The following is a 57,671-nucleotide window of genomic DNA, read 5'->3' on the forward strand; positions in this document are numbered from 1 at the left end:
GCAGCCCGCACTCGCCCCGGCAGTGGACCGGCGACCGCTCGCCGTGGTGGGGGGAGCGCAGTGCGGGGAGCTTGGTGGCGGAGAGGGGGAAGACGGGTAGCCCGCGCTCGGCGGCGGAGAGGGCGTGGGCGAGGGCCAGGGTGGTGGTCTGCCGGTCGATGGTGGCCATGGTTCTAGTTTCGTACAGGAGTTCGAATAAGGGAAGTGGGGGTGGGCGAGGAGGGGGCCGGGTGGGGTGGAAGCGGCCGGTGACGGAACGCTTCTTCCCCTGCGGGCCATGGGGTGGCGCGCGTGCATCGTCCGGCCGGGCGTTCTCTGCCGCGCATGAGGTTTATCCCCACTTCCTCATACGTGCGAGGGAATGCGGCGGCACAGCATGGTTCGCCGGGGATGCGCTGGGCAACTCTGGTCTCGCGACGTCGTGACCAGCACCGGGGCGGTCGGCCGACTCCCCCGGAACCAGCCGCATATGAAGCCGTACTTCCGGTTCCTGGAGGAATTGACATGGCAAGCATCCGTACCGCTCGTGTTCTCGCCGCAGTCGCCGCGCTGCCCCTGACCGTCGCGCTCTGCGGCGGTGTGGCCCTGGCGGACAACGGCTCCTTCGCGAACGACGGATCGAACGCGGCCGTGGCGACGATCGGCGGCAGTGGCGTCGGAGGCGACAACTCCGGCAACTCGTCCACGACGCAGCAGCAGGCCGTCGGCCCCGGTGCGTCGAACCAGAACACGTCGGCCCAGGTGAGCGACTCCGCCTTCACCGCCATCGACCAGTCGGACCGCAGCGTCGCCGTGAACTTCACCCCCTTCTTCTGGTGACCCCTCTCCGGCGGTGAGACTCCCGGGACCTTCCGGGGGGTGGGTTCCGGTCGTCTGAACAGCAGCCCGTGCGGCGGCACTTCGGTGCCCCGTGCGGGCTGCCGCCGTTGCTCGCGACCCTTGACAGGGATGCTGGATTTGACGGACAGTCAGAAACTGTCCGGTCGCCGTGATCCCTTCCCCCGGAGGTCCGCCGTGCACCTCGCCCAGACGGAGCGCCAGCGGAAGCTGCGTACCGAACTGCGCGCGTACTTCGCGGCCGTACTGCCCGAAGGAGGCGGCGGGGGATGGCGCGAGGACCCGGTGGAACAGCGGCGGTTGCTCCGGCGGATCGGCGCGGACGGCATGCTCGGACTCGGCTGGCCCGTCGCCTACGGCGGACAGGGCCGGGGCCCCGACGAGCAGTTCGTCTTCTTCGACGAGGCGTACCGGGCCGGCGCCCCCGTCTCCATGGTCACCCTCAACACCGTCGGCCCGACCCTGATGAAGTACGGCACCGAGGAGCAGAAGGCGTACTTCCTGCCGCGCGTCCTCAGCGGCGAGCTCGTCTTCGCGATCGGTTACAGCGAGCCCGAAGCCGGTACGGACCTGGCGGCGCTGCGCACCCGCGCCGTGCGCGACGGCGACGACTGGGTGATCGACGGGCAGAAGATCTTCACCAGCAACGCCCAGCAGGCGGACTGGATCTGGCTCGCCTGCCGTACGGACCCCGACGCCCCCAAGCACCGCGGCATCTCGATCATCCTGGTGCCGACCGCCGATCCCGGCTTCTCCTGGACGCCCATCGAGACGGTGGGCGGGCTGACGACGACCGCCACGTACTACGACGGCGTACGCGTCCCCGCCTCGAACCTCGTCGGTGCGGAGAACGAGGGGTGGGGGCTCATCACCAACCAGCTCAACCACGAACGCGTCGCCCTCGCCGCCATCGGCATGCAGGCGGAGGACTTCTACGAGGAGGCACTCGCCCACGCCCGTACCCCCGATCCCGCCACGGGGCGCCGCCGGATCGACGAGCCGTGGGTACGCGCCCGGCTCGCGGAGGCGTACGCCCGGCTCGCGGCGACCCGGCTGCTGAACTGGCGGCTGGTCGGCGCGGTGGGAGCGGGCGCGCTGGCGCCGGGGGAGGCGAGCGGCGTGAAGTTCGCGGGGACCGAGAGCGCCGTCGAGGTCTACCGGATGTGCCAGGAGGTGGTGGGGGACGCCGGGCTTCTCCGGGGCGGATCGCCCGGCTGCTTCGGGGCGGGGGGCGGCGGTGGTGGTGAGCTGGAGCGGATGAACCGGGCCGCGCAGATCAACACCTTCGGCGGCGGCGTCAGCGAAGTGCAGCGCGAGATCGTCGCGACCATGCGGCTCGGGATGACGCGGGGCAGGCGGTGAAGCCGGGCGGCCAGGACGGCCAGGGCGGCCAGGACGGCCAGGGCAGCCAGGGCGGCCAGGACGTGCGGGCCGATGCCCCGGATCCCCTGTACGAACGGCTCGCCTCCTACGCCGGCCGTCCCGCCGCCATCGCCGGCACCGGCAAGGACCCCGTCAACGCGCCCATGATCCGCCACTGGTGCGAGGCCATGGGCGACACCTCGCCCGCCTACCGGGGCCCCGACGCCGTCGCCCCGCCGGCCATGCTCCAGGCATGGACGATGCGCGGGCTCTCCGAGGACCCGGAGCCCGGCAGCGGTTCGGGCCGCTCGACGGCGTACGACGAACTCCTCGGGCTGCTCGACGGCGCCGGGTACACCTCCGTCGTCGCCACCGACTGCGAGCAGGAGTACCTGCGGCCGCTCCGCCCCGGCGACCTGATCACCTTCGACGCGGTCATCGAGGCCGTCTCCCCGCGCAAGACGACCAAGCTCGGCGCCGGGTACTTCGTCACGACCCGCATGAACGTCCGCGCCAACGGCGAACCCGCCGGGACGCACCGCTTCCGCATCCTCAAGTACCACCCCGCGCGCCGCGGGAAGGAGACCCCCCTGCGCCCCCGGCCCGTCGTCAACCGCGACAACGCCGGATTCTGGGCCGGGGTCGCCGAGCACCGCCTCCTCATCCAGCGCTGCACGAGCTGCGCCACCCTCCGCTTCCCCTGGCTCCCCGGCTGCAACGCCTGCGCCGGCCAGGAGTGGGACACGGTCGGGGCGAGCGGCGAGGGCACGGTGTTCAGCCATGTCGTGATGCACCACCCGCCCTTCCCCGCCTTCGACCCGTCCGGCGAGGGCGGCCCGTACGCCGTCGCGCTGATCGAACTCGCCGAGGGCGTCCGGATCGTCGGAAACGTGATCGGCGTCCCGTACGACAAGGTCCGCGTCGGCCTGCCCGTACGCCTGGAGTTCCTCCGTACGGACCCCGATCTGGAACTGCCCGTCTTCCGGGCGAGCGAGGGCGGTTGAGATGGACTTCACCCCGAGCGAGGAGCAGGCGGCGGCGCAGGGTCTGGCGGCGCGGATCTTCGGTGACCTGTCGACGCACGAGCGGCTGGCGGCAGCGGGGACGGGCACGGACGCCGGGCTGTGGAAGGAGCTGTGCGCGGCCGGGCTGCCCGGCGCGGTGGAGGACGTCGGGCTCCTCGGCCTGGTCCTGCTCCTGGAGGAACAGGGCCGCACCACCGCCCAGGTCCCGCTGGCGGCGACCTGTGTGTACGGGCTCCTCGCGGTCGCCGCGCACGGTACGGCGGAGCAGCGGGAGCGCCTGCTGCCCGGCCTGCGCGACGGTACGGCGGTGGCGACGGGCGCGTTTCCGGCGCGGGGCGGGGTGGGGGCGGTGGACGGTGCGCTGTACGGGGCCGTGCCCTGGGTTCCGTGGCTGCGGGACGCCACCCAGGTGCTGGTCGCGGACGCGGAGCGGGAGCTGTGGATCGTCGGGACCCGGGGGCCGGGGGTGACCGTGACGCCCGTGGAGACGACCGCCCCCTGGTCGGCGGGGCGGCTCGTGCTCGACGGCGTACGGGGAGAATCCCTCGGTACGGGCCCGGGGCCGCAGCCAGGGGCGGGGTCGGGGCCAGAGCTGAGACCGGGACCGGGGCTGAGACCGGGACCGGAGCCGAGTTCGGGACCGGAGCCGAGTTCGGGATCGAGGCCGGGGGCCTGCTCCTCGGTGCTCGCCGCGAGCCGCATCGCCTTCGCCGGGCTCCAGGCCGGGGTCTGCGCGGGCTCCCTCGCCCGGGCCGTCCAACACACCACCACCCGGCAGCAGTTCGGGCGTCCGCTCTCCACCAACCAGGGCGTCCTGCTCCGTGCCGCCGACGCCCACATGGACACCGAGGCCATCCGTGTGACGGCATACGAGGCCGCCTGGCGGCACGACCGGCAACTGGACTGCGAGGCACAGGCGTTGACGGCCGCCTGGTGGGCGTCGGAGGCGGGCCGGCGGGTCGTGCACGCGGGGCAGCATCTGCACGGCGGCACCGGGGCCGACCTCGACCACCCCGTCCACCGGCACTTCCTCTGGGGCCGCCAGCTCGCCGCGTACCTCGGCTGCGGCGGCGAAGTCCTGGAGGAACTGGGCCTGTTGCTCGCGGAGGGCCGTGTGGAGAGCCGTGCGGAGGGCCGTGCGGAGAGCCGTGTGGTGAACCGTAAGGAGGGCACGCCGTGACGGAGGACGTCGGCACGACCCCGTACCGCGTCGGCGACGAGCTGTCGCCCCTGGAGATCCCCGTCACCCGCACCCTGATCGTCGCGGGCGCCATCGCCTCCCGGGACTACCAGGACGTGCACCACGACGCCGAGTCGGCCCGGGAGAAGGGGTCGCCGGACATCTTCATGAACATCCTCACCACCAACGGGCTCGTCGGCCGCTACATCACCGACCACTTCGGGCCTGCGGCCGTCCTCCGTAAAGTCGCGATCCGTCTCGGCGTCCCCAACTACCCGGGGGGCGTACTGCGGTTGACCGGCCGCATCATCGCCGTGAGCGAAGACGAGCCCACCCTCGCGGAGGTCGCGGTCAGCGGCGACAACGGCATGGGGCGTCACGTCACCGGACGGGTCACCGTCGCCCTGCCGCAGGAACCCAGTGAAGCGAGGCCCGCATGAGCATCCGCAGGCCCGACTCCCTCGGCGGAAAGGCGGCCATCGTCGGCATCGGGGCCACCGAGTTCTCCAAGAACTCCGGCCGCAGCGAACTGAAGCTCGCCGTCGAAGCCGTGGCCGCCGCCCTCGACGACGCGGGTCTCACCCCCGCCGACGTGGATGGCCTCGTCACCTTCACCATGGACACCAGCCCCGAGATCACCGTCGCCCAGGCCGCCGGGATCGGGGAGCTGTCGTTCTTCTCGCGCATCCATTACGGGGGCGGCGCGGCCTGCGCCACCGTGCAGCAGGCCGCCCTCGCGGTGGCGAGCGGGGTGGCCGAAGTCGTCCTCTGCTACCGGGCGTTCAACGAGCGCTCCGGCCGCCGCTTCGGCTCCGGCGTCCAGCGGCGCGAACCCACCGCCGAGGGCGCGGCCCTCGGCTGGAACCTGCCGTCCGGGCTCCTCACCCCCGCCTCGTGGGTGGCGATGGCGGCCCAACGCTACCTGTACGCGTACGGGCTCGACCCCGAGGTCTTCGGGCACGTGGCCGTGGTCGACCGGCGGCACGCGGCGCGGAACCCGGCGGCGTACTTCCACGGGAAGCCGATCACGCTCGCCGACCACGCGGCCTCCCGCTGGATCGTCGAACCGCTGCGGCTGCTCGACTGCTGCCAGGAGACGGACGGCGGCCAGGCCCTCGTCGTCACCAGTGTGGAGCGCGCCCGCGACCTGCCCCGGCCGCCCGCCGTCGTCGTCGCGGCGGCACAGGGCGCGGGCCGGTCCCAGGAGCAGATGACGAGCTTCTACCGGGACGGGCTGACCGGGCTGCCGGAGACGGGCGTGGTGGCGCGGCAGCTCTGGCGGAGCTCGGGGCTGTCCCCGGCCGACATCGACGTGGGCATCCTCTACGACCACTTCACGCCGTTCGTCCTGATGCAGCTGGAGGAGTTCGGTTTCTGCGGGCCGGGGGAGGGCGGGGCGTTCGTCGCGGCGGACGCGCTGCCCCTGAACACCCACGGGGGCCAGCTGGGGGAGGCGTACCTCCACGGGATGAACGGCATCGCGGAGGCCGTCCGGCAGATCCGGGGCACCTCGGTCAACCAGGTGCCGGGCGCGGGGACGACCCTGGTGACGGCGGGCACGGGGGTCCCGACGTCCGGGTTGATCCTCGGCGCGGACGGCTGAACCCCCATCCCCCGGACCCCTGGCGCGGGACGCGCGGACCCTGATGAGGGACGGGCGGACCCTTACGGCCCGGGGGCGGCCCGTCCACCTTCAGGAGGTGGCGGCCGCCCCACGCCTACAACCTGAGGCGGACGGCGCTTCGGGACCTGTGGGCGATCCCCGGGGCGGGCCCCGCTCCTAGCGTGGAGGGCATGACCACGCCAGTCTGCACAGGCGCCTCCACGGCGGCCTCTGCCACCGCCGCCGGACAGCACCACCACGCGCCCTACGCGTCGTTCTCCTCGTACGTACGGGCCCGGGGACCGGTCCTGCTGCGCACCGCGCGCTCGCTCACCGCGAACCCGTGCGACGCGGAGGACCTGTTGCAGACCGCGCTCGCCAAGACGTACGTCGCGTGGGAGCGGATCGAGGACCACCGGGCGCTGGACGGATACGTCCGCCGGGCGCTGCTGAACACCCGGACCTCGCAGTGGCGCAAGCGCAAGGTCGACGAGTTCGCCTGCGAGGAGCTGCCCGAGCAGGGAGGCGTCCCGGCGCCCGACCCGGCGGAGCAGCAGTCGCTGCACGACGCGATGTGGCGGGCGGTGCTGAAGCTCCCGGACCGCCAGCGGGCGATGGTCGTCCTGCGGTATTACGAAGACCTCAGCGAGGCCCAGACGGCCGAGGTGCTCGGGGTGTCGATCGGTACGGTCAAGAGCGCCGTCTCCCGCGCCCTCGGCAAGCTCCGCGAGGACCCGGAGCTGACGCCGGTGCGCTGAGTCCGGCACATCCGCCGATCGTGCCGCGAACAGGCCACCGTACGCTCCCGGGGAGACCCTCGGACAGACCCTCGGAGAGCCCACCGCGCGGACCGCGAAGAGGCTCCCGAACAGTCCGCCGCACGGACCCCGGAGAGGCCCGCGAACAGGTCCGCCCACGCCCTCCGAACAGTCCCGCCCACATCCCCCGGCCAGGAATTTTTTCCCGCGAGTAGTGACATACCGCTTGGTATGTGCGCAGAATCAGCGCAACCTTACTGCCGCGTAGCGCCCACCGGGAGGACGCCGTGCTGAGCACCATGCAGGACGTACCGCTGACTGTCACCCGCATCCTGCACCACGGGATGACGATCCATGGGAAGTCGCAGGTCACGACCTGGACCGGCGAACCCGAGCCGCACCGACGCACCTTCGCCGAGATCGGCGCCCGCGCGACCCAGCTGGCCAACGCGCTCCGCGACGAGCTGGGCGTCGACGGGGACCAGAGGGTCGCCACCCTCATGTGGAACAACGCGGTCCATGTGGAGGCATACCTCGCGATTCCCTCCATGGGGGCCGTGCTCCACACCCTCAACCTCCGGCTGCCGCCGGAACAGCTCGCCTGGATCGTCAACCACGCGGACGACAAGGTGGTGATCGCGGACGGCACGCTGCTGCCGCTCCTCGTGCCGCTCCTGCCCCATCTGCCGAGCATCGAGCACGTGGTCGTGTCCGGGCCCGGCGACCGCTCGGCGCTCGCCGGACTCGCGCCGCGCGTGCACGAGTACGAGGAGCTGATCGCGGGCCGCCCGACCACGTACGACTGGCCGGAGCTGGACGAACGCCAGGCCGCCGCCATGTGTTACACCTCCGGCACCACCGGGGACCCCAAGGGCGTCGTCTACTCCCACCGCTCCATCTACCTGCACTCCATGCAGGTCAACATGTCGGAGTCGATGGGGCTGACCGACAAGGACACCACGCTGGTCGTGGTCCCGCAGTTCCACGTGAACGCCTGGGGGCTGCCGCACGCCACGTTCATGAGCGGCGTCAACATGCTCATGCCGGACCGCTTCCTCCAGCCCGCCCCGCTCGCCGACATGATCGAGCGCGAGCGCCCCACGCACGCCGCCGCGGTGCCCACCATCTGGCAGGGCCTCCTCGCCGAGGTCACCGCCAACCCGCGCGACCTCACCTCGATGGCCAATGTGACCATCGGCGGCGCGGCCTGCCCGCCCTCGCTGATGGAGGCGTACGACAAGCTCGGCGTCCGGCTCTGCCACGCCTGGGGCATGACGGAGACCTCGCCGCTGGGCACGATGGCCCACCCGCCCGCCGGACTGAGCGCCGAGGAGGAGTGGCCGTACCGCGTCACCCAGGGCCGCTTCCCGGCCGGAGTGGAGGCCCGGCTGGTCGGCCCGGCGGGCGAGCACCTGCCGTGGGACGGCGAGTCGGCCGGTGAGCTGGAGGTGCGCGGCCCCTGGATCGCCGCCGCCTACTACGGCGGGGCGGACGGCGAGCACCTGCGGCCCGAGGACAAGTTCAGCGAGGACGGCTGGCTGAAGACCGGCGACGTCGGCGTGATCAGCACCGATGGCTACCTCACCCTCACCGACCGGGCCAAGGACGTCATCAAGTCCGGCGGCGAGTGGATCTCCAGCGTCGAGCTGGAGAACGCGCTGATGGCCCACCCGGAGGTGGCGGAGGCGGCTGTCGTCGCCGTACCCGACGAGAAGTGGGGCGAGCGGCCGCTCGCGACGGTGGTCCTCAAGGAGGGCGCCACCGGCACCGACTACGAGGCGCTGAAGGCGTTCCTGGCCGAGTCGGGCATCGCCAAGTGGCAACTGCCGGAGCGGTGGTCGGTGATCGCGGCCGTGCCGAAGACGAGCGTCGGCAAGTTCGACAAGAAGGTGATCCGGAAGCAGTACGCGGACGGGGAGCTGGACGTCACCCAGCTCTGAGCGTCTGTCGCCCTGGTTTCACGTGAAACACGGCGGGGGCGGCCATGCGACAGGGCGGGGGCGGTACGGGGAAATCCGTACCGCCCCCGCCCTGTTCTGCGCCGGTGAGCGCCGTCAGTTCGTGCCTATCTTCGCCAGCAGGTCGACGATCCGGGACTGCACCTCGTCGCTGGTGGACCGCTCCGCCAGGAAGAGTACGGTCTCCCCGGAAGCGAGCCGGGGCAGCTCCGATGGGTCCATCCCGGCCGAGGTGTAGACGACCAGCGGTGTGCGGTTGAGCCGGCCGTTCGCCCGCAGCCAGTCGATGATCCCGGCGCGTCGGCGGCGTACCTGCATCAGGTCCATCACCACCAGGTTCGGCCGCATCCGGCCCGCCAGGTCGACGGCCTCGCTGTCGGTCGCGGCCCGGGCGACCTGCATCCCGCGCCGCTCCAGGGTCTGCGCCAGCGCCGCCGCGATCTCCTCGTGCTCCTCGATCAGGAGGACGCGGGGCGGGTGCTGCTCGCTGTCGCGGGGGGCCAGCGCCTTGAGGAGGACGGCCGGGTCGGCCCCGTACGCGGCCTCCCGGGTCGCCTGCCCCAGACCGGCCGTGACCAGCACGGGGACCTCGGCGGCGACGGCGGCCTGGCGCAGCGACTGCAACGCCGTACGCGTGATGGGCCCGGTCAGCGGGTCGACGAAGAGCGCGGCGGGGAACGCGGCGATCTGGGCGTCGACCTCCTCACGGGAGTTGACGATCACCGGACGGTATCCCCGGTCGCTGAGCGCCTGCTGCGTCGGTACGTCGGGGGCGGGCCAGACGAGCAGCCGGCGCGGGTTGTCCAGCGGCTCCGGCGGCAGCTCGTCGTCGAGGGGCCGGGGCTGCGGACGGTTGGCGACCTCGACCGCGCCGCCGGGCCCGTCCAACGGCTCCGGACCTTCGGCGGCGCCCTTGTCGGGAGCTCCTATGGCGTAGGCGCGCCCCTCGGCGATCGAGGGCGTCATCAGCTGGCTGGAGCTGGAGACGGAACCCGAGCCGGGGTTGGTGGCGGGAGGGCCTTGAGCGTCGTGGGGCTGGGGTGCTGGGGGCTGGAGCGCCGGTGACTGCGGGCCGTGCTGACCCTGCTGCTCCTGCCGGCCCTGTGCGCCGGGGGTGCCCGGGGCGGGGGTGTCCGTGGTCGTGGCGGGCGGCTGGGCGGTGGGGCGCTCGCCCTCCGGCGGTGCGGCGAGCTTGCGACGCCGGCCGGCACCGCCGAGGCTTTGGTGCTGCGGCTGCTGGGCGGGCCGGCCGGGCTGGTTCGCCGGGTTGGGACGGCTGGGCTGGTTCGGTTGGTTCTGCTGGTGCACGAGGTGCTGCGCGAAGGGCACGCCCTGGCCCAGCGTCCGCACGCTGAACGCCCGTCCCTGGGTCGAGTCCGGGTTGCCGCCGCCCGGCATCGGCTCCTCGGCGGGCAGCGGCTGCCGCCGCGCGCCCGGGGTCGGGACGCCCGTGCCGTCGTCGGCCGGGTGCGCCGCCGCGCCGGGAACGGTCGAGGTTCCGGTGGTGTGAGCGGTCTGCCCGTTGCCGCCCCAGGAATGGTCGTCCGTCGCGGGGTGCGGGCCGTGCGGGGGCTCCGGGTCCGGGGCGGGGCTCTGAGGCGCGGGGCTCCAGGGCTGTTCGTCGGGCGTGGCGTCGGGGCCGTACGCGGGACGGCTGTCCGATGCCGCGTCGGGGCCGGCCTGCGGTACGCCGGGGCCTTGGCCCGGGGCGGCTGACCAGTCGGTGTGCGAGGCGGGCGGGGCCAAGGGGTGGGCCGGCGGGGGCGTGTGACCGGCATCGGGGGCGGTGCGCTCGTGGTGAGCGAGGCCCTCGTCGCCGGGCGGGGCGATGGGTACGGGGGCGGTGCCCGGCGCCTCCGGTGTCCGGTCCGCGTCGGCGGGCGGCAGGGCGAACGCGGTACGCGGACCGGCGTCGGCCGCGCTGCGCTCCTGGGCGGCGGCGAGCGCCCGGCGGGCCCGACGCCCACCCGGCTGCTGGGCCTGGCCGAGGGCGGGGACCTGCTCCTGTACGTGTTCCGGGCCCGTGCTCCCGTTGCCGGCCGCGAGGGCGGGGAGCGCCGGACGGCCCTCCCCCTCGCGCCGCGCCCGTCGCCCGGCGGGCGGTACGGGCTGCTGCGGGTCGACCGGCACGCCCTGCGGCGGCACGGTCTGCCCGCGCTGGGGACGCCCACCGGCGCCCTGAGCGCCCTCGGCCGCGGTGACGACGGACCCCTCGGAGGGAGCTGAGGGGCCGGTGGGGGCCGCGGGGGAGAGCGCCGAGGAGGCGGCGGAGGTCAGCGCGAGGGCCTGCCGCTGCGGTTGCGGCTGCTCCTGAGCGGACGTCTGCCGGTCACCTGACATTCCCGGCCCGGTCGGACCCATCTGGGACGGACCGGCCTGAGGCGTACCGGCCTGCGGCGTACCGACCTGTGGCGGGCCGGCCTGCGACGCACCGGCCTGCGACGCACCGGCCTGCGGCGGGCCGCCGATCTCAACCGGCCCGCTCCCGTTCGTACCGCCTTCCGTCCCGCCCCCCGTACTGGTCTCCGTCCCGCCCCCCGCGCCGGTCTCCGCCGGGCTGGGCCGTCCGCGCCTGCGTCCGGAGCCCTCGCCCTGCTGGGCCGGAATCAGCTCGGGCGAGGTCTGCTCCTCGACCGCCGCCGGCCCACGGCGGGCTCGGCGACGCCCGGTCGGCTCGGCGACGGGCCCGTCCTCCCGGCCTCCGCCTCCGGCATCGGCCGCCGCTTCGGGCGCACCGCCGGGACTGCCCAGGAACGCATCGGTCGACGCCCGGCGTGCCCGTCGCCGCCCGCCGCTGGTGACACCCGGAGCCCCGACGCCTTCGGGGGAGGGCGGCGGAGCCGGGGAGGGTTCCACGGGGACTTCCGGGGGCGCGATGGCGCCCGAGCCGGTGCCGATCGGCACGTCGAGCACGTACGCGCTGCCGCTCATCCCCGGCATCTCGTGCGTCTGGAGCACCCCGCCGTGGGCCTGGACGATGCCGCGCACGATCGGTTCGTGGACCGGGTCGCCGCCGGCGAACGGTCCGCGCACCTCGATCCGGACGACGTCGCCGCGCTGGGCGGCGGCCACGACCACGGTGGAGTCGACGTACCCGCCCCCGGGAACGGCCCGGGTCTTGCCGGTGGAATCGACACCGCAGACGTCCGCGACGAGATGGGCCAGCGCGGTGGCGAGCTGACGCGCGTCGACCTCGGCCTCGATCGGCGGGGCGTGCACGGCGAACTGGGCGCGCCCGGGACCGATCAGCTCCACCGCCCCGTCGATGCCGCCCGTCACGATCCCGTCGACCATCGCGGGGGCCTTGTGCAGCCCCTCCACGCCCGCGTCGAGACGCTGGTAGCCCAGCACGTTGTCGATGAGGGTGGTCATCCGGGCGTACCCGGCCGCGAGGTGGTGCAGGATCTGGTTGGCCTCGGGCCACAGCTGCCCGGCCGGGTCGGCGGCGAGGGCGGACAGTTCGCCGCGCAGCTCCTCCAGCGGACCGCGCAGCGCGCCTCCCAGGACGGCGGTGAGCTGGGAATGCTGGGAGCCCAGGGCCGCGATGCGCTCGGCCTGCTCCTCCCCCTCGGCGGTGTACCGCTCGGTCCGGTCGGCCAGTTCGGCGGCATGGGCCCCGGTGAGCGCGGCGACCTCGGCGGCGTGGGCTTCGGTGAGTGCGGCGACCTCGGCGGCGTGCGCTTCCTTCAGCGCGGTGACCTCGTCGGAGTGGCTGGTGGTCAGCTCGGCGACGACGTTCTTGTGCTGGGCGGAGAGCTCCTCGTACGGCCTGCGATCGGTGAACGTCATCACCGCGCCGACGAGCTGGTCCCCGTCCCGTACCGGCGCGGTCGTCAGGTCCACGGGGACCTGCGCGCCGCTCTTGGACCACAGCACCTGGCCGCGTACGCGGTGCTTGCGCCCGGACTTGAGGGTGTCGGCGAGCGGCGACTCCTCGTACGGGAACGGCTCGCCCTCCGCCCGCGAGTGCAGGATCAGCGGGTGCAGCTCCTGGCCGCCGAGGTCGCTGGCCCGGAAGCCGAGGATCTGCGCGGCGGCGGGGTTGACGAGGACGACGCGCCCGTCCGTGTCGGTGCCGACGACGCCCTCGGATGCGGCGCGGAGGATCATCTCGGTCTGGCGCTGCGAACGGGCGAGCTCGGCCTCGGTGTCGACGGTGCCGGAGAGGTCCCGTACGACGAGCATGAGCAGCTCGTCGCCGGTGTAGCTGGAGTGGATGTCGTTGTACGCGGCCTGACCGCTGTCCAGGCTCGCGCTGGTGACCTCGACGGGGTACTCGTGCCCGTCGGTGCGCCGCGCGATCATCCGCGTCGGCTTGGTCCTGCCCTGCTCGTCCGCAGCCTCGGGCCGGCGCATCGACCCCGGGATCAGCTTGGAGTCGAACTCCGGCAGCAGATCCAGCAGCCCGCGACCGACGAGCGCGGTGCCCGGGGTCTCGAACATCTCGAGGGCGATGGCGTTGGCGTTGACGACCGTGCCGTTGCAATTGACGAGCAGAAGCCCGTCAGGAAGGGCATCGAGTATGGCTGCGAGGCGAGCAGTGCCTCGGGACGGCCTGCTGCTCACGACGACGCTTCCTCCCTGATTACCGCACCTTGCCGACAGCGGGCCCCATCTTGCCCCTCGGGCCGCAGACTGTCACTGGAGGAGTCTAAGGCCAGGGGAGGGCCCGGGGGCGGCGGATGAGGGGGAGCTCTCACCAAGGTTCTGTGCACACGGTGTACGCCACCGGCCTATGACGTGAGCGTCCGCGCACCCTGTGACGTGCGCGGACGCGAGGCGGGGCGGTCGCCCGGGAGCCTGCCGGAACCTGGAAACCACGGCTTCGAGGTTGGCCCCGCCACGCTCCGGTGGCCCTGGCGTGGCCGGTGCGCTCCGGTGGTTCCGGCGTGCCCGGTGGCCCAGGTGCGCTTCGATGGTTCCGGCGTGCCCGGTGGCCCCGGTATGCCCGGCGTGGACTACCGGAGGTCGGGGAGCACCGGCACCAGGCTGTTCCAGCGCGCGATCTCGCAGCCGTCGCCCCGGGTCACGGTGGTGTCCACGGGCCGGCCGTCCCAGGTTCCGACGATGCGGGCGGAGGCGTCGCCCCCGTAGATCATGGTGCACATCGAGCCCTCGGGCGTGGCCCGGAACAGCTGCCGCCCCGCCCGCGTGGCGCCCGCCTCCGCGAGCCGGTCACAGGCGGCCTGCCGCTGCGGGTGGGTGCCCCCGGTGGGCTCGCAGGTCAGCTCGAAGGTCCCGTCGGCCCCGGCGACCCCGGAGCGCTCCACAGTCACGGTGAGCCGGGTCCGCTCGACGGCGGGCCCGTTCACTCCCCCGTCGCCGTTGCCGTCGCCGCCGTCGTCCTGGCTCCCGCCGCCCAGGAACGAGGGCAGGGCCGGGACGGGCACGGGCAGCGGCCCGAGAGCGGGCACGGCGGCGGACAGGGGCCCGGAGGTCGGCAGGGCGGAGGGCGTCGGACCGGAGGCGGTCGCGGCGGGTACGGCGGTGGACAGCGCGGCGAGGGAGGCGAGGGACACGACGGCGGTGAGGGCGAGACGGCGCAGCATGCGGGCTCCTGGATCTCTGCATCACGGACGACCGCGGAAGACCGACGACCGAAGACCCGAGGACCGGGACCCGAGGACCCGAGAACCAACGACCGGGACCCGAGGACCGAAGACCCGAGAACCGACGACCGAGAGCTGAGAACCGAGGACCGAAGACCACGGGCTGAAGGTCAGGGCCGATCAGGAACGATCACGGGCGACCGCGATGCGACGAACGATGGACGGCGGGCGATGGGCGGCGGGCCGACCGCTCCCGACCGCTCCCGACCGGCGGAGGCCGAAACCCCCACCTCTCTCTAACGCGCCTCCCGCCCGGACGTTGCGCCACCACGCCGAAGTGCTTTGCTCTGGCCCCCGCATGGCTAGTAACGTGGTCATCGATTGGTGACACGACGTTCGACTGTGTCATCATCTGCACGCACCACTCGCGTCCGCGCGAGGTGTGCGGAGGAGGCGTCGCCTAGTCCGGTCTATGGCGCCGCACTGCTAATGCGGTTTGGGTCTTAAAGCCCATCGAGGGTTCAAATCCCTCCGCCTCCGCTCCATCCCGAAGCCCCGTGCCTCCTGGCACGGGGCTTCGGTCGTTCCGGGCACGCGGAAGCCGGACTGCGGGGCTGCGTGCACGGCACGGTCAAGGGGCTGGGCGAGATCTACCCCAGAAGGGTGTTTTCGCAGGTCAGATGGGGTGTGCCTAATGGATTTCGCGTCACGGCGCAGGTCATGTAATGTTGTTCCCGCAACGCCGACCAGGCAGAAAAGCCCGGAACGCCAAGCACTCGTAGCTTAACGGATAGAGCATCTGACTACGGATCAGAAGGTTGCAGGTTCGAATCCTGCCGAGTGCACAGCAGGCCAGAGGCCCCCAGGAAGAATCCTGGGGGCCTCTCGCGTTGCCCGTACAGCAGCGAAGTACAGCAACCGTGTCAGCCGGTACCGCCCATCGCGTCTGACAGCTTGCCGATCGCCTCGCGCACTTCTTCGTCAGCCGCATCCGCGTAGACGTCCATCGTCATGGAGATCTGCGAGTGCCGCAGGATCCGCTGGGCGATCTTCGGGTGCACCTTGAGGACGACCAGGAGCGAGCCGGTGGTGTGCCGGGTGTTCCGGAGCGGGATGACCCGCAGGCCCGCGCGACGGGACCGGAGAGCGAACATCCGGGTGAGGTTCCCCGGCTCGATCGGGGTGCCGTACTTCGTCGTGAAGACGAGGTCGTGAGAGCCCTGCCACAGCTCTCCGGCGGCTTTCCGGTCCCCGATCTGCTGGGCGCGGCGCATCCGCAGGGCCTTGAGGCAAACGGCCGGCAGAGGGAGGAAGTCGTCGGAGTCCTCCGTCTTGGTCTCGCGGTGAAGGATCTCGCGTCCGGCCCGCTGGATCTGGTGGTCCACGTACAGCTCGCCGGTCTCGAAGTCGATCGACTTCCACGTCAGCCCCAGCACCTCCCCACGGCGCAGCCCGAGCGTCAGCACGAGGACCCAGGCCGCGAAGAGATGGTCATCCCGGGCCGCAGCGTCAGCGAGGAAGAGACTCGCCTCGGTAGCGGACCACGGCTTGATCCGGCGGCGGCGAGGCTTGGGCACCTTCACCAGCGAGGCCACGTTCTTGCTGATCTCCTCCTCCGTGACCGCGTGGCTCAGCGCGGCCCGCAGAGCATCGCGGGAGCCCTGGACCACCCGGCGTGACGGGTAGGACTCGCAGCAGTCCCCGACCGTGCAAGTGACGCGCCCAGCGATAAATCGCAGAACAGGGAGCGTTCTACGTGAACAAGTTGACGTAATACGTTGACCTGTCGTACTTTTCTGATGCCCACTCAACTATGTTTCAAAGCAGGGGGATCCCATGTTCTTCGCACAGCTCGGACTGACGCAGCACGACTCGCTGACGGCTGCTCAGGTAGCTGCGAGTGAGGCCGCCACGGCATCGGGGGGCCGCGTCTTCACCTGCGTCGTCTTCCAGCAGGGTGGGCGCCTCATGCTGACGACTGCCTTCTCGTACGCATTCCTCGTTAAGCACGTGGTTTCCAATGCGGCGGTGAAGGGCGGCAACCCGCGCGTGGCCACCAACCGCCCGATTGACACCAACCACGTCAGGTCCATCACGAAGTACCTGACCGAGAACGAGAACGACTACATCCTCCCGCCGGTCACGCTGAACGTCCGTGCTGTCCCGGCCATCCATATCCCGCGAGGAAACTTTGCCATGACGGCTGGCTTCGTCGTCATCGGCGACGAGACCAAGTTCTCTGTGACTGACGGTCAGCACAGGCTCGCTGCCATCGCCAAGCGTAGCGAAAGCCTCATCGACACGGATTCCCCTTTCCCGAGCGACAGCATCTCTGTCGTCATCGTCGTAGAACCGGACGTTGCCCGTATCCACCAGGACTTTGCCGACGCAGCACAGACCAAGCAGATTCCGGCAAGTCTTCTGGCTGCATACAACACGCGTGAGCCCCTGAACCGAGTTCTGACGAAGATCGTGGATGAGTCTGCCCTGTTCGCGGGACGCATCGATGAGACGTCCAAGAGCCTGTCGAAGCTTTCATCGGCCATCTTCCTGCTCAACCAGGTGCGTGGGCTGGTCAAGGAACTGCTGTTTCAGGACTACGCGCTCAGCGAGGCGAGCATCCCGGCTCGCAGCTTCCAAGCCATCGGTACCACCGAGAAGCAGGACGCTTTCGTCAGCAGGACCCTGGCCATGCTCGCCATCCTCACGCAGCACATGGACCCTTGGCGTGCAGTGGCCGAACTGCCCACGAGCGGAGGGCCGGCCAACCAGGTGGTGGACTTCCGCAAGCACTACATCAACATGACCGCGACCGGTCTGGTCATCATCGGACACGTGGCCTTCGAGATCGAGAAGAACCTGGACCCGGAGTGGCGGAAGGCTCGATACCTTGACCTTGCCACAAAGATTGATTGGCGCCGGAACGCGCAGATCTGGGAAGGGAACATCATTACTGGAGACAAGATCACCACTACCAGGTCTCCGGGGCGGATTGCAGCCCGGAAGGTCATGGAGGCGATCGGTGTCCCCGTCATCCCCAAGAACCCAATGATCCCGCAGCCCACGCAGGAGACCATCTCGTCCGAGGGCGTTCACTGAGACTCGCCGGAGGAATGGGCCGCCCGTGTACAGCAGCGCAGTACTGAAACCACAACAGCCGCCCGTGTCCCCTGCAACTCTCTAGGTGTATTGATCACGAGCGTTGTTAACGCTGGTGGGGCTTGATCATGACGAGGGCCCCCGTGTGTGGTGGAGGTGTCGAATCTTCACCGGACGGAGGCCCTCGTGTCCCACCGTAATGCCCGGCTGACTGTTCATGGCAGGCGGCTGCTCGTCGACCGTGTCTGTTCCGGCCGTCCTGTCGCGCACGTCGCCGCGGAGATGGGCATCTCACGCCCCACCGCCCACAAGTGGCTCCGGCGCTGGCGGTCCGAGGGCGAAAGCGGACTCATCGACCGCTCCAGCCGCCCGCACCGGACACCCCACCGGACCAGTGCCGCGACCGAAGCCCGGATATGCCGCCTGCGCCAGGACCGCAAGCTCGGACCCGCACGGCTCGGGCCCGTCCTGGGCATGCCCGCCTCGACGGTGCACCGTGTCCTCACCCGGCACGGCCTCAACCGCCTGGCCTTCCTCGACCGGCCCACCGGCCGGCTCATCCGCCGCTACGAGCGCGAACACCCCGGCGAGCTGATCCACATCGACGTGAAGAAGCTCGGCCGGATCCCCGACGGCGGCGGCCACAGGACCCTGGGCCGCCAGGCCGGCCGCGCCACCCGCAGCAACGTCGGTTTCGACTACGTCCACTCCGCCGTCGACGACCACTCCCGCCTCGCCTACAGCGAAATCCACCCGGACGAGAAGGTCACCACCTGCGCGGGCTTCCTCACTCGCGCGGCCGCGTTCTTCCACCGCCAGGGCATCCCCCGCATCGAACGCGTCCTGACCGACAACGCCTGGGCCTACCGCAAGGGCCTCGCCTGGAAGAACGCCCTGGCCGACCTCGGCGCGACCGGAAAGCTGACCCGCCCCTACCGGCCCCAGACCAACGGCAAGGTCGAACGCTTCCACCGCACCCTGCTCGATGAATGGGCCTACCAGAAGCCCTACACCTCAGACCTGGACCGGATGGAAGCATTCACCGACTGGCTGCACTGGTACAACTACCACCGACCCCACACCGGAATCGGGGGCCAGCCACCCGCCAGCCGCGTCACCAACCTGTCCGAACCACACACCTAGGGCCTCGAAGCGACCGGTATGGCTGTCACTGACCGATCCGGCTAGAGCTACGGATCAGAAGGTTGCAGGTTCGAATCCTGCCGAGTGCACAGCAGGCCAGAGGCCCGGACGAGAGTCCGGGCCTCTCGCGTTGTACGGCCCCCCAGCGGCGAGGTACGGCAACCGCGTTGAGGGTGCGGCTTCCCGAGGGTCCTGCTTGCCGTGCCGGCTGATGCCCCGGGTGGGAACGGTACGGGCGGACCCCGTACCGTTCCCCGCATGGTGATGGCGACTGTGCGTGAGTGGGATGACGAGGAGGGGTGGGGCGTGCTCGACTCCCCCGAGACTCCCGGCGGCTGCTTCGGCCACTACTCCGATATCCAGATGAGCGGCTTCCGCACCCTGTCGCCCGGCCAGCGGGTCGATCTGACCTGGGAAGCCCCGGGGTTCAAACAGGACGGGTACGACTACCGCGCGGTCGGCATCGTGCCGCGGTCCGCGTGACGTCGCTGCTGGGCATCGCCACCGGACTCCTGTAGCGGCAGTACGCGGCGGCGCTTGGTCGGGATGCCCAGGGTCGGGTTGGCGACGGCCCAGGCCGCGCCCTTGCAGACCAGCTCCTTGTAGAGGGCCGCGGTCCGGCCGGTGAGGGCGGCGGGGCGGGCCCGGTCGTCGGCGGTGACGTACTGGATCAGGCCCTCCTTGCGGCCGAGCGAGATGCACTGGTTGTAGTAGCGCAGCGGCGTGTTCATGGGCTTGGAGCCGGTCAGGCGGGCCGCGATGGCGCCGGCGGCCTGCCATGCGGTGGGGCCGCCCGTGGCGCACGCCATCCGCAGCGGCTTGTCGCCGGGGCCCATCACCAGGGCCGCGTCGCCGATGGCGTACACGTCCGGGTGGGAGAGCGCGCGCATCGATCCGTCGACCACGATCCGGCCCGCGTCGTCGGCCTCCAGGGCGGTCGCCCTCACGATGGGGTGAACCGCGAAGCCGGTGGTCCACACGGTGGCCGCGGACGGGATGGCCGAGTCGGCGGTGGTGACGCGGTCGGCCTCGACGGCGGTGACGGCCGTGTGTTCGCGCACGGTGACGCCGAGCCTGTCGAACACCTTCCGCAGGTGCCGGCCGCCCTTGGGGGAGAGCCAGTCGCCCAGTCCGCCGCGCGCGGCGAGGGTCACGTCGAGGTCCGGGCGGGCCTCGGCGATCTCGGTCGCGGCCTCCAGGCCGGTGAGACCGCCGCCGACGACGACCACGGGCTCTCCGGGGCCCAGCGCGGCCAGGCGTTCGCGCAGCCGGAGCGCGCCGGGGCGGCCCGCGATGTCGTGGGCGTGCTCGGCGACGCCGGGGACGCCGTGGGTGGTCCAGGTGCTGCCGAGCGCGTAGACGAGGGTGTCGTACGTCAGCTCCTCGGCGTTGTACGCGGGGTCCTCGGCGGGGTGGGCGGCGGGCTCGGCGCCGTACAGGTCCGAGATGGTCACCGTCCTGCGGTCCACGTCGACGCCGGTCACCTTCGCGACCCTCAGCCGGACGCCCGTGCCCGCGAACATCTCGCTGAACGGGCGGGCCTTGAGTTCCTGGCCGACCGCCAACTGGTGCATCCGGACGCGCTCGACGAAGTCCGGTTCGGCGTTGACGAGGGTGATGGCGACGTCCTGGCGCAGCCGCCTGGAGAGGCGTCCGGCGGCGATCGCTCCGGCGTATCCGGCTCCGATGACGATGATGCGGTGCTGCATGTCCTGGCTCCTGTCTCGCGCGGGTCTGCCCCTTGAACCGGACAGCCCGCCGTTCCCTGACAGGTACGGAAGGTGATGCGCGTCACACGCGGGTCAGAAGGCGGTGAACAGGGGCTCCCCGTGGTCGGTCGCCGTCCACCGCCTGGTCGCGCGGGCGAGCTTGTCGGGATTGGCCTGGTTGCGGAACGCGGCGATGCCCTCGTCGGTGACGTCCAGGCACATGACGCCGATGACCCGGCCGTCGACCGTCACCACGATGGCGGGGGCCCCGTTGGCCGACGTCGCGTGGATCTCGGCGGGGCCGCCGACGAGATTGCGCATGGCCGTGCTCGGTGTGAACAGGCCCCGCATGAACCTCGCGACCGCGAGCGCCCCCTCGAACGCCTTCGTCCGGGCCGGCACCTTCCCGCCCCCGTCGCCGATCGCGATGGCGTCCCCGGTGAGCAGCCGCACGAGCGGCTCGGTCCGTCCGCTGGTGGCGGCCGCGAGGAACTCCTCCACGATCCGCCGCGCGGCGGCCTCGTCGATCTCGGTCCGGGTCCGGGCCCTGCCGTCCGCGATGTGCTTCTTGGCGCGGTGGAAGATCTGCTGACTGCCCGCCTCGGTGATGTCGAGGATCTCCGCGATCTTCCCGTGCGGGTAGTCGAAGGCCGCCCGCAGCACGTACACCACCCGCTCGTTGGGGGAGAGCCGCTCCATGAGGGTGAGGACCGCGTACGAGACCGACTCGCGCTGCTCGGCGGTGTCGGCGGGGCCGAGCATCGGGTCCCCGGCGAGCAGCGGTTCGGGCAGCCACTGCCCCACATAGGTCTCGCGCCGGGCGCGGGCCGAGGTGAGCTGGTTGAGGCACAGGTTGGTGAGGACCTTGGTCAACCATGCCTCGGGGACCTCGATGCGGTCGACGTCGGCGGCCTGCCAGCGCAGGAAGGTGTCCTGCACGGCGTCCTCCGCGTCGCTCGCCGAGCCGAGGAGGCGGTAGGCGATGGCCTCCAGGCGGGGCATCGATGCCTCGAACCGGTCGATGTGGTTCCTGGTCAGCGCCATGGCCGGATCCTAACTTCCGGGGCGCGTGCGGTGAATGAGCCGGCGCCGGGCCCGGGTGGCGGCTCAATCGTGCCTCCCGCCCGGTGCTGTCGCCCATTTCGGGGTCGGTCATCATGAGGCGGACAAGGTCGACAAAGGGGGAGGGCTGATGGGCGGCTCGGTTCTGGATGTGGTCAGCGATGTGGCTCTGCTGGCCGGAGGGCTGGCCATCGCCTGGATGGGCTGGGAATCCTGGCGCAGGCCGGGCAGGGTGCCCGTCCTGATGGCGGACGGCCCCCTGTGGGTGGCGCGCGGCGGGTCCTTCGGCTGGATGCTGTTGGGGGTGTGCGTCGCGTCCCTCGGCGGGTACGCCCTTGCCGGGCGCGAGGACGACTGGCCGCTGAGCTCCGTCCGTTGGGCGGCTCTGGCGCTCATGGTCCTCTCGCCGGTGCTGGGGGAGGTCCTCCGGACGCGTCGGCGTGGCGCCGGGCGTCGCCGACCTCGTGCCGGGCGTCCCGGGCGGGAGTCCCGCGACGCGTGAGGGGCGTTGATCCTGGAGGGCGATGCGTGAGGGGCGTTGATCCCGGAGGGTGATGCGTGAGGGGGCGCTGATTCTGGAGGGCGACGCGTGAGGGGCGTTGATCCCGGAGGGTGATGCGTGAGGGGGCGCTGATTCTGGAAGGCGACGCGTGAGGGGCGTTGATCCCGGAGGGCGACGCTTGCGGCGGCGTTGATGCCGGAGGGCGTACGGGCGTGGGGCGCGGGCCGCATCAGCACGGAGCGGCGGGGTAGCCGGAACAGCACGGGGCGTGATGGGCGCGCCAGGCTCGGAGGGTACCGATGGGGTCCAGGGAGCGCGAGCAGCGCGAGCAACGCGGGCAGGGCAGGCAGGGCCGGCAGGACGAAGGACTCGCGCAGGGTCGGCAGGGCGAAGAGCTGGGGCAGGACCGGCAGGGCGAAGGGCACGGGCGGGGCCGGCGGGGCGAAGGGCTCGGGCAGCCCGGGCGGGGCCGGCGGGGCGAAGGGCTCGGGCAGCACGGGCGGGGCCGGCGGGGCGAAGGGCTCGGGCAGCCCGGGCAGGGCCAGCGGGGCGAAGGGCTCGGGCAGCACGGGCAGGGCGAAGGGCTCGGGCGGCGTGGAGAGCGTCGGCGGCCGGAGCGTTGGCAGGACCGGTGGTGGGCGGTGGCGCTGCTGGTGCTGGTCCTGTGGGTCGGGATCCGGCTGGCCTTCGACGGGTGGTCGGGGTGGCCCTGGATCGTGGCCGGCGGGCTCGTCCAGGCGGGGTTCCTGACGTGGTACCTGATGCGGCGCCGGCGTCGGGACGCCCGGGCGGTGGGGACCGACGCCGCGCGCGTGCCGGAGTTGGAGCGGCGCATCGCGCAGAACGGCGAGATGCCCGAGGACCCGGCCGAGCAGGCCGTCATGGTCCGGCTGATCCGCCGCCGGGAGGCGAAACTGCGGCGCAACCAGTGGTGGGCCTTCCCGCTGCTGGGGCTCATCTTCTTCGGGACGCCGTTGCTCTGGTTCGCCGCCGGGAAGGTCTCGGCGGGTGTGTGGGGCCTGGTGTTCGGCGCCGCGTTCCTGGGATGGATGATCTGGTTCAACCGGCGCTTCATGCGGCGTATGGCCTCCATGCGGAAGCGGATCGAGGGCGTCGGGGGCGGCAGGGGTGGCCCTGCCGGGGGTCCGGCCGGTGGTGCGGGCGGGTTCGTGCAAGGGGCCCGTTAGTCTCGGTGGATGTGCAGGGTGGCGCGCGGAGGACGTGCCGAGAGGCGTGCGGAAGGGCGCAAGGAGAGGCACCCGGTGGAGTACGGAGAGGCGTGCGGCGAGGAGTGCGGCGGGGTGTGTCGCTAGGCGTGCTCGCCGGCTCGTTCCGCCCGTTCGCGGTGTGACGGGAAGCATGGCGCAAAGCGCGGCGGAAAGTGTGACGGGGAGAGCGGGGGCCGGGTGGCCGGTGGGTGGCGGTGTACCGGGCTCTGGTGGCCCGGGGATGCGCCGGAGCTCGGATGGGGCCGGGGTGGCGACCGGCGGGTGAGCGTTCTCGCGTACGGGGCCGGGCTCGGGTTCCGGGCGGTGGGGGAGCGGCACTGTGTGGGGGCCCGGGGGAACGCGTGCCCCCTGGGGGCCGTGGTGTCCGTGCGCGGCACCGGGGCTCGGTGCCCGGAGTGCGCGCGGCTGGACCGGGCCCACTCGGTGGCCGCCGACACGTTGCTGGACGACCCGCGAACGTACCGCGTCTATCTCGCCTGGTTCGGGCCCGGCCTGGTCAAGGTCGGGATCACCCGGGAGGAGCGGGGCGGGGCGCGGCTGCGGGAGCAGGGGGCCGTGGCGTTCACCTGGCTCGGGCGCGGGCCCCTGATGGCCGCCCGCCGGACCGAGGAGGTGCTCCGGGCCGCCCTCGGGGTGCCGGACCGGATCCCGTACGCCAGGAAACGGGGCGTACGCGGGCAACTCCCGGGCGCGCAGGAGCGGTTCGGTGAGGTGGCGGAGCTGTACGGGCGGGCGGTGCGGCTCGAAGGGGGCGGCTGGCCCGAGTCGTTGGAGCGGATCGGCCTCGAAGTCGTCGACCACGTCGGTATGTTCGGGCTGGATCGTGCGCCCGTCGCCGCCCGCGCGGTGAGTGAGCTGGTCGACGGGGGCGTCGTCGCCGGGCGGCTGGTGGCCGCCGCCGGGCCCGATCTTCACCTCGCGGTGGACGGGGGCGGCGGCGTGGTCGTGCTGGATACGCGGCTGATCACCGGGTGGGAGCTCACGGCGGTTTCGGCGGACGGGGCCGGTGATGTACGTGTCCCCCTCATCGACATCGGGGGCGGCGGCGTGCAGGGTGGGTTGTTCTGACCCCGCCCGGGTCGTTCTGACCCCGCCCGAGCCGGGTGGCAGCCGAAGGAGTGCCCGTGGAAGCCAAGAGCGATGACGTCGTGCGGTTCTGGGAACGGCTCGGGATCCCCGGGATCATCGACGTGCACACCCACTTCATGCCCGAACAGGTCCTGCGCAAGGTGTGGGCCTACTTCGACTCCGCCGGGCCGCTCACCGGGCTGGAGTGGCCGATCACCTACCGGTACGAGGAAGAGCAACGGCTGTCCGTACTGCGGTCGTTCGGCGTCCTCCGCTTCACCTCCATGCTCTACCCGCACAAGCCCGGCATGGCCCGCTGGCTCAACGGCTGGGCCGCCGACTTCGCCGCCCGGACGCCCGACTGCCTGCACACCGCGACCCTCTTCCCCGAAGACGGCGTGGAGTTGTACGTGAAGGAGGCCGTCGAGGCGGGGGTGCGCGTCTTCAAGTCGCACCTCCAGGTCGGCGCGTACGACCCCAACGACCCACGCCTGGAACCGGTTTGGGGACTGCTCGCGGAGGCCGGCGTGCCGGTCGTGATGCACTGCGGGTCCGGGCCCGCGCCGGGGAAGCACACCGGACCCGAGCCCATCGGGCGGCTGTTGGCCCGCCACCCCCGGCTGCGGCTGATCGTCGCGCACATGGGGATGCCGGAGTACGCGGAGTTCCTGGCGCTCGCGCAGGCGTACCCGGAGGTGCGGCTCGATACGACGATGGCGTTCACCGACTTCAGTGAGGGGTTCATGCCCTTCCCCAAGGGTGAACGCGGCCGGCTCGCCGACCTCGGGGACCGGATCCTGCTCGGGACCGACTTCCCGAACATCCCCTACCCGTACGCCCACCAGCTGGATGTGCTGGAGCGGCTGGGGCTGGGCGACGACTGGTTGCGGGCGGTCTGCCACGGGAACGCCGCCGCACTGTTCGGGACCTCTGACTAGGGCGACAGGACCTGGAGGTCCGCGCCGCTTTCTCAGGCAATTCACAGAAACGGGTCAGGCTTCTCTCACGGGCGGCTCACAGGCTGGCCCCATGACGACGACCACCGCGCCCCAGGGGCGTACCGAACTGCTCAGGCCGGACCGTACGCCCGTGCGCGTCCTGGTCGTGGACGACGAGGCTCCGCTCGCCGAGCTGCTCTCGATGGCCCTGCGGTACGAGGGCTGGGAGGTGCGCAGCGCCGGGGACGGGGCCGGAGCCGTGCGCGCCGCCCGTGACTTCCGGCCGGACGCGGTGGTGCTGGACGTGATGCTCCCGGACATGGACGGGCTCGCCGTCCTCGGCCGGCTCCGCCGCGAGTACGCCGATGTGCCCGTGCTCTTCCTGACCGCCCGGGACGCCGTGGAGGACCGGATCGCCGGGCTCACGGCGGGCGGCGACGACTATGTGACCAAGCCGTTCAGCCTGGAGGAGGTCGTGGCCCGGCTGCGCGGGCTGATCCGCCGGTCCGGCAGCGCGCTCGCGGCCGGGCGGAGCGGGGCGACGCTGGCCGTGGGGGACCTGCTGCTCGACGAGGACAGCCATGAGGTGAGCCGGGGCGGGGACGCGATCCACCTGACCGCGACGGAGTTCGAGCTGCTGCGGTTCCTGATGCGCAACCCGCGCCGGGTGCTCAGCAAGGCGCAGATCCTGGACCGGGTCTGGAACTACGACTTCGGCGGCCAGGCGAACGTCGTCGAGCTCTACATCTCCTACCTCCGCAAGAAGATCGACGCCGGACGGACGCCGATGATCCACACCCGGCGCGGGGCGGGGTATCTGATCAAGCCCGGTGAGTAGGGGGCCCGCCGTGAAGGCGCCGCGGCGGCCCTGGACCCTGCGGACCCGGCTCGTCGTGGCGGCCGTGTCGCTGATCGCCGTCGTCGCGGCCGTCATCGGGTCCGTCACGGCCATCGCCTTCCACAGCTATATGTACGGCAAGCTCGACGACCAGCTCCACTCCATCGCCGTACGCGCGGAGCGGCCGCCCGGCCCCGATCCGCTGCCCGAGGCCCTGCCCGACGCCTTGCCCCAGGCCCTGCGCGACTCCCTCCGCGACGCCGGACCGCTCGGCTTCGTCGGCGGGGGCGGGCAGCCGCTCGGCACGTTCGGGGCCCTCGTCGACGGCGGGGCCGTCACCGCGTCGAAGGTCGTCGAGGACAGCGGGCTGCGCTCCCAGGAGAGCGCGAAGCCGCTGACCCGGGAACAGCGGCGAGCGCTGGAGGAGGCGGCCCCCGGCGTCGGGGAGGACGCCCGGAGCGTCGATCTTCCCGGGCTCGGCGGCTACCGGGTGGAGGCCGCCACCACCGCCGAGGGCCGCACCGTGCTCGTCGGGATTCCCACCGCCGAGGTGAGCGGGGCGCTGAACACCCTCATCCTCGTCGAGGTCTGCGTCACCGCCGCCGGGCTCATCGCCGCCTCCCTCGCGGGCACCGTCCTCGTCGGCGTGGCCATGCGCCCGCTGCGCCGGATCGCCGCCACCGCCACCCGGGTCGCCGAACTCCCCCTGCACAGCGGTGAGGTGGCGCTCCTCGAACGCGTTCCGGACGCCGAGGCCGACCCCCGTACCGAGGTCGGGCAGGTCGGCGCCGCGCTCAACCGGATGCTGGGGCACGTGGGTTCGGCGCTGGCGGCCCGGCAGGCGAGCGAGACGCGGGTACGGCAGTTCGTCGCGGACGCCAGCCACGAGCTGCGCACCCCGCTGGCCTCGATCCGGGGGTACGCCGAGTTGACCCGGCGCGCCACCGGCGGCGATCCGACTGCGACCGGTCCGACTGCGACCGGTCCGACTGCGACCGGTCCGACTGCGACCGGTCCCACTGCGACCGGTCCGACTACGACCGATCCGACCGCGACCGATCCCACTGCGACCGGTCCGACCGCGACCGGTCCGACCGCGGCCGATCCGGTCACCCGGCACGCGCTGGGGCGGATCGAGTCGGAGGCGGACCGGATGACGGGGCTGGTGGAGGACCTGCTGCTGCTGGCCCGGCTCGACGCCGGACGCCCGCTCTCGTACGGGAGCTACGGGAGCACGGATCTGCTGCCGCTGGTCGTGGACGCGGTCAGCGACGCCCGGGCGGCGGACGCCGTGGGAGGGGCCGCGGGTGCCGCTGGGGCCGCCGCCGCAGAGGTCGCGGGTGCCGTCACAAGCGCCGCGGGTGCCGTGACCGGGGCCGAGGCCCTGCACCGCTGGCGTCTTGAGCTGCCCGACGAACCCGTGACCGTACGCGCCGATCCCGCCCGGCTCCAGCAGGTGCTGGTCAACCTGCTGGCCAACGCCCGCACCCACACCCCGCCGGGGACCACCGTGACCGTCTCCGTACGGCCGCCCGCCCGGAGCACGGCCCCGGTCGTCCTGGAGGTGCGGGACGACGGGCCCGGCATCCCGGCGGAGCTGTTGCCGCACGTCTTCGAGCGGTTCGCGCGCGGGGACGCGTCCCGCTCCCGCGGGGCGGCCACGGGGAAGCCCACCGGCTCCACCGGTCTCGGCCTCGCCATCGTGCAGGCCGTCGTCCGCGCGCACGGCGGTCGCGTACGGGTGGACTCCGCACCGGGCCGGACGGTCTTCGCGGTCGAGCTGCCCGCCGAAGCGGCTCCAGGACACTCACAGGGCAGGGACAGGCTCACCACACCGGGGTGACAGCGCCGTTGGCGAACGTCGGAGCCATGACCACCGACAGCCTCCGGAGCGGCCCCGACGCCAACGGCCGCAGCAGCGGGAACGGCACCGGGGACACCAGAGGGCTGCCGGTCCGGGCGCACCTCCCCGCCGCCCCGGCCGCCGCAGCCTCCGGTGTCCCCGTCCTCGACGTCGTCGTCCCCGTGTACAACGAGGAGAAGGACCTCCGCCCCTGCGTCCTGCGCCTCCACGACCACCTCTCCCGCACCTTCCCGTACGCCTTCCGCATCACCGTCGCCGACAACGCGAGCACCGACGCCACCCCCGCCGTCGCGGCCTCGCTCGCCGCCGAACTGCGCGGGGTGCGGTGCGTACGGCTGGAGGAGAAGGGGCGCGGGCGGGCGCTGCGCACGGTGTGGTCGGGCTCCGACGCGCCGGTCCTCGCGTACATGGACGTCGACCTCTCCACCGACCTCAACGCCCTCCTCCCCCTGGTCGCCCCGCTGATCTCCGGCCACTCCGACCTGGCCATCGGCTCGCGGCTCGCCCGGAGTGCGCGGGTGGTGCGCGGGTCGCGGCGGGAGTTCATCTCGCGCGCCTACAACCTCATCCTGCGCTCCTCCCTCGCCGCCGGCTTCAGCGACGCCCAGTGCGGGTTCAAGGCGATCCGGAGCGAGGTGGCCGCGCGGCTGCTGCCGATGGTGGAGGACAGCGGCTGGTTCTTCGACACCGAGCTGCTGGTCCTCGCCGAACGGGCCGGGCTGCGCATCCACGAGGTGCCCGTCGACTGGATCGACGACCCCGACTCGACCGTCCACATCGTGCGGACGGCCGCCGAGGACCTGAAAGGGGTGTGGCGGGTGGGGCGGGCGCTCGCCGTGGGAGCCCTGCCGCTGGACCGGCTGGCCCGGCCCTTCGGGGACGACCCGCGCGACCGGGCGCTGACCGGGGTGCCGCGCGGACTGGCCCGCCAGCTGGTCGGGTTCTGTGTCGTGGGGGCCCTGTCCACCCTCTTCTACCTCGCCCTGTACTCCCTCTTCCGGCTCGGCGTCGGCCCCCAGGCCGCCAACGGGTGCGCGCTCCTGGTCTCCGCCGTCGCCAACACGGCCGCCAACCGCCGGCTGACCTTCGGCGTACGGGGCCGGGGCGGAGCCGTACGCCATCAGGCCCAGGGGCTCGTGGTCTTCGCCATCGGCCTCGCCCTGACCAGCGGCTCCCTCGCGGCACTGGGCGCGGCCTCCGGATCGCCGTCGCCCGGTTCCCCGTCGCACGGTTCGCCTTCCCACGGTACGGAACTGGCCGTACTGATCACCGCCAACCTCGCGGCCACCGTGCTGCGCTTCCTGCTCCTGCGCGCCTGGGTCTTCCCGGCCCGCGCCGAATCCGAGGACCACCGATGACCACGACCACGACCGCCGCCGCCGCCGCGCCTGCGGCATCCGGCGGCCCCCGCTGGGCACGACCCGCGCTGTACGGGCTCCTCCTGGCGGTCGGACTCGCCTACCTCTCCAACCTCAGCGCCTCCGGTTACGCCAACTCCTTCTACTCCGCCGCCGTCCAGGCGGGCAGCCAGAGCTGGAAGGCGTTCTTCTTCGGCTCGCTGGACTCCGCGAACGCCATCACCGTCGACAAGCCGCCCGCCGCCCTGTGGCCGATGGCCCTGTCGGTACGCCTCTTCGGGCTCAACTCCTGGGCCATCCTGGCCCCTCAGGTCCTGATGGGCGTCGCCACGGCGGCCGTGCTCAACACCGCCGTACGCCGTCGCTTCGGGCCGGTCGCCGGGCTGATCGCGGTGGGCGTGTTCGCGCTGACGCCGGTCGCCGCGCTGATGTTCCGCTTCAACAACCCGGACGCGCTGCTCGCCCTGCTGATGACGGTCACGGTGTGGTGCGTGCTGCGGGCGCTGGAGCGGGGGCGGACGACGTGGCTGCTCTGGGCGGGTGCGGCGGTCGGGCTCGCGTTCCTGACGAAGACCCTCCAGGCGTTCCTGATCCTGCCGCCGCTGGCCGTGCTGTACGCGGTGTGCGCGCCCGTCCCCGTACGGAAGCGGCTCGGCCAACTCGCCCTGTCCGCAGGGGCGGTGGTCGTCGCCGGCGGTTGGTGGACAGCGATAGTGGAGCTGATGCCCGCGTCGTCGCGACCGTACGTCGGCGGCTCGCAGAACAACTCGTTCCTGGAGCTCACCTTCGGCTACAACGGGCTCGGCCGGCTCAACGGCGAGGAGACCGGAAGCGTCGGAGGGGGCGGCGGTGGCCGTGGGGGAGGCGGCTGGGGCGAGACCGGGATCGGGCGGATGGTCAACTCCGAGGTCGGCGGCCAGATCGCGTGGCTGCTGCCCGCCGCGCTGATCCTGCTGCTGGCCGGGCTCTGGCTGACCCGGAAGGCGGCTCGGACCGATGTCGCCCGGGCCGCGTTCGTCGCCTGGGGCGGGGCGCTGGTCATGACGGCGGGCGTGTTCAGCTTCATGGCCGGGATCTTCCACCAGTACTACACGGTGGCCCTCGCCCCGTACATCGCGGCGCTCGTCGCCATGGGCGTGACCGTGCTGTGGGAGGAGCGGGCGGCGTGGTGGCCGAGGGCGGTGCTCGCGGGGACGGTCCTGACGACGGCGACCTGGGCGTACGTCCTGCTGGGCCGCACCCCGGACCACCTGCCGTGGCTGCGGTGGGCGGTGCTCGTGGGCGGGCTGGCGGGGGCGGTCGGGCTGCTGGTCGTGGGCCGGGTGGGGGGCCGGGGCCTGGCCCTCGCCGTGGTGGGGCTGAGCCTCGCGGCCTCGCTGGCGGGCCCGGCGGCGTACACCCTCAGCACCTTGAGCACCGGCCACCAGGGATCGATCGTGACCGCCGGGCCGTCCGGCGGGGGCGGCATGGGCGGTCCCGGGGGCGGTCCTGGTGACGACGGCGGGGGCGGGCGGCGCGGGGGGACGCAGCCGCCTGGCGGGCGGGGGGTGGGAACGCCTCCCGGGCAGGGGCAGGGGCAGGGACAGGCGCAGGCGCAGGGACAGGGCCAGGCGCAAGGCCAGGGTCAGGGCCAGGCGCAAGGCCAGGGCAACGGGCCGGACGGGATGCCCGCCATGCCCGGCGGAACGGCCCCCGGCGGCACCGCCCCCGGCGGCACCGCCCCCGGCGGCACCGCTCCCGGCGGAACGGGAGAGGGCATGAGGCCCGGAGGCGGCGGCATGGGCGGGCTGCTCAACGGCGCGTCCGTCTCCACCGAGGCGAAGGCGCTCCTGGAGAAGGACGCCGACGACTACACCTGGACCGCCGCCGCCATCGGCGCACAGAACGCGGCCGGCTACCAACTCGCCACCGGCGCACCGGTGATGGCCATCGGCGGCTTCAACGGCAGCGACCCCTCCCCGACACTCGCGCAGTTCAAGCGGTACGTGGCGGAGGGCAGGGTCCACTACTTCGTCTCGGGCGGCGGCATGGGCGGAGCCGGTGGAGGCGGTGGCATGGGCGGCGGTGGCATGGGCGGCTCCGGGACGGCCTCGCAGATTTCCTCCTGGGTGACGGAGAACTTCACCGAGGTCACCGTGGGCAGCGCGGTCTTCTACGACCTGACGCGGCCGGTGACGTAGGCGTGAGGTTTATCCGGTAGGAGCCTCGGGTGCGCGGCTCGCATACTGGTCCAGTGAGTTCGATGTCCACGCACCGCCGGTTCCGGGACCCCCGGCGCACGAAGTACGACTTCCTGACGTCGGTTCTCGTGCACTGCCCCGGCTGCGGCAAGGTCGCGCACGTCGGTCCGGCCCCGGACCCGTCCGGGGTGCCCGACCAGCGCCTCTACGGGCGGAGGCGTCTCGTTTGCCGGAGCTGCGGGCTGGTGAGGAACGGGAGCGGTGGCGCTGTGGCCCTGCACCGGGACCGGCATGCGCCGGCCACAGACCCGCATTTCGCTGTGCGGCTCTGGTTGCAGACCGAGACCCGGCACGGGTGGGTGTGGGCCTACAACCTGGAACACCTCGACGTGATCAGGCGATTCGTGCAGGCATCGCTGCGTGAGGGTGTCCCCTGGCACGAGCAGGGCCGAAGGATGACCGTGGTGGCGCGCCTGCCTGCATGGATGCAGCAGGCCAAGAACCGCGACGAGGTGCTGCGGGCCATCGCCCGCATCCACGCCTCACTGCTGCGCACCTGACCTCGTCCTCAGCCGGTTCGCCGCGCATGAGCTTGGCTGAAGCCGCAGCCGGCGACGCCGGTATTCAGCCGCGCACCCGTCGACTCACCGCCCCTGCTCCTGCTCCTGCTCCTGCCCCTGCTCCTGCCCCTGCCCCCGCCCCTGTTCCTGCCCCCGCCCCCGCCGCAGCTCCAGGTCCGCGACGACCGCCCGGTGGTCCGAGGCGACGCTCGCGGGCACCCAGGCGTCCCGCACCGCGATCCCCCCGCGCGCCCCGCCGCCCTTCGACACCGCGACGTAGTCGATCCGCTTGACCGGGTCCCGCGCCGGGAAGGTCGGGGCCCCCGGGTCGGCGTCCGTCAGCCGCTCCCACAGCGGGGCGAGCTCCGGGGCTCCGGGTTCCGCGTTGAAGTCCCCGAGCAGGATCTCGCGGCCCCGGTCCACGCCCATGATCCGGCGGGTGTCGGCGACCTGGGCGACGCGTACGGCGGGGTCCGGGCGGTAGTCGAGGTGGGTCACGTACACGTGCACGGGCAGCCCCTTCACCCGTACGACCACCTCACCGAACCCCGGGGCGGGGGCGGGCGCCGGGTGCGGGCCCGGGTTCTGGGTCGAGAGGCGGGTGATCTCGTGGTTCTCGGCGCTCTCGATCCGGTACCGCGACAGCACCGCCACCCCGTACTCCGCACGCGGGCCGCCCGGTTCGGCGGGGTCCAGGCTGTAGATCGGGGCGAAGAACACGTGCATGCGCAGCCGCTCGGCCAGCTCGGCCGCGAGATCCCGCCACTCGCTGCGACCGCCCCAGTGCCGGTCGACCTCCTGAAGCCCGATCACATCGGCGTCCAGCGAGCGCAACGCGGCTGTCTGGCGGTCGAGATCGAAGACGTCGTCCATCCCCGCCCCGGCGTGGATGTTGTACGTGGCCACCCGCAGTGGCACGGCACGGACGGGATGCGAACCGGCCGGCGCGCCGGCGGCGGAGGCGGTCGGCGGGAGTGAGGAACCCAACAGAGCTGCGAAGAAGAGGAGTTGAGTAACAGGCTTGATGCGACGGGCTCGGCAGCGACGCGGCGACATGGCTCTTGCTCTCATGGCTCTCATGGCCCTCATGGCTCTCCAACCGGCCGGGAATCGCGCACTGTGTCAGGTCGGGTCAGCGTCGACGACCGTACCGCCCGGGCGTCGATCGGCCCACCGTCGCGGCCGCCCGGATATCGACTTGTACGCCGTATAGGTGCTGCCTTACGGTGTCTGACGATCGCGTCCTATACACCGTAGAACTCCGGGTCGCACCGGAGTCCGAGGAGCAGGAGCCCGCATGACGGCGCCCGCCGCACAGCGAAACGAACTCGCCTCCCAGGCCCACCCGCAGCGCTGGCTGATCCTCGGCGTCATCTGTCTCGCCCAGCTCACCGTGCTGCTCGACAACACCGTCCTCAACGTCGCGATCCCCTCCCTCACCACGGAGCTGAACGCCTCCACCGCCGACGTCCAGTGGATGATCAACGCCTACTCGCTCGTCCAGTCCGGTCTGCTGCTCACGGCGGGCAGCTCCGCCGACCGCTACGGGCGCAAGAAGATGCTGCTGGTGGGCCTCGCCCTGTTCGGCGTCGGTTCGCTGGTGGCCGGGCTCGCCCAGTCCTCCGGCCAGCTCATCGCGGCCCGCGCGGGCATGGGCGTCGGCGGCGCGCTGCTGCTCACCACCACGCTCGCCGTCGTGGTGCAGATCTTCGACGACGCCGAGCGGGTCAAGGCGATCGGCATCTGGTCGACCGTCAGCTCCCTCGGGTTCGCCGCCGGGCCGCTCGTCGGCGGAATCGTGCTCGACCACTTCTGGTGGGGTGCGATCTTCCTCATCAACATCCCGGTCGCCGTGATCGGCCTGGTCGCCGTCGTCCGGCTCGTACCGGAGTCCAAGAACGCGCGGGGGGAGCGGCCCGACCTGCTGGGCGCGCTGCTGTCCACGATCGGCATGACCGCCGTCGTGTTCGCGATCATCTCGGGCCCCGAACACGGCTGGGGGTCCGGCCGGGTGCTGCTGACGGCGTTCGTCGGGGCCGCCGTGCTCGCCGGGTTCGTCCTGTGGGAGCTGCACATCCCGCACCCGATGCTCGACATGCACTTCTTCCGGAACCAGAAGTTCATCGGCGCGGTGGCGGGCGCGGTCCTGGTCGCCTTCGGGATGGGCGGCTCCCTCTTCCTGCTCACGCAGCACCTTCAGTTCGTGCTGGGGTACGGGCCGCTGGAGGCGGGTCTGCGTACGGCGCCGATGGCGCTCACCGTGGTCGCCCTCAACCTGACCGGCCTGGGCGCCCGGCTCGTCCCGAAGATGGGGACGCCCGCCACGATCGCGGCCGGGATGAGCTGCCTGGCGGCCGGTCTCGCGGCCATCGCGGTGCTGGGGCGGCACGGGTACGGCGGCATGCTGCTCGGCCTCGTCGTGATGGGCGCGGGGATCGCCCTCGCGATGCCCGCGATGGCCAACGCCATCATGAGCGCCATCCCGCCGGAGAAGGCCGGGGTGGGCGCGGGGGTCAACGGCACGCTCGCGGAGTTCGGCAACGGGCTGGGGGTCGCGGTGCTCGGGGCGGTCCTGAACATCCGGTTCGCCGCCCTCGTGCCGGCCGCGGTCGGCGCGGCCTCCCTGCCGGCCGCGCTGGCCGCCGCCGGGACTCCGGGCGAGCGCGAGACGATCAGGGACGCCTTCGCCTCCGGTCTGGAGACCAGCCAACTGGTCGGCGCGGTCGCCGTGCTGGCGGGCGGACTGCTCGCGGCGATGCTGCTGCGCCGGGCGGAGCGGGTGGAGGCGGCAGGGGCAGCAGGGGCGGCTGAGGCTTCTGGGGCCGGCGGGGCGGCTGAGGTGGCCGCAGGCCGGGCAGACTCGTCGGGGCCGGCGGCATAGCATCGGAGGGGAGGCGCGTACCGGGCGGTAGGCGTCCGTCGCGCCCCCCCTGCCCTTCCCGCAGGACCGTACCGGCGGGCGGTCCAGCAGGACCGTACCGGCGGGCGGTCCCCGCAAGACGAGGAGAGTGCGCCATGGTGTCCGCGTCCGACCCGGTGAAGAACCCCGCGCGGACCAGCGTGTGGATCGACCGCACGACTCCCGCGCGCTCCCGCAGGTCCGACTCACCGGCGGGCCTGGACCGGAACCGGATCACCGAGGCGTCGGTGCGGCTGCTGGACGCCGAGGGCCTCGCCAAGTTCTCCATGCGCCGGCTCGCCGCCGAGCTGGACGTCACCGCGATGTCCCTCTACTGGTACGTCGACACCAAGGACGACCTCCTGGAGCTCGCGCTCGACTCGGTCTACGCGGAGGTCGCCCCGCCGGGCCAGGACGGCGACTGGCGGGAGCGGTTGCGCGCGTTCGCCCGCAGCTACCGCGAACTGCTCGTCCGCCACATCTGGGTCTCCCCGCTGGCCGGGACCTACCTCAACATCGGCCCGAACTCGGTGCTGTTCTCGTCCGCCGTCATGGACGTCATCCGGGCCACCGGCCTGCCCCTGGAACGGCAGACGGGCGCGCTCGCGGCGGTCTTCCAGTTCGTGTACGGATTCGGCACCGTCGAGGGCCACTTCAAGGCGCGGTGCGACGCGGCCGGGCTCACCCAGGACGAGGCCCACCGGCAGGCGATGGGCACGATCCGGGCCCAGCCGCACCTGCGGGGAATCGTCGAGTCCTCCGACGACCTGATGGCGGCGCGGGGCGGCGACACGGTGGAGGAGATGCGCGAGCGGGACTTCGACTTCGCGCTGGACCTGCTGATCGCGGGCATCGAGACGATGAGCGAACGGACCGGGCCCCCGACGACGGCCGCTCAGTAACCGCGCCCCACGTCCACCGCCAGCCCGGGGCGGCGGCCCTCCCGCACCGCCTCCCAGCACGCGGCGAAGTCCCCGGCCACGTCCGCGTCGGCGGTGATCCCGGCGGAGTGCGAGGTGATCACCGTACGGGGCAGTCGCCAGACCGGGTCCTCGGGCGCGGCCGGCTCCTCCGGCAGCACGTCCAGCACCGCGCGCCGCACCCCACCGCCCCGCAGCGCGGTCTCCAGCGCCCCCGTGTCCACCGTCGCGCCCCGCCCCACGTTGACGAACGTCGCCCCCCGCAACGCCGCGAACCGGCCCGCCCCGAAGAAGCCCTCCGTCGCCCCGGTCAACGGCAGCGCGGCGATCACCCACCGCGCCCCCGCCAACTCCTCGGCGTCCTCGTCCGCCCCGATCACCCGGTCGAAGCCCACCGGCGGCGGCCCACTCCGCGCGGCGCGGGCCACGCCCACCGTGCGCACACCACAGCCGCGCAACAGCCCGGCGACGGCCGCACCGATGCGCCCGGAGCCGTAGACCAGGGCGGTCTGCCCGGCGATCAGCTCCGAGGGGCGGCGGGCCCACTCGGCCCGGGCGTGCTGGGCGGCGAACTCGGGGACGGACTGGCACTCGGCGAGCACCCAGGCCAGGACGTACTGGGCGATCCGCTCGCCCATCCGCCCCACGGTCCGGGTGAGCAGCGCCCCGGCGGGCCAGGGACCGGCGGCGAGCAGGGCGTCCGTACCAGCGTTGACGCTGTGGAACCAGAGCAGCTTGTCCGAAGCCGTCGCGTCTGCGGCCGACGCCCGCAACGCGTCGGGCAGCGCGGCCCCGACGCAGAGGAGAGGACCACCAGCCGCTTCCCCGCAGAGGAGAGGACCACCAGCCGTCCCCCCGCCCTCCAGGGGCTCGGCCGCCCGCCCGGTGATCCGCTCCAACTCCCGTACGAGAGAGGCGCTCAGCTCCTCCGAGACCAGCAGCCGGGCCCGCGCGAGGAGTTCCGGCGCGGGCGCCCCCGGGCCCTCAGACACCCCGGCCACTCAGCAGGATCGCCCGGGGCCGGGGCCGGGGCCGGGGCCGGGTCCGGGGCCTTACGCACGCCGGCAACTCATCCAGGTCCACGGCGGTGTTGGTCGCGATGTTCGGAGCCATGCCCACCACCCTACGACCGGCCACGAGTCCACCGGGGGCAGCGGACCGCCGCATCCCCGCCGGCTATCCGGGCAGCACCGCGCCCTGGACCGCCTGGATGTCCAGCTCCACGCGCAGGGTGGTCCCGATCGCGGAGATCCCGGCCTGGACGACCTGGTTGTAGTTCATCGCGAAGTCGTCGCGGCGCAGTTCGGCGGTGGCGTGGAAGGCGGCGCGCACCCCGCCCCACGGGTCGGGCCCGGTGCCGAGGTAGGTCAGGTCAAGGTCGACCGGGCGGGAGACGCCGCGCATGGTCAGCTCGCCGTGGACGGTCCAGCGGTCGGGGCCGGCCGGAGCGAGGCCGGTGGAGCGGTAGGTGATCTCCGGGTAGCGGTCCACGTCCAGGAAGTCGGGCGAGCGCAGGTGCTTGTCCCGCATGCCGTTGCCGGTGTCGATGCCGGCCGCGCCGATCACCGCGTCGACCCGGGAGCGGGTGACGTCCTCCGCGATCTCGATCCGGCCGCCGAAGTCGGTGAACCGGCCGCGCACGCTGGAGATCCCCAGGTGCTGCGCGACCGCGCCGACCGAGGAGTGGGCCGGGTCCAGCGACCACGTGCCCGGCGGCGGGAGCTCCACCCCGCCCTGGCGGGCCAGCACGATCTGCCCGCCCTCGATGCGGCCGCTCGCCGTGACGAGGGCGGTGGAGGCGGCGGGGGCGTACCCGACCGCCGTGACGATCACCGTGTACGCGCCGGCCGGCAGCGAACCGTCCGTGCGGACGGCCCCGTCCCCGTCGGCGGCGGCCCGCAGCACCTGGGCGCCGGTCATGTCGGTGACCGTCACGACGGCGTGCTGGACCGCCCAGCCGTCCCGCGTCCGTACCTGTGCGCGAAGTCCCATCCTTATCCCTGTCCCTCTCCTAGCTCCATGACCCTCACGGGTCACATGAGTCGGGCCCCGGGGCGGGCGCGGCAGGCCGTCCCCTGCCCGCCGTACCCGCCACCGGGGCCCATTTCCACCCGGCCGCGACAGCCTCTCCGCAAGAAGTGCCGTCCGACCAGGGGTCTTCGCGATCCCTTCACGTGCTGGAGGGATCAATTCGCAGGAACCGATTCGCGGGAACCCCTTCGCAGGAACCGATTCGCGCGAACCGATTCACGGGAAGCGATTCGCAGGAACCGATTCGCGGGAATCGATCACTCGCCCGGGTGGGCGAGTTCGATGTCATGGCCGTCGACTCCCGTACCCGACACGGTGAGGGGGCCGGCCACCGGCGGGTAGCCGGTCGCCATGACCGTGTACTCGCCCGCGTCCAGGTCGGTGAAGGCGTACGCGCCGTCCTCGCCGGTCGTCGCCGTGGCGACCACGTTGCCCGCCGCGTCGATCAGCGTGACCCGGGCGTCGGCCAGCGGGCTCCGGGCGGACCCGGCCCGTACGACGCCCCGGACCAGCGCACCGGACCGGAGCGCGGCCTCGACCCGGGTGACTCCCTGGCCGCCGATCTCCACCGGCAGCGCCAGCGGGCGGAACCCGGCCGCGTTGACCGCGACGGTCACGGAGCCCGGGATCAGCTCGCCGAACGCGAACTCGCCCGTACCGCCGGACGTCCCGGTGGCCAGCACATCGCCCCGTACGTCGGTGACGATGACCATCGCGCCCCCGACCGGCGCACCGGACTCGGCGGCCCTTACGGTTCCGGCCAGTCCGCTCGTACCGGAGAGCAGGATGTCGAAGGCCAGCGGGGCGTCGCCGACGACCACCGTGGACGCCTGCGGCTGGAAACCATCGGCGGAGGCGATCAGGACGTAGCTGCCGGGGGCCGGCGCGTCCAGGGTGTAGCCGCCGTCCGCCCGGGCGACGGAACGCCCCAGCTGCCGGCCGCCGAGCGAGATGAGCGTGACCGCCGCGCGGGCGACCGGAGCGCCCTCCGCGCCGCGCACCACACCCTGCACGGGCGTTCCCTGGACGGTCTCGGACATGGTGTACGAGGTCACGGCATCGGCCGTGTCGACCGAGGTGACCCCGGCGACCGCGCCTTCGGAGACGAGCCGGGCAGCACCGACAGCGGCCGGAACCTCCGCTTCGGCAGGAGCGGTCGCCGGGGCGGCCTCCGAGGCGGTCTCGTGGAGAGCGGTCTCCGTCTGCGGGCTGTCGTTCTGCGGGCTGTCGTTGTGCGAGGTGTCGTTCCGCGGGCTGTCGTTCCCGGCGCTGGTCTTCAGAGCGACCTCCTTGATGAAGATCGTCACGATGAAGGCGATGAGCGCGCACGGAGCGGCGTAGAGGAAGACGTCGCCGACGCCGTGCCCGTACGCGGCCTCCATGACCGTACGGAAGGGCTCGGGCAGCTTGTCCAGGTCGGGGATGCCCCCGCCGCCCGTACCGCCGTGGCCGAAGGCGGCGCCCTCGGGGCCGAGTGCGGCGAGGCCGTCCTTGACGTAGTGGGTGACGCGGTTGCCGAGGACGGCGCCGAGCGCCGAGACGCCGATCGCGCCGCCGAGGGACCGGAAGAAGGTGACGACGGAGCTCGCGGAGCCGAGGTCCTCGGGAGCGACCTGGTTCTGCGTGGCGAGGACCAGGTTCTGCATCATCATGCCGATGCCGAGGCCCATGACGAACATGTAGACCGCGACGTGCCAGTACTCGGTGTCGTACCGGATCGTGCCGAGCAGCCCGAGCCCCGCCGTGACCAGGAAGCCGCCGGTGACCAGCCATGCCTTCCAGCGGCCGGTCTTGGTGATGACCTGGCCGGAGATGGTCGAGGAGAGGAAGAGGCCCGCGATCATCGGGATGGTCATGACGCCGGACATCGTCGGCGACTTGCCGCGAGCGAGCTGGAAGTACTGGCTGAAGAAGACCGTGCCCGCGAACATCGCGATGCCGACGAACAGCGAGGCGATCGACGCCAGCGTGATGGTGCGGTTGCGGAAGAGGCGCAGCGGGATGATCGGCTCGGCGGCCCGCGACTCGATGAGGACGAAGATCAGGCCGAGCAGGACCGAGCCCGCGACCATCACGTACGTCTGCCACGACAGCCAGTCGTACTTGTCACCCGCGAAGGTCACCCAGACCAGCAGCAGCGACACGGCGGCGCTGATGAAGAACGCGCCGGACCAGTCGACCTTGACGCCCTCGCGCTTGACGACCGGGAGCTTCAGGGTCTTCTGGAGCACGATGAGGGCGATGATCGCGAAGGGCACGCCCACGTAGAAGCACCAGCGCCAGCCCATCCAGCTGGTGTCGGTGATGACACCGCCGAGCAGCGGGCCGCCGACCGTCGCGACCGCGAAGACCGCGCCGAGGTAGCCGCTGTAGCGGCCGCGCTCGCGCGGGGCGATCATCGCGGCCATGACGATCTGCGCGAGGGCGGAGAGACCGCCGACGCCGATGCCCTGGACGACGCGGCAGGCGATGAGCATGCCGCTGCTGGTCGACAGACCGGCGACGACCGATCCCAGGACGTAGATGATCAGTGCTATCTGGACCAGCAGCTTCTTGCTGAACAGGTCCGAGAGCTTGCCCCAGAGCGGGGTGGTGGCGGTCATGGCCAGCAGCGAGGCCGTGACGACCCAGGTGTAGGCGCTCTGGCCGCCGCCGAGGTCGGAGATGATCTCGGGGAGGGCGTTGGAGACGACCGTCGACGACAGAATCGCGACGAACATGCCGAGCAGCAGCCCGGTCAGCGCTTCCATGATCTGCCGGTGTGTCATCGGCGCGCCGTCGGAGACCGCGGAGCCGGCGGAGCCGCTGCGGCCCCCGTGACCTCCGTGGCCGCCGTGCTTGGCGTGGCCGCCCCGCACACCGGTGGGTGTGGTCGTAGCCATTGAGTTCCTTATCCGTGCGTATTTGCTTCTGTTACACAGGTGTACGGGTGTACGCGTCGTCGTCGAGCCCGTTCCGGCACTCGCCGGTGTGGCTTCCGGGGGCGCAGCCACCGGGTCCGCGGCAGGCGAAGCTGTCGCGGAGCCGGGACAGCAGCGCGTTGAGCCGGCCGACGTCCTCGTCGGACCAGTCGACGAGATTGCGGGCGAACATCTCGGTCGTCCGCCGCGTCAGCTCGTCGAGCTGCGCGTGACCGCCGGGGGTCAGCCGCAGGATGCGGGACCGCTTGTCCGCCGGGTCCGGGGACCGTTCGATCCAGCCGTGCTCGGCCACATGGGCCACGTGGCGACTGGTGACCGACAGGTCCACGGCCATCAGTTCGGCGAGTCTGCTGATCCGCATCTCGCCGTGCCGGTCCAGGAGCGCCAGCACGGTGGCGGAGCCGCCGGGGCACTCGGGGGGCAGTGCGCGGGAGAGTCCCCGCTTGACGGCCCCGATGGCGTTGAGCTGCCGGGCCAGTTCCTCGTACCGACTCCGTGCGGCCACGGGACCCCCCAACGCACTGGTGCATAGGTGCTGCGTATGTTGTTGCTTAGGGCAACCATAGAAGCCGTTGGTTGCTACAGGCAAACGAAAACGGGCTTGCAGAAGTAAAGGAACGCAAAAGCCTCCGTAGGGTCCCGGTCAAGCCCGGATTCCCGGTGTCCTGGCGCTGTTCGGAGGGGGCGTCGGGTGGCCCGGGGGTTGGGCGGGGGGCCCGAGTTCGCTAGGGTCCTGCCCCATGGCACACAACCCCCACGCCCCTCAGCCGGGCCCCGAGGGCACCCCTGATCCGGCGGGCAGCACGCAGATGTTCCGCGCCTTCGTCGACGAGGGCGAGCCGCAGCGCCGGGCGCAGCCGGCCGCGACGTCGTCCGGGCCGAGAGCCGGGGTGATCGCGGCGATCGTCGCGGTCGTCGTCGTCCTCGGCGCGGTGGCGTGGCTCGCGCTGCGTTGACGCACGGACCGACCGCACGACGTATGACCACCTGAACGCCCGTGGGGCGGACGGCGGAACCGCGCAGGCGGGCCCGCCATCCGCCCCACGGGCGTTTCCGCGCGCTCTCTCGTCGCCTCTGGACCTCACTCCCACACGGCCGTCACCCCTGGACCTCACTCCCACACGGCGGAGACGTCCTGGGTCTCGACGCGCATGCCCAGGGGAACGCGCCAGGACTCCACGCAGACGGTGTACGTCTCCGAGCGCGTCGAACCGCCCGCGATGGGCGCGGGCAGCGACTGGCTGGTTCTGATGGTGGCCCAGTCGACGCCCAGGGCCCCGATGATGTGCGTGGCGAAGGTGACGGTCCCCGAACGGGCGGGGGAGCCGCCGGTGTTGCGGAACTCCACGGTGACCCTCTCGCACCACCGCTTGTCCGCCGGCGCGCGCTGCGGGGCGCTGAGCTTCAGGGCGGGTGGGGTGGGGGGTGGGGCGGGTTTGCCGGGTGGAGGGGTGGGTTTGCCGCCTCCGCCGCCGCCGGGCTTGGGGCTGCTGGGCTTGCCTGGCTCGCCGGGCGTCGAGGGGGTGCCGGGCTTCGGGGGCTTGGCGGGTTTCGGGCCGGGGCCGGGGCCGGGGCTCGTGCCGGTGGCGGCCCCGGGCCCTGCGGTGGGGCCGCCGGCCACTCCCGTACGTTCTCCGCTTTCGCTTCCGCTTCCGTTTCGGCTCCCGCTGCCTTGCGGGCCGGTGCCGGGGGGGCTGCGCCGCTGGGCCTCCCGTACGCCCATCGGCCGCGTCAGCGCCTCCGGTGCCTCCGGTGCTGCCCGGGCCTCCGGCGGGCGGCGAGGAGGCTCCGGGGCTCCGGCCGTCCCCGCGTCCCCCGGCTCCGCCCCCGCTCTCCTCCGCGCCCGCACCGTCCAACGGGACCAGCGTCACTTCCCCGGAAGGTCCCCCGCCCCCGCCCGTGGATCGCTCGGGCCCCCCGCCGGCCGCGCCCACCGCCACGTAACCGTCACCACGCCCCGGCCCGCCCCCGCAGCCGACCAGGAGGCCGCCGCCCAGACACAGCGCGGCCGCCGAGGCGACGATCACGGTGCCTCGGCGGCCGTTCGGCGTGCTTGGCCGGCGTATCTGACGTGGCTGAGGTGTCTGACGCATCTGACGTCGCATCGCGCCAGTGTGTCTGACGGTCCGTCAAATCAGAACCCTCGTGCACGGTCTCACCGTGCGACCGGGCTCCCGCCCTGCCCTCAGTCCGAGATGAGCCCTTCCCTGAGCTGGGCGAGGGTGCGGGTGAGCAGCCGGGAGACGTGCATCTGGGAGATGCCGACCTCCTCGCCGATCTGCGACTGGGTCATGTTGGCGAAGAAGCGCAGCATGATGATCTGCCGCTCGCGCGGGGCGAGTTTGGCCAGCAGGGGCTTCAGCGACTCGCGGTACTCGACGCCTTCCAGCGCCGCGTCCTCGTACCCCAGGCGGTCGGCGAGGGAGCCCTCGCCGCCGTCGTCCTCGGGCGAGGGGGAGTCGAGCGAGGAGGCGGTGTACGCGTTGCCCACGGCGAGGCCGTCGACCACGTCCTCCTCGGAGACCCCGAGGGCTCTGGCGAGCTCCGGCACGGTCGGGGAGCGGTCGAGCTTCTGCGCGAGCTCGTCGCTGGTCTTGGTCAGCGCGAGCCGCAGCTCCTGGAGGCGGCGGGGCACCCGCACGGACCAGGAGGTGTCGCGGAAGAAGCGCTTGATCTCGCCGACGACGGTGGGCATCGCGAACGTCGGGAACTCCACGCCCCGTTCGCAGTCGAACCGGTCGATCGCCTTGATCAGGCCGATCGTGCCGACCTGGACGATGTCCTCCATCGGTTCGTTACGGCTCCGGAACCGCGCCGCGGCGTAACGCACCAGCGGGAGGTTGAGCTCGATGAGTGTGTCCCGCACATAGGTCCGCTCCGGACTGTCCGTTCCCTCGGGACCCGAAGCGGGGCCGAGCGCGGCGAGCCGCAGGAACAGGGAGCGGGACAGAGTGCGGGTGTCGATGGCTTCCGGCGAGCTGGTGAGCACGGCGGGTGCCGGCACGCTCTTCGTGAGCGTGAGCACCTTCGAGCTGCCCTGTTCTGCGGACATGCCACCCCCTTGAGGTCGCGGACGGTCGCGGTGGCCGCGACCATCGGAGGAACGCAGCCTCCACCTGAATACCGGAGGTGGGGCTGCGGCAAACGCGCTTCGAGCAGAATGTCACATGTCGGCAACACGCTGTAGTGACATGTCGACAAGTCAGCGCTGAATCTGCCCTGGAAACAGGGGGTGTGAGCCTTTTACGCCGCCAGAAGTGAACTCTTTGGGGTCTACCCGTTCCAGCTACGCTTCGATCCTGTTTGCGGACCTCAGTCGGGCGAAACTTCGGGCCAGGAGCCTTGACACGTGCATCTGGGAGACGCCGAGTTCGGCGCTGATCTGAGACTGGGTCAAGTTGCTGTAGTAGCGCAGGAGAAGGATGCGCTGCTCGCGCTCGGGAAGCTGGACGAGGAGGTGGCGTACGAGGTCGCGGTGCTCGACTCCGGCCAGCGCGGGGTCCTCGTAGCCGAGCCGGTCGAGCAGCCCGGGCAGCCCGTCGCCCTCCTGCGCCGCCTCCAGGGAGGTCGCGTGGTACGAGCGTCCCGCCTCGATGCAGGCGAGCACCTCGTCCTCGGAGATCTTCAGCCGCTCGGCGATCTCGGCGGTGGTGGGGGAGCGTCCGTGAGCGGTCGTCAGGTCCTCGGTCGCGCCGGTGACCTGGACCCAGAGCTCGTGCAGCCGGCGGGGGACGTGGACGGTGCGGACGTTGTCGCGGAAGTAGCGCTTGATCTCGCCGACGACGGTGGGCATCGCGAAGGTGGGGAACTGGACGCCGCGTTCCGGGTCGAAGCGGTCGATGGCGTTGATCAGGCCGATGGTGCCGACCTGGACGACGTCCTCCATCGGCTCGTTGCGGCTGCGGAAGCGGGCGGCGGCGTACCGGACGAGGGGGAGGTTCGCCTCGATGAGGGCGGCCCGGACGCGGCCGTGTTCCGGGGTGCCGGGCTCCAGGTCCTTGAGCCGGCCGAAGAGCACCTGGGTGAGGGCCCTGGTGTCGGCCCCGCGGGTTCTGGCGGGCGGGGTGGTGGGGTCCGGGGTCTCGGTCTGGATCTCCTCGGCCGGGGCGGCGCGGGGGGCGTGAGCGGCGGGGGCGGTGGGGGCGGTGGCCTGGACGGCCTGCGCGCCGGTCTGGGCGCCGGTCTGTGTGCCGGCCCGCGTACTGGCCTGGGCGGTCTGAGCGGTGCCGTGAACGGCTGGCGCGGCGGCCTGGGCGGCCTCGGATGGCTGGACGGACTGGGGAGGCACTTGAGGCGCTGTACTGGCCGGCACGGTGACGCCACCCCTTCGCGGTCAACTACGGTCAAACGGTCAACTCATCCGTCAAAAGCGGTCATAGCATCACAAGACATGTCCACTGTGTGCAAGCACCGCAAATTGCCGTGTTGAGGTCATAAGGGTTTAAACAGAACACAGAAAACCCCTCGCCTGAACGGCGAGGGTTGGGGCGGAGCCGGGCCTACGGGCCGCCGGGGAACGGGTCAGAAGGGGTAGTCGGCGATCACCCAAGTGGCGAATTCGCGCCACTGGCCGGCGGCGGCCTGGTGGGCCGGGTGCTCGATGTAGCGCTTGAGGGCGTCCTCGTCGGCGACGGCGGAGTTGATGGCGTAGTCGTACGCGATCGGCCGGTCGGTGATGTTCCAGGCGCACTCCCAGAACTCCAGCTCCGGAACCTGCCCCTCCAGCTCCCGGAAGGCCCGGTCCCCGGCGACCACCCGCGGATCGTCCCGCTCAACGCCTTCGTTCAGCTTGAACAGGACCAGGTGGCGGATCATCGGTACCCCTACTGCTTGCTAATTCACCAGTTCGGTCATGAAGTCGCCGACGCTCTGGGCGGCGCTGGAAATGCCCTCGAACCCTACCTCTACGAGCTCGGCGGACCGCTTGGGAGCGGTGATGATCGTGTACAGCACGAAGACCACCACTATGTAGAAGGTGATCATCTTTGCCTTGGTCACTGCCCTGCCCCTCGTAGACCCCGCCCGCGCCTCGCCTGCGATCGGGCGATTGTATCCGCACACTTGGCCGTATCCAGGGGCTGTTCCCGATCACTGACAAGCCCTTTAAGGTCTTAAGCCCCGCCGATCGATGCCTTTATGCCCACCCCTACGGCTTCTGCGCCCAGGCACGATGAACCTGAGCCCCCGGCCCCGGCAGGACCCGGGGGCCGGAACAGGACCTCACTGTGGGGTCACCGCCGCGCGACTTCCCCCCGACCGCGGCGACTGACCGCAGGCCCTGTTCCCCTCGGGGGAAGCGGCTTGTCCCCCGACGCCGCTTCCCCCGACCTGCTTCTCCCTCACGCTGCTGCCGTCTGTCAGCCGAGGCCGCCTGTGCGGCTTGTGCCGATGCCGAGGTCGAACGTCGACGGGAGCCGCGCGACGGCGCTATCGGGTGAGGGTCCTCCACATGGTCGTCCGGCACCACGCCTACGCCACGAGGCACCGCCGGCAGGGGCCACACCAGGTTCGACCATGCCCTCGGACGCACGCTTGGGGTGAACCCCGTACACGGAGGCCGCAACGAGCCGCAGGGCGCTTCCGCCCGCCGCTGGGACCGCCCCGCACGGGCGGGACCACTTGCAGCGCGAAGCCATGAGCGACCGGGCGGTGGGACCACCCCCGCATGAGCGGGGACCACGGGGCGGGAGCGCGGGGAGGCAGCCGGGTGTCGGGACCACCCCCGCACGCGCGGGGACCACGAGAGCTCCGCCCCGCACGGGTCCGCTGCCCAGGGACCACCCCCGCACGCGCGGGGACCACGAGTCCGACAACCGGTGGGTGTGGCGTAGCCAGGGACCACCCCCGCACGCGCGGGGACCACCGTAGGCTGATGCGGACGGTGTCGATGAGCCAGGGACCACCCCCGCACGCGCGGGGACCACCAAGGCGAAGTACGGGGCGGAGGACCACCCCCGCACGCGCGGGGACCACTGTGCTCGAAGGTGACCCTGGGAGTCGTACCGGGGACCACCCCCGCACGCGCGGGGACCACAGTTCGGGGATCTGACGTGGACGCTTCGGGAGGGGACCACCCCCGCACGCGCGGGGACCACCCGTTGTGCCAGAGCTTCGCCTGCTTGGCCGAGGGACCACCCCCGCACGCGCGGGGACCACAGCGGTACGTGTACCGGAAGACACCCTGCGGGGGGACCACCCCCGCACGCGCGGGGACCACACCACCACTGCTACCACGACGCCGTGAGCCACGGGACCACCCCCGCACGCGCGGGGACCACCCCCTCTTCCCGGACGGGTCGTTGCTGGAGTTGGGACCACCCCCGCACGCGCGGGGACCACCCCATGGGCCTGGACACCACGGGGATGCCGGAGGGACCCCCCCCCGCACGCGCGGGGACCACGCCACTCCGTGTCATGTCATGAGCGTGGGGGTGGGACCACCCCCGCACGCGCGGGGACCACCCGTCGCGTCGGTCGCGTACATCACCCAGTCCGGGACCACCCCCGCACGCGCGGGGACCACCCATGGAGAGTCCGGAACGTGCCCTTCAACGCGGGACCACCCCCGCACGCGCGGGGACCACAGGCCGTCCAGATCGCGCAGATCCTCGCCGTTGGGACCACCCCCGCACGCGCGGGGACCACCCGAACATCAGGCTCCGGCCGAACGCGGCCAGGGGACCACCCCCGCACGCGCGGGGACCACTCATCTGCACCTTCGGGTACGAGGACGACCCGGGGACCACCCCCGCACGCGCGGGGACCACACTCGGCCCACCAGGCCCGGAGCTGGAGCGCGGGGACCACCCCCGCACGCGCGGGGACCACTCCAGCCCGCCGCTCTCCGCGATGGTGCGGACGGGACCACCCCCGCACGCGCGGGGACCACCCCACGAAGGAGCAGCCCGAGACCTGCGCGTCGGGACCACCCCCGCACGCGCGGGGACCACGGGCGCGCCGTCCTGTGGGGCACGGTCGGCCTGGGACCACCCCCGCACGCGCGGGGACCACCCGGTGCCGCCATCGGAGTCTTCGGGGTTGCGGGGACCACCCCCGCACGCGCGGGGACCACATCCAGAGTCCAGACGACTACGAGCTCACCCGGGGACCACCCCCGCACGCGCGGGGACCACAGTTGCTGACCTGCGGCGTTATCGGGGCGGGAGTCGGTTTTTGCTTACTTCCGTAGATGCTCGCCTATCGGTCATTCCGTGCATATCGCCGTCACGGTGCATACGGATCTCCCCTTCACACGCAGCGCCCCTCCCGGGCAACCACCCCTACCGCCCCCCGAACCTCCGCCTCTTCGACGCCTTGCTCCAGCCCTGCCGAGGGACCTCGGCAGGGGTCTTTCCGGGGCGTGGAGCATGAGGGTTCGGGCGGTGGATCAGGGTGAGGCCCTCGTGGTCGGTCGGGTGCCAGGCGTGGTCGTGGGTTTCGAAGGCGTAGCCCTGTTCGTTGTCCGTCTGGTAGGCGAGCAGCGCGCGGCCCTGGCCGGCGTACTCACGGACTTCGGTCCACAGGAGTTCACGGATACGGGTCGACGGAGAGCCCAGGAAGACGCCCGGCGAGATCTCCAGCAGCCAGCGGGTGAGGAAGCCCCGCAGCCCCACCGGGCAGTTGGTGAGGACGATGACGGTCACCAGACGACCTCGTCCCCGTAGTTGCGGCCGGCCTCGACGTGGGCGTCCCCGTCCGACTGGAGGGTGACCCGGTCCGACGACGTACCGTCCGCCTGGGTCGTGTCGCGCGTGCCGTCGTAGCCGAGCAGGTCCTTGATGTCGCGGACGCAACGGTCGAGCAGGCCCGTTCGGTTGATGCGGTCCCGGAGCATCCGGCGCGTCCGGGCCGCGATGTCGTCCGCCCCCTCCGCCGCCGCGTCGAAGGCGGCCGGGATGGCGACCTCGGTCTTGTAGAAGTCCGCCACGTCCATGACGAACGAGCGCTCGTGGCCCGAGTGGACGAAGCCAAGACCGGGGGAGCAGCCGAGCGCGGCGACGACGGAGTGGGAGACCCCGTACATGCACTGCGCAGCGGCCGTCACGGCCTGGTTGGGGGCGTCGCCGGCCGAGAAGTCCTCGCGGTGGTAGTCGCGTCGCCGCCAGGGGACACCCGTGCGTAAGGACTCCCGCTTGTAGCACTCCTTCAGCCGCCGGCCCTCCATCCCCAGCAGATCCTGCCGGGTACGGCCCGCCGTGTCCTCGCCCGGAAAGCGCAGGCGGTACATGGCGCGTGCGACCTCCAGCCGGGTGCGCCGGTTCGCCCACGCCGTGGCCTGCGCCTCGATCAGGCCGGAGGAACGGGTGAGGGCCCGGCCGCCCGCGTAATACCGCACTCCGTGTTCACCGACCCAGGCCACGCCCGCCCCGCTCTCTCCGAGGAGCGCCATCGCCTGATGGGTGACGCGGGTCCCGGGGCCGAGCAACAGCGTGCCGATGGTGGCGGACGGGATGTGGGTGACGCCGTCCGCGTCCTCGGCGGTGATCGCGTTGGAGTCCCGGTGCACCGTGCACCGCTCCAGGTAGACGAACGAGAGCCGGTCGCCGACCCGCGTGAGTTCGCGCGGCGTGGAAGCGCCCCTGCTGCCGACCGTGCTCACGCCGCCCCCTCCCCCTGGCTCCGCACCGGGGCCAGGGTCATCAGGCCGCAGCCGTACGCCTTCGCCTTCCCCAGACCGTGCGTGAGCGTACGGCGGAAAGCCTCCGGATCCGTGATCCGCAGCCGGCCGTCGAAGGTGACCTTGGTGATCTGTACGTCACCGGCCCGGCCCCCCTTCGCTCCGGCCTTCGGCGGTGCTTGAGTCCGCGTCGGCGCTTGTGCCTGTGCCCGTGTCTCTGCCTGCGGCTGCGGCCGGTGGAACTGCAACGGGATCTGATCGCGGACGACGAGCTCGTACTCGTCCCCCTCGGGCAGCAGCCGCCGCTCCTCCGGCTTCCGGACGATCTCGAACCCCGCTTTCTCCTGCCGATCCAGCAGCCACTTCATCTGATGACGGGGAGTCCGATGCGCGGCCCGCTTCGTGGGCTGCCCCTCCTCGAGGTACTGGTGGCGGATGTTGTGCACGGGGTTGGCGGTGAGCCTGAATCCCCAGGTGTCGCCCGGATGGAGCGCGGTGAGGAAATCGGCGTACGCGAACGTCGTCCATCCGGCCTCGTCCGAGGCGGGCCAGCCTGCCTGCTCGACGAGGTGGGTCAGGTCCGGGCGGGTGGGGCTGACGATGAAGAGCAGCGTCTCGGAGGCCCCGTTGTGGTCCACCCGCCACAGCACCCGGGGGCCTGATCCGTCACGGGAGGGGGGCGTGGGGAAGGAGGCGTTCACCGCGCCGTGTACGCGGTGCGGCGAGCCGAGCAGCCGGCGGCCTTCGAACCGGCCGGTGTTCACACGGAAACGGGTGAGGTACATCAGTCAGTCGGTCCTCGGTGTGACGGGCGGGATGGGTGGGACGGACGGGGTGGGGGCGACCGGCGGGGTGGAGCCGGGAGCGACGGGCGGGAGGGCAGAAACGGACGGGACGGGTGAGACAGGCGGGACGGGCGCGACCGGCGTGAGCAGTGCGGTGGGTTCGTGGGGCTGCGGAGACGGCCGCGCCCCGGCCTCGACGGGCACGCGGGTCTCGGCGGTCCGCACGCCCCGCAGCCCGTACCGCCGGTGGCGCGGATCGAAGCTCACCGGGAGGTCCCGCAGCGTCATGTCCGGCAACCGGTCGGGCGGGCTCTCCAGCAGAAGGTCAAGCCGCACCTCCGCGGGCGCGGGCCGGCCCCGGCGGCGGAAGGAGGTGACCCGGTGCTTCCTGTACCAGGCGGAGGCTTCCCACCGCGCCTGCCTCAGGGCCTCCTCCAGCTCCGCGTCCAGCGGTTCCGCGATCGTGACCGGTCGCGAGGGCGGGCAGGACCGGCGGCCGAGGTACGGCAGGAATACGGGCTCCAGCAGCGCCTCGTACAACCGTTGTACGAGCCCGGCGTCACCGCTCACGCCCGCCACGAACACCGCGTCGGCCAGGTAGAAGCGCTCCGAAAGCGGCATCGCCTTCAGCGTGTCGCTGTGGTGCGCGGTGTGGAAATCGCGGAGCCGGGTGCCGGGCTGGTCGATGCGGACGCCGAACTCCAGCGCCGCGAGGTCGGAGAGGTCGGCGTCCCGTCTGCGGCCCTGGGCCGCCGCGAGGAGGCCGATGACACCGCTCTTGGTGGGCGCGCTCTCCGTGGTGCGGCGGGTGAAGCGGGCCGCGGACCCCCACGACTGGAGGGGACCCGCGAGCCGCAGCAGCAGCACGCTCATGCCCCGGGCTCCGCCGCGACGCCCGCCCCGTCACTCGCACCACTGCTCTCCGAAGACTCCGGCGCCAGCCGCGCGGCCACGGCGTCCCCCACCTCGGCCAGCAGCTCGTTCAGGCTCACGGACTTCCCCAGCACGCTCAGAGCATCCGTGTCCTTGCCCACCCGCAGGACCCACCCCTCCGGGCCGTCCGTCAGGCCGAAGCTCCTCTCCAGATCCGGCACGAAGTCGGCGAGCCTCGCGCAGCTCTCCTTGAGGAAGCCGCCGTCCCTGCTCACCGCCACGGGCTCCTCGAACGCGGCCACGTAACTGACCGGACGCCGGGAGCGGAGCTTCACGATCACGGCGGCCGGCAGGGTCTGGTTGCCGAACGTGTTGATCTTCCCGGTCGGGAGGGAGGTGATGAACCCTTCGAGGAACGCGGTCACCGCCCGCCGTGTGGGCTCCACCGGCCGGGCCTCGTCGTGCCCCGCGCCCAGGTTCTCCTGGAGGCGGTTCACGTCGAGCGCGGCGTAGCGGTAGAGCGTCGCGGAGTTGAAGTCGATGGTGCCGATCATCCCCGCGCCGGTCTCGGCGTCCGTGTTCTTGTCGTCGACCGCCGTGTAGTAATCCGACTCGACCTCCACCGCGTGCACGCTGAGTGCGTGCGCGACCTGGGCCGCCGCGTCCACGTTCAGGTCGGTCGAGTCCGCCACCATGCGGCCGAACAGCGCGATGTCCACCGAGTGCTCGGTCCGGGCCGCCTGCTTGGCCCGGGCCTTGTTCTCCTTGTCCTTGAAGAACTCCTTGAGCGCCTTGACGTCACCGCCCTTCCCGCCTTCGACCGTCATCCGGGCGAGCGCGTCGAACTGCCGGTCGCTCAGGAACATCAGGTACGTGGACTCCGCCGCCGGGTCCTCCACGTCCTGCTTGCTCTTCCGGGTGGGGACGGCGACCCTCGAGCCGGTCGCCGCGAGGATCGTCTCCGCCGCCAGGCTCTGCGCGGCGACCCGCGACAACGACGGGTCCAACCCCAGGACCCTGTCGGCGAGGACTTCCACGACCTTCTTGGTCCGGACGCCGAGCTCGGTCGAGTCGAGCAGCTCCGTGAACGCCTTACGGGTGGCCCTCTTCCACGCCTGACTGGACACCCGGGAGCGCCGCACGCCCCCGTACGTCGCTGACTTCGGCGTCCCCGTGTCGTCGCGGTTCAGATTGCTCGGCGGAACGGTCTGGAGGATGTGGATGTCGACAATCGTCCTGGTCAGGGTCACGCGTGCTCAATTCCTCTGTTCGTCGTCATGCGCGAAAGATGTTCTACGGGGGGCGGAGGCATGGGCGGGCGGCAGCCGCGGAGGTGTACGAGCGCGGGCGTCATTCCCCGGCCGCGTAACCCCCGTACTCCTCATCCGGGGCCAGGCTCCGGTCGATCGCCTCGGCGTTCTCAACGGAGCCGGCGGAGGACGGCTTCGCCTTCTTCGCGGCGGAGGCGGCGGCCAGATGGAACTCACGCCCCCACTCCCGCTGCACCCCGGCCCGGTCGGGGCGGGACTGCCAGCGGTAGAGCTGCCCGGCCAGGCGCGCGTAGTCGAGGGGCTCCCCCGCGCCGCGCAGGAGCAGCACGATCTCCCTGAGCCGTACGGCGACGGAGTCGAGGGACTCGGCCGTGCCGACCCGCACCAGGCGTTTGCGCAGCGGGGAGTCCTCCTCGTCCTCGGCGGAGGCCCCCTTCAGCCGGATCAGCGTGCGGACCGCCCCGCCCAGGTTCTGCCTTCGGTCGTGCATGCCCGTGTCCCGGCCGGACTGCTGGTGCAGGGCCCACAGGGTGGAGGCGAGGAAGACGGCCTCCTCCGCGTACTCGCGGCGGAAGAAGTGCTCCCGCACTTCGAGGATCCGGGCCAGCTCCTCCGTCCCGCCGACGCCCCACAGGTCCTGGACCTGGTGAGCCCGCTTGCCCGCCCCGCGTCGCAGCCGGGCGAGCTCCGCCACGGCGGCCGATGTGTCGGCCAGGTACTGCGGCTGGATCCGTGCGATGTACATGCCCGTCGCGCGGGCGACCAACAGGTGGTCGGGCAGGTCCGTGGCCACCGGCTTGCCGTCCCGGGGCGCTGACGAGGCGTCCGGTGCGCCCGCTCCCGCGCCGGTCGTCGTGGGGGTGATGGTCATGCGGTTCCCTCCGGAGGAGCTTCGTGGCCCCGGTCAGCCCGGTCGGCCCGGTCGGCCCGGTCGGCCCGGTCGGCCCGGTCGGCGGCGGTCGGAGCAGTCGTTTCGGGCGGTGGCTCGGGCAGCTCGGGCGGCGGCTTGGGCAGCACCTTGTTGATCCGGGTCCGGAACCACAGGTCCGCCCGCGAACTATCGACCCAGCGCTTGCCCACCCCCGGCAGGTCGACCACCCGTCCCTCCGCCGCGCCCCGGCCCGCCGAGTCGAGGAGCTGACGGCCGAGGTCGAGAACGACATGGCGCGCTGTGGCCTGCCATTCCGCGCGCGCGGCATCCGGGTCCGGTTCCGTGCTGAGGTCCGCCAACCACTGCCGGTACGGCCCGTCCAGCGCCCCGAACCCCAGATCGCGGGCGGTGCCCGTGGCCGGCCCGGCCTCCGAACCGGCCGCCCGCGCCAGATTCCCGGCCAGGTGCCCCAGCGCCGACACGGCCTGCTCGGCGTCGGTGACCGCGTCGACGGCGACCGCACCGTGCAGGCGTCGGTCCTGGTGCAGCAGAACGACCGGCAGGACGATGGAGTCGTCCACCACCTCGTCCACCACGGACTGCTGCGTCCCGTAGACCGCACCGACCAACCGCGTACGGATCAGCGAGCCCTTCTCCAGCACGCCTTCGGTACTGAGCAGGGCCAGCCATCTCACGATCCCGGGCGGCAGGCTCTGGGGCGTACCTCGGCCGGTCGTGTCGCCGGCCGGCTGCTGCGCGTACAACAGGCTGCCCAGACCGCGCCAGGCGGCCCGGGCGGGATCGTGCTGACGCGGCAGGTAGATCAACGGACGGCCGAGCTTCTTCTCCTGCGCCTGACTGCGCCGCCAGCCCGTCATCGGTTCCTTGTTCTGCCGGTTGGCGGGGGCGAGCGGGTCCCCGTAACCGAGGACGACCCCGGTGACGTCTGCTCCCGCCACGCGAAGGAGCAGCCGCCGGGACTGCCAGGTGTAGAGGTCGCGCGGGCCTGCGGGTCGCGGAACGGAAGGGTCCCCTTCCAGCACCCCGGGACCGGGGGGCGTCTCGCGCCGCCAGACGGGAAGGTCGGCCTTCGGCTCCGACGCCAGGATGCCCTCATCCGTCGGAATCAGATTCAGCAGGAGCATTTCCCGCAGGTCCGAGCCGTCCGCGAAGACACCACCGAGACCGCCCACCCAGCCGACACCCTGCGGATACACCTTCCCGCCCTTGACCCGGTCGTCGCCCTCCATCCCGGACTTGATGCCCGAGGAGTCGTACGCGTGCGTGTGCACGAGCCAGCGGGCCGCCTCCGCGAGACCGAGCCGCTCCACGCCGGGCCGGCGCATCGAGAAGAACGCCTCGCCGTTCGGCACGTCGGCCACGATCCGGTTCAGCGAGGCGACTTCGTGCTTCTGCGTGTGCAATCCGGCGACCTGGAAGAACGGCCGCTCGGGATGGAGAAGGTCGAAGCGGTCCCGGTGCCGGTCGAGGTAGTCGGCGACGACGTCGAAGGAGTCCGGCGCTTCCCACAACGCCTCCCAGTCCTCCAACTGCGCCGGCGCACCACCCGATCGGCCCTCGGCCTCGTCCAGGGCGTCGTACAGGATCGCCAGCAGCAGGCGCAGCAGGGCCGGCTCCTGGGTCGGGAGATCACCCACCAGCCGCCGGACGTCCTTGGCCCGCGCGAATACGTCGTGCAGCGAGAGCTGCCCGGTGGAGCCGTCCGCGTACTGGACAGGCAGCCACGGCTCGGAGACCAGATCGAAAGAAGGCACCTTGGACGTCACCGATTCGAGCCCCTTTGCTCGGCTTGCTCCGCGCGCGCCGACAGGACCCGCCCGGAGCCCGTCATCGACGCTGTAGTGGACTTCGAAGCCTGACAGGTGGGTCTGACAATCCTCGTCCAGAACGAGCAGCAACTCGCCCGCCAGCCAGGGGCACTCCTTCACCTGCCAGGCCGGTACGACGAACCGCTCCAGCTCCGCGATGGTCCGGTCGATGGTCCTCGGATGGGTGAGGAGGCGGGGCAGCGTCAACGCGCACGCGGCGACGACTTCGGCGGCCCGGTGCGGCGGAGGCGTGTGTTCCGGCAGGTCCAGCCCACCGCGTCCCTTGTCGAGCCAGCTCACGGTGGTCAGCCGGCCGTCCGCGCGGCGCTGGACGACCAGCACCTCCAGGCTCTCCTCGCTGTCCCGCACCTGCGCACGCCCGCTGCGGCTGTCGTCGGCGTCCCCGGCGTTGCCGTCGAGCCAGCCGAAGAGGGGCCGCCCGGCCCGGCGTACCGGCCCCAGCCGGAACACGTCGGCCCGCTCCCGCTTCTGGGCCAGCCGGGTCAGGTACCCCCGCCGGGCGGCGGCCAGATCCGCCGCCCAGTGCTCGGGCCCGACCGGCCGTTCGTCGTAGGCGGCCTGCACCAACGGGCTGATGTGGTCGGGCAGGACGAGCGGTACGCCGTCGAGATGCGGCCCCAGCACGGCGAGCGCCCGCAGCAGGGTGTGCGGCCCCTGATAGACGGCGAGGGAACCCTTTACGGGCTTGGGCAGTTCGGCGTTCCAGTCCTCCACCCCGGTGATCAGGCAGCGGGCCCGGGCGAGTCGGGGCGGCCGGGTACGCGGATGGCGATGCAGCCGGCCCATGCGCTGGAGCACCAGGTCGACGGGGGCGAGATCGGTGACCAGGAGGTCGAAGTCGACGTCCAGGGACTGTTCGACGACCTGACTGGCCACGACGATGTGCGGCCCGGCGGGTCGGCTGTACGGGCGGTCGGGGTGGCCGTGCGGGTCGGCAGGGTCGCCGTGTGACCTGGCGGGGTCGCTGAGCGGGTCGCCCGGGTCGTCCGGGCGGCCGTGCGGCCTGGCGGGGTCGCTGTGCGGGTCGGCAGGGTCGCCGGGGGATCCGCCGGTCCGGTCGCCATCGGGGCCGAACCGCTCGCGCAACTCGGTGTCCTTGCGCGCCCGGTCGGCCGCGATGAACCGGGAGTGCGCCACGGTGACGGCCTCCGCCCCGAAGTGCGAGCGGAGGTGTTCGGCGGCCTCCAGGACCCGGTCGACGGTGTTGCGTACGACGAGGGCGCACCCGCCGTCGCGCAGCTCCTCGTCCAACCGACGTACCAACGATGGCAGTTCGTCGTCCAGCCGTTCGAGGGCCACCTCCGTACGCCGTCCGGAGGCGGGCTCGGGCCGGGCCGTCAGCACGATGTCGCCGGGTGCGACAGCGGTGATCAACGGGTAGGCGTCGTCGGGGAGATCGAGGGCCTCGGCGAGTTCGGGGGACTCCTCCCCGGCGTACGCGGCGGCCAGTTCGCGCCGGCGCTTCGCCGGGAGGGTCGCGGAGAGCATCACCACGGGCACCCGGTAGGCGGCGAGCCACTCCAGTACGCGGTCGAGGTAGGCGTTCATGTACGCGTCGTAGGCGTGCACTTCGTCGATGACGACGACCTTGCCGGCGACGGCGAGGTGCCGCATCGCCAGGTGCCGGCTCTTGAGCCCGGCGAAGAGCACCTGGTCGATGGTGCCGACGGCGAAGGAGGACAGCAGCGCCTTCTTACGGCCGCGCAGCCACTGGTGGGCGTGGAGGGAGGCGGGGTTGACCCGGTTCGCGGCCCCAACGGGGGACACCTTCTCATCCGGGCCGTCCAGATCGACGGCCGCGATCGTCCGCCGATCGGCCTTCGTCATGCCGGCCCACACCTCGTTGAGGGACGCCTTGGCGTGGGCGAGGACGACGGACAGGGGCCCGTCCGAGGGAAGCCGCCCCAGCCAGCTCAGCAGCCGGGGGAACATCGCGTCCCCGGTCGCGCGGGTGGGCAGCGCCACGAGGCACCCACCGGCCCCCGAGGCGGCGGCCATGACCTCCGCCGCCGCGAAGGCCGCCTCGGTCTTGCCCTCCCCCATGGGGGCCTCGATGATCAGCAGCCCGCCGGTGGGCAGCTGCCGTGCCATCCGTACGGCTTCCTCCTGTACGGGCCTGATCCCGGCGCCCTCCGGAAGGTCGAACCGCGCCTGGAACAACTCGGCTGCGGTGCCGCCCGGTTGCTCGGCCCGCCAGGGCCCGGGGAGGTCCAACCCGGCCCAGGCGGCGGCGAGGCGACGGCGCTCCCCCTCCTCTCCGACCGGCGACCAGGAGGCGGGATCGTACGGGAACAGCTCGGAGGAGCTGGCGATCCAGTCCGAGACGATGACGATCGCGGTGAGCACCACCTGAACGGGCTGCGGCAATCGCACGGACCGCCACGCGGCGAACCGCCCTTCCACACCGGCCCGCACGGCACAGGCGTCCATCAACTCGTACTGAACCGCCCGCCAGACGTCCTCGCTCGCGCCGCCGGTGCGCAACAGTCGGGGCCGCAACCCGAGATCATGGATCTGCTGATGATCCGGCGGCGTCCCGTGATGCCCACCGGCCACCACGGCGAACTGCCCCGAAGCCCGCTCACTCCACCCGAACCGCTCGGCCAGCCACTCCTGAATGAGCAACTGCCCGGCCAGCCCGTGGGGAGCCATCCTGCGATCCAGCCCGAACTGCTTCTGATACGGCATGCCGAGCCCGGCGGCCCGCATCCGGTCGGCAAGCCCGTCCACCTGGCAGGCGAAGGCGGGGGTGGCCTTGCCGATGTCGTGCACACAGGCGAGATAGACGGCCAACTGCCGTGCATCATCAGC

The 57,671-nt window shown here is 72.2% G+C and carries 45 protein-coding genes, 2 tRNA genes, 2 pseudogenes and 1 CRISPR repeat array (2 of these 50 only partly in view); of the genes and pseudogenes, 25 read left to right on the plus strand and 24 right to left on the minus strand.

The window, feature by feature from the left end; genetic code table 11:
• Positions 1 to 169, minus strand: partial view of a bifunctional DNA primase/polymerase gene (locus tag ACLJPL_RS17245; RefSeq protein ID WP_411081711.1) — the 5' end (the start) only. 752 nt of this gene lie to the left of the window's left edge; only the first 169 of its 921 coding nucleotides appear in the window; it begins with the start codon at positions 167 to 169; its stop codon lies off the left edge, out of view.
• Between the two features lie 335 nt (positions 170 to 504).
• Here ACLJPL_RS17245 and ACLJPL_RS17250 point away from each other — a divergent pair, with 335 nt between their 5' ends.
• The 8 genes from ACLJPL_RS17250 to ACLJPL_RS17285 all read left to right on the plus strand — a co-directional run bounded on the left by ACLJPL_RS17250 (position 505) and on the right by ACLJPL_RS17285 (position 8,705).
• A complete protein-coding gene (locus ACLJPL_RS17250; RefSeq protein ID WP_411081712.1) occupies positions 505 to 819 on the plus strand; it encodes a hypothetical protein in 315 nt (104 codons plus the stop codon).
• A 195-nt stretch (positions 820 to 1,014) separates the two neighbouring features.
• Positions 1,015 to 2,199, plus strand: coding sequence for an acyl-CoA dehydrogenase family protein (locus tag ACLJPL_RS17255; RefSeq protein ID WP_411081713.1), 1,185 nt, complete (start codon positions 1,015 to 1,017; stop codon positions 2,197 to 2,199).
• 62 nt (positions 2,200 to 2,261) lie between these two features.
• The gene (locus tag ACLJPL_RS17260) at positions 2,262 to 3,203 is read left to right on the plus strand and encodes a bifunctional MaoC family dehydratase N-terminal/OB-fold nucleic acid binding domain-containing protein (RefSeq protein WP_411081790.1); all 942 of its coding nucleotides are present in this window, start codon (positions 2,262 to 2,264) and stop codon (positions 3,201 to 3,203) included.
• Between the two features lies 1 nt (position 3,204).
• A complete protein-coding gene (locus ACLJPL_RS17265) occupies positions 3,205 to 4,404 on the plus strand; it encodes an acyl-CoA dehydrogenase family protein (protein ID WP_411081714.1) in 1,200 nt (399 codons plus the stop codon).
• On the plus strand, positions 4,401 to 4,844 hold the full coding sequence (locus ACLJPL_RS17270; RefSeq protein ID WP_411081715.1) for a MaoC family dehydratase: 444 nt from the start codon (positions 4,401 to 4,403) through the stop codon (positions 4,842 to 4,844). The genes ACLJPL_RS17265 and ACLJPL_RS17270 overlap by 4 nt, the downstream gene beginning before the upstream one ends.
• Entirely contained in the window at positions 4,841 to 6,007 is a 1,167-nt protein-coding gene (locus ACLJPL_RS17275; protein ID WP_411081716.1) for a lipid-transfer protein, read from the plus strand. The genes ACLJPL_RS17270 and ACLJPL_RS17275 overlap by 4 nt, the downstream gene beginning before the upstream one ends.
• 191 nt (positions 6,008 to 6,198) lie before the next feature.
• A complete protein-coding gene (locus tag ACLJPL_RS17280) occupies positions 6,199 to 6,765 on the plus strand; it encodes a SigE family RNA polymerase sigma factor (RefSeq protein WP_411081717.1) in 567 nt (188 codons plus the stop codon).
• Between the two features lie 287 nt (positions 6,766 to 7,052).
• Positions 7,053 to 8,705 carry a long-chain fatty acid--CoA ligase gene (locus tag ACLJPL_RS17285; RefSeq protein ID WP_411081718.1) on the plus strand — a complete coding sequence of 551 codons (1,653 nt, stop codon included), beginning with the start codon at positions 7,053 to 7,055 and terminating at the stop codon, positions 8,703 to 8,705.
• Between the two features lie 114 nt (positions 8,706 to 8,819).
• Here the strand turns inward: ACLJPL_RS17285 and ACLJPL_RS17290 are convergent, their stop codons facing one another.
• Both ACLJPL_RS17290 and ACLJPL_RS17295 read right to left on the minus strand, forming a co-directional pair.
• Positions 8,820 to 13,289 carry a PAS domain-containing protein gene (locus ACLJPL_RS17290; protein WP_411081719.1) on the minus strand — a complete coding sequence of 1,490 codons (4,470 nt, stop codon included), beginning with the start codon at positions 13,287 to 13,289 and terminating at the stop codon, positions 8,820 to 8,822.
• 392 nt (positions 13,290 to 13,681) lie between these two features.
• The gene (locus ACLJPL_RS17295) at positions 13,682 to 14,272 is read right to left on the minus strand and encodes an SSI family serine proteinase inhibitor (RefSeq protein ID WP_411081720.1); all 591 of its coding nucleotides are present in this window, start codon (positions 14,270 to 14,272) and stop codon (positions 13,682 to 13,684) included.
• Between the two features lie 449 nt (positions 14,273 to 14,721).
• Here ACLJPL_RS17295 and ACLJPL_RS17300 point away from each other — a divergent pair.
• Together ACLJPL_RS17300 and ACLJPL_RS17305 are read left to right on the plus strand one after the other, a co-directional pair.
• Positions 14,722 to 14,812: transfer RNA gene (locus ACLJPL_RS17300), tRNA-Ser, on the plus strand.
• A gap of 232 nt (positions 14,813 to 15,044) precedes the next feature.
• Positions 15,045 to 15,117 (plus strand) — tRNA-Arg (locus ACLJPL_RS17305).
• A gap of 78 nt (positions 15,118 to 15,195) precedes the next feature.
• Here the strand turns inward: ACLJPL_RS17305 and xerC are convergent.
• Positions 15,196 to 15,984: pseudogene (xerC, locus tag ACLJPL_RS17310) on the minus strand (tyrosine recombinase XerC); the annotation flags it as partial.
• A gap of 124 nt (positions 15,985 to 16,108) precedes the next feature.
• Here xerC and ACLJPL_RS17315 point away from each other — a divergent pair.
• The 3 genes from ACLJPL_RS17315 (at position 16,109) to ACLJPL_RS17325 (ending at position 18,997) form a co-directional block, all read left to right on the plus strand.
• A complete protein-coding gene (locus tag ACLJPL_RS17315; protein WP_411081721.1) occupies positions 16,109 to 17,371 on the plus strand; it encodes a DNA sulfur modification protein DndB in 1,263 nt (420 codons plus the stop codon).
• Between the two features lie 186 nt (positions 17,372 to 17,557).
• Positions 17,558 to 18,514 carry an IS481 family transposase gene (locus ACLJPL_RS17320; protein WP_411081722.1) on the plus strand — a complete coding sequence of 319 codons (957 nt, stop codon included), beginning with the start codon at positions 17,558 to 17,560 and terminating at the stop codon, positions 18,512 to 18,514.
• A 258-nt stretch (positions 18,515 to 18,772) separates the two neighbouring features.
• A complete protein-coding gene (locus ACLJPL_RS17325; protein ID WP_411081723.1) occupies positions 18,773 to 18,997 on the plus strand; it encodes a cold-shock protein in 225 nt (74 codons plus the stop codon).
• Here ACLJPL_RS17325 and ACLJPL_RS17330 read toward each other — a convergent pair.
• Entirely contained in the window at positions 18,961 to 20,223 is a 1,263-nt protein-coding gene (locus tag ACLJPL_RS17330) for an NAD(P)/FAD-dependent oxidoreductase (protein ID WP_411081724.1), read from the minus strand. The genes ACLJPL_RS17325 and ACLJPL_RS17330 overlap by 37 nt on opposite strands.
• 93 nt (positions 20,224 to 20,316) lie before the next feature.
• The gene (sigJ, locus tag ACLJPL_RS17335) at positions 20,317 to 21,267 is read right to left on the minus strand and encodes an RNA polymerase sigma factor SigJ (RefSeq protein ID WP_411081725.1); all 951 of its coding nucleotides are present in this window, start codon (positions 21,265 to 21,267) and stop codon (positions 20,317 to 20,319) included.
• 148 nt (positions 21,268 to 21,415) lie between these two features.
• Between sigJ and ACLJPL_RS17340 the strand changes: the two genes are divergently transcribed.
• The 9 genes from ACLJPL_RS17340 (at position 21,416) to ACLJPL_RS17380 (ending at position 31,822) form a co-directional block, all read left to right on the plus strand.
• On the plus strand, positions 21,416 to 21,787 hold the full coding sequence (locus ACLJPL_RS17340; protein WP_411081726.1) for a hypothetical protein: 372 nt from the start codon (positions 21,416 to 21,418) through the stop codon (positions 21,785 to 21,787).
• 299 nt (positions 21,788 to 22,086) lie between these two features.
• A complete protein-coding gene (locus ACLJPL_RS17345) occupies positions 22,087 to 22,974 on the plus strand; it encodes a hypothetical protein (RefSeq protein WP_411081727.1) in 888 nt (295 codons plus the stop codon).
• A gap of 219 nt (positions 22,975 to 23,193) precedes the next feature.
• A complete protein-coding gene (locus ACLJPL_RS17350; RefSeq protein ID WP_411081728.1) occupies positions 23,194 to 24,084 on the plus strand; it encodes a DUF2797 domain-containing protein in 891 nt (296 codons plus the stop codon).
• A gap of 56 nt (positions 24,085 to 24,140) precedes the next feature.
• Positions 24,141 to 25,022 carry an amidohydrolase family protein gene (locus ACLJPL_RS17355; RefSeq protein ID WP_411081729.1) on the plus strand — a complete coding sequence of 294 codons (882 nt, stop codon included), beginning with the start codon at positions 24,141 to 24,143 and terminating at the stop codon, positions 25,020 to 25,022.
• Positions 25,023 to 25,113: 91 nt separating this feature from the next.
• Complete coding sequence (locus tag ACLJPL_RS17360) at positions 25,114 to 25,860, plus strand: response regulator transcription factor (protein ID WP_411081730.1); 747 nt, start codon at positions 25,114 to 25,116, stop codon at positions 25,858 to 25,860.
• A 10-nt stretch (positions 25,861 to 25,870) separates the two neighbouring features.
• Complete coding sequence (locus tag ACLJPL_RS17365; protein ID WP_411081731.1) at positions 25,871 to 27,703, plus strand: sensor histidine kinase; 1,833 nt, start codon at positions 25,871 to 25,873, stop codon at positions 27,701 to 27,703.
• Between the two features lie 26 nt (positions 27,704 to 27,729).
• Entirely contained in the window at positions 27,730 to 29,082 is a 1,353-nt protein-coding gene (locus ACLJPL_RS17370) for a glycosyltransferase (protein ID WP_411081732.1), read from the plus strand.
• Positions 29,079 to 31,262: an ArnT family glycosyltransferase gene (locus ACLJPL_RS17375; protein ID WP_411081733.1), complete on the plus strand. Its 2,184-nt coding sequence runs from the start codon at positions 29,079 to 29,081 to the stop codon at positions 31,260 to 31,262. The genes ACLJPL_RS17370 and ACLJPL_RS17375 overlap by 4 nt, the downstream gene beginning before the upstream one ends.
• A 62-nt stretch (positions 31,263 to 31,324) precedes the next feature.
• Entirely contained in the window at positions 31,325 to 31,822 is a 498-nt protein-coding gene (locus ACLJPL_RS17380) for a hypothetical protein (protein WP_411081734.1), read from the plus strand.
• 84 nt (positions 31,823 to 31,906) lie between these two features.
• On the opposite strand, the gene ACLJPL_RS17385 is transcribed toward ACLJPL_RS17380, so the two are convergent.
• Positions 31,907 to 32,878, minus strand: coding sequence for an endonuclease/exonuclease/phosphatase family protein (locus tag ACLJPL_RS17385; RefSeq protein ID WP_411081791.1), 972 nt, complete (start codon positions 32,876 to 32,878; stop codon positions 31,907 to 31,909).
• 241 nt (positions 32,879 to 33,119) lie between these two features.
• Between ACLJPL_RS17385 and ACLJPL_RS17390 the strand changes: the two genes are divergently transcribed.
• Positions 33,120 to 34,703: an MFS transporter gene (locus tag ACLJPL_RS17390; RefSeq protein WP_411081735.1), complete on the plus strand. Its 1,584-nt coding sequence runs from the start codon at positions 33,120 to 33,122 to the stop codon at positions 34,701 to 34,703.
• 134 nt (positions 34,704 to 34,837) lie between these two features.
• The gene (locus tag ACLJPL_RS17395; protein WP_411081736.1) at positions 34,838 to 35,623 is read left to right on the plus strand and encodes a TetR/AcrR family transcriptional regulator; all 786 of its coding nucleotides are present in this window, start codon (positions 34,838 to 34,840) and stop codon (positions 35,621 to 35,623) included.
• Here ACLJPL_RS17395 and ACLJPL_RS17400 read toward each other — a convergent pair.
• The 5 genes and pseudogenes from ACLJPL_RS17400 to ACLJPL_RS17420 form a co-directional block, all read right to left on the minus strand.
• Positions 35,617 to 36,633, minus strand: a complete 1,017-nt coding sequence (locus ACLJPL_RS17400; protein WP_411081737.1) for an NAD(P)-dependent oxidoreductase — start codon at positions 36,631 to 36,633, stop codon at positions 35,617 to 35,619. The genes ACLJPL_RS17395 and ACLJPL_RS17400 overlap by 7 nt on opposite strands.
• Before the next feature lie 46 nt (positions 36,634 to 36,679).
• Positions 36,680 to 36,754: pseudogene (locus ACLJPL_RS17405) on the minus strand (PPOX class F420-dependent oxidoreductase); the annotation flags it as partial.
• A 63-nt stretch (positions 36,755 to 36,817) separates the two neighbouring features.
• Positions 36,818 to 37,633 carry a YceI family protein gene (locus ACLJPL_RS17410; RefSeq protein ID WP_411081738.1) on the minus strand — a complete coding sequence of 272 codons (816 nt, stop codon included), beginning with the start codon at positions 37,631 to 37,633 and terminating at the stop codon, positions 36,818 to 36,820.
• A gap of 296 nt (positions 37,634 to 37,929) precedes the next feature.
• The gene (locus tag ACLJPL_RS17415) at positions 37,930 to 40,554 is read right to left on the minus strand and encodes an MFS transporter (protein WP_411081739.1); all 2,625 of its coding nucleotides are present in this window, start codon (positions 40,552 to 40,554) and stop codon (positions 37,930 to 37,932) included.
• 31 nt (positions 40,555 to 40,585) lie between these two features.
• A complete protein-coding gene (locus ACLJPL_RS17420) occupies positions 40,586 to 41,098 on the minus strand; it encodes a MarR family winged helix-turn-helix transcriptional regulator (protein ID WP_411081740.1) in 513 nt (170 codons plus the stop codon).
• Between the two features lie 235 nt (positions 41,099 to 41,333).
• Between ACLJPL_RS17420 and ACLJPL_RS17425 the strand changes: the two genes are divergently transcribed.
• Positions 41,334 to 41,549, plus strand: a complete 216-nt coding sequence (locus tag ACLJPL_RS17425) for a hypothetical protein (RefSeq protein WP_411081741.1) — start codon at positions 41,334 to 41,336, stop codon at positions 41,547 to 41,549.
• A 155-nt stretch (positions 41,550 to 41,704) separates the two neighbouring features.
• On the opposite strand, the gene ACLJPL_RS17430 is transcribed toward ACLJPL_RS17425, so the two are convergent.
• The 12 genes from ACLJPL_RS17430 to casA form a co-directional block, all read right to left on the minus strand.
• Complete coding sequence (locus ACLJPL_RS17430; protein ID WP_411081742.1) at positions 41,705 to 42,214, minus strand: hypothetical protein; 510 nt, start codon at positions 42,212 to 42,214, stop codon at positions 41,705 to 41,707.
• A gap of 564 nt (positions 42,215 to 42,778) precedes the next feature.
• Complete coding sequence (locus tag ACLJPL_RS17435) at positions 42,779 to 43,645, minus strand: RNA polymerase sigma factor SigF (protein ID WP_336678769.1); 867 nt, start codon at positions 43,643 to 43,645, stop codon at positions 42,779 to 42,781.
• A 234-nt stretch (positions 43,646 to 43,879) separates the two neighbouring features.
• Entirely contained in the window at positions 43,880 to 44,686 is an 807-nt protein-coding gene (locus ACLJPL_RS17440; RefSeq protein ID WP_411081792.1) for an RNA polymerase sigma factor SigF, read from the minus strand.
• A gap of 428 nt (positions 44,687 to 45,114) precedes the next feature.
• Positions 45,115 to 45,408 (minus strand): Dabb family protein, encoded by a 294-nt coding sequence (locus ACLJPL_RS17445; RefSeq protein WP_003967684.1) that lies wholly within the window; start codon positions 45,406 to 45,408, stop codon positions 45,115 to 45,117.
• An 18-nt stretch (positions 45,409 to 45,426) separates the two neighbouring features.
• Complete coding sequence (locus tag ACLJPL_RS17450) at positions 45,427 to 45,591, minus strand: hypothetical protein (protein ID WP_411081743.1); 165 nt, start codon at positions 45,589 to 45,591, stop codon at positions 45,427 to 45,429.
• A 653-nt stretch (positions 45,592 to 46,244) separates the two neighbouring features.
• Positions 46,245 to 47,726: a CRISPR direct-repeat array (repeat unit 29 nt; unit sequence GGGACCACCCCCGCACGCGCGGGGACCAC).
• Between the two features lie 147 nt (positions 47,727 to 47,873).
• Positions 47,874 to 48,236, minus strand: a complete 363-nt coding sequence (gene cas2e, locus ACLJPL_RS17455; RefSeq protein WP_411081744.1) for a type I-E CRISPR-associated endoribonuclease Cas2e — start codon at positions 48,234 to 48,236, stop codon at positions 47,874 to 47,876.
• Positions 48,233 to 49,192: a type I-E CRISPR-associated endonuclease Cas1e gene (gene cas1e, locus ACLJPL_RS17460; RefSeq protein WP_411081745.1), complete on the minus strand. Its 960-nt coding sequence runs from the start codon at positions 49,190 to 49,192 to the stop codon at positions 48,233 to 48,235. The genes cas2e and cas1e overlap by 4 nt, the downstream gene beginning before the upstream one ends.
• On the minus strand, positions 49,189 to 49,995 hold the full coding sequence (gene cas6e, locus ACLJPL_RS17465) for a type I-E CRISPR-associated protein Cas6/Cse3/CasE (protein WP_411081746.1): 807 nt from the start codon (positions 49,993 to 49,995) through the stop codon (positions 49,189 to 49,191). The genes cas1e and cas6e overlap by 4 nt, the downstream gene beginning before the upstream one ends.
• 3 nt (positions 49,996 to 49,998) lie before the next feature.
• A complete protein-coding gene (gene cas5e / locus ACLJPL_RS17470) occupies positions 49,999 to 50,868 on the minus strand; it encodes a type I-E CRISPR-associated protein Cas5/CasD (protein ID WP_411081747.1) in 870 nt (289 codons plus the stop codon).
• Entirely contained in the window at positions 50,865 to 52,112 is a 1,248-nt protein-coding gene (gene cas7e / locus ACLJPL_RS17475; RefSeq protein WP_411081793.1) for a type I-E CRISPR-associated protein Cas7/Cse4/CasC, read from the minus strand. Before cas7e ends, cas5e begins: the two co-directional genes overlap by 4 nt.
• Before the next feature lie 106 nt (positions 52,113 to 52,218).
• Positions 52,219 to 53,010, minus strand: coding sequence for a type I-E CRISPR-associated protein Cse2/CasB (casB, locus tag ACLJPL_RS17480; RefSeq protein WP_411081748.1), 792 nt, complete (start codon positions 53,008 to 53,010; stop codon positions 52,219 to 52,221).
• A protein-coding gene (gene casA / locus ACLJPL_RS17485) for a type I-E CRISPR-associated protein Cse1/CasA (RefSeq protein WP_411081749.1) crosses the window boundary here: on the minus strand, positions 53,007 to 57,671 show its 3' portion. The gene runs 225 nt beyond the window's last position; only the last 4,665 of its 4,890 coding nucleotides appear in the window; its start codon lies beyond the right edge, outside the window; the stop codon is at positions 53,007 to 53,009. Before casA ends, casB begins: the two co-directional genes overlap by 4 nt.

The organism is Streptomyces sp. cmx-18-6 (genome assembly GCF_046548915.1).
Lineage (GTDB): Bacteria > Actinomycetota > Actinomycetes > Streptomycetales > Streptomycetaceae > Streptomyces.

Bases quoted from the DNA above. Each gene is read 5' to 3' on its own strand.
- ACLJPL_RS17370 (WP_411081732.1), top strand. From the start codon at position 27,730: ATGACCACCGACAGCCTCCGGAGCGGCCCCGACGCCAACGGCCGCAGC.
- ACLJPL_RS17435 (WP_336678769.1), bottom strand. From the start codon at position 43,645: ATGTCCGCAGAACAGGGCAGCTCGAAGGTGCTCACGCTCACGAAGAGC.
- ACLJPL_RS17395 (WP_411081736.1), top strand. From the start codon at position 34,838: ATGGTGTCCGCGTCCGACCCGGTGAAGAACCCCGCGCGGACCAGCGTG.
- ACLJPL_RS17275 (WP_411081716.1), top strand. From the start codon at position 4,841: ATGAGCATCCGCAGGCCCGACTCCCTCGGCGGAAAGGCGGCCATCGTC.
- ACLJPL_RS17315 (WP_411081721.1), top strand. From the start codon at position 16,109: ATGTTCTTCGCACAGCTCGGACTGACGCAGCACGACTCGCTGACGGCT.
- ACLJPL_RS17295 (WP_411081720.1), bottom strand. From the start codon at position 14,272: ATGCTGCGCCGTCTCGCCCTCACCGCCGTCGTGTCCCTCGCCTCCCTC.
- ACLJPL_RS17390 (WP_411081735.1), top strand. From the start codon at position 33,120: ATGACGGCGCCCGCCGCACAGCGAAACGAACTCGCCTCCCAGGCCCAC.
- ACLJPL_RS17380 (WP_411081734.1), top strand. From the start codon at position 31,325: ATGTCCACGCACCGCCGGTTCCGGGACCCCCGGCGCACGAAGTACGAC.
- sigJ (WP_411081725.1), bottom strand. From the start codon at position 21,267: ATGGCGCTGACCAGGAACCACATCGACCGGTTCGAGGCATCGATGCCC.
- ACLJPL_RS17410 (WP_411081738.1), bottom strand. From the start codon at position 37,633: ATGGGACTTCGCGCACAGGTACGGACGCGGGACGGCTGGGCGGTCCAG.
- casB (WP_411081748.1), bottom strand. From the start codon at position 53,010: ATGACCATCACCCCCACGACGACCGGCGCGGGAGCGGGCGCACCGGAC.
- ACLJPL_RS17360 (WP_411081730.1), top strand. From the start codon at position 25,114: ATGACGACGACCACCGCGCCCCAGGGGCGTACCGAACTGCTCAGGCCG.
- ACLJPL_RS17385 (WP_411081791.1), bottom strand. From the start codon at position 32,878: ATGTCGCCGCGTCGCTGCCGAGCCCGTCGCATCAAGCCTGTTACTCAA.
- ACLJPL_RS17250 (WP_411081712.1), top strand. From the start codon at position 505: ATGGCAAGCATCCGTACCGCTCGTGTTCTCGCCGCAGTCGCCGCGCTG.
- ACLJPL_RS17330 (WP_411081724.1), bottom strand. From the start codon at position 20,223: ATGCAGCACCGCATCATCGTCATCGGAGCCGGATACGCCGGAGCGATC.
- ACLJPL_RS17325 (WP_411081723.1), top strand. From the start codon at position 18,773: ATGGTGATGGCGACTGTGCGTGAGTGGGATGACGAGGAGGGGTGGGGC.
- ACLJPL_RS17375 (WP_411081733.1), top strand. From the start codon at position 29,079: ATGACCACGACCACGACCGCCGCCGCCGCCGCGCCTGCGGCATCCGGC.
- ACLJPL_RS17340 (WP_411081726.1), top strand. From the start codon at position 21,416: ATGGGCGGCTCGGTTCTGGATGTGGTCAGCGATGTGGCTCTGCTGGCC.
- ACLJPL_RS17280 (WP_411081717.1), top strand. From the start codon at position 6,199: ATGACCACGCCAGTCTGCACAGGCGCCTCCACGGCGGCCTCTGCCACC.
- cas5e (WP_411081747.1), bottom strand. From the start codon at position 50,868: ATGAGCGTGCTGCTGCTGCGGCTCGCGGGTCCCCTCCAGTCGTGGGGG.
- cas6e (WP_411081746.1), bottom strand. From the start codon at position 49,995: ATGTACCTCACCCGTTTCCGTGTGAACACCGGCCGGTTCGAAGGCCGC.
- ACLJPL_RS17345 (WP_411081727.1), top strand. From the start codon at position 22,087: ATGGGGTCCAGGGAGCGCGAGCAGCGCGAGCAACGCGGGCAGGGCAGG.
- ACLJPL_RS17425 (WP_411081741.1), top strand. From the start codon at position 41,334: ATGGCACACAACCCCCACGCCCCTCAGCCGGGCCCCGAGGGCACCCCT.
- ACLJPL_RS17415 (WP_411081739.1), bottom strand. From the start codon at position 40,554: ATGGCTACGACCACACCCACCGGTGTGCGGGGCGGCCACGCCAAGCAC.
- ACLJPL_RS17265 (WP_411081714.1), top strand. From the start codon at position 3,205: ATGGACTTCACCCCGAGCGAGGAGCAGGCGGCGGCGCAGGGTCTGGCG.
- ACLJPL_RS17445 (WP_003967684.1), bottom strand. From the start codon at position 45,408: ATGATCCGCCACCTGGTCCTGTTCAAGCTGAACGAAGGCGTTGAGCGG.